General features: G+C 62.9%; 54 protein-coding genes and 1 riboswitch (2 of these 55 only partly in view). Of the genes, 38 read left to right on the forward strand and 16 right to left on the reverse strand.

Features of this window, described 5'->3' with window-relative positions; translation table 11 throughout:
* Positions 1–446, reverse strand: the start of a protein-coding gene (locus tag AC2FNZ_RS15415) for an argininosuccinate synthase (protein WP_093963907.1). It extends 781 nt beyond the left edge of the window; the window shows 446 of its 1227 coding nt (coding positions 1–446); the start codon lies at positions 444–446; the stop codon falls past the left edge of the window.
* Positions 447–580: 134 nt separating this feature from the next.
* Between AC2FNZ_RS15415 and AC2FNZ_RS15420 the strand changes: the two genes are divergently transcribed.
* Both AC2FNZ_RS15420 and ilvA read left to right on the forward strand, forming a co-directional pair.
* Positions 581–1348: a hypothetical protein gene (locus AC2FNZ_RS15420; protein ID WP_496841168.1), complete on the forward strand. Its 768-nt coding sequence runs from the start codon at positions 581–583 to the stop codon at positions 1346–1348.
* A 59-nt stretch (positions 1349–1407) separates the two neighbouring features.
* On the forward strand, positions 1408–2634 hold the full coding sequence (ilvA, locus tag AC2FNZ_RS15425) for a threonine ammonia-lyase IlvA (protein ID WP_496841169.1): 1227 nt from the start codon (positions 1408–1410) through the stop codon (positions 2632–2634).
* A gap of 4 nt (positions 2635–2638) precedes the next feature.
* On the opposite strand, the gene AC2FNZ_RS15430 is transcribed toward ilvA, so the two are convergent.
* Positions 2639–2965 carry an Hpt domain-containing protein gene (locus AC2FNZ_RS15430; RefSeq protein ID WP_093963910.1) on the reverse strand — a complete coding sequence of 109 codons (327 nt, stop codon included), beginning with the start codon at positions 2963–2965 and terminating at the stop codon, positions 2639–2641.
* A 157-nt stretch (positions 2966–3122) separates the two neighbouring features.
* Here AC2FNZ_RS15430 and AC2FNZ_RS15435 point away from each other — a divergent pair, with 157 nt between their 5' ends.
* Complete coding sequence (locus AC2FNZ_RS15435; RefSeq protein WP_480729026.1) at positions 3123–4388, forward strand: PP2C family protein-serine/threonine phosphatase; 1266 nt, start codon at positions 3123–3125, stop codon at positions 4386–4388.
* Here AC2FNZ_RS15435 and AC2FNZ_RS15440 read toward each other — a convergent pair.
* Positions 4385–4828, reverse strand: coding sequence for an NUDIX hydrolase (locus tag AC2FNZ_RS15440; protein WP_170363967.1), 444 nt, complete (start codon positions 4826–4828; stop codon positions 4385–4387). The two genes, AC2FNZ_RS15435 and AC2FNZ_RS15440, sit on opposite strands and share 4 nt — an antisense overlap.
* A 76-nt stretch (positions 4829–4904) precedes the next feature.
* Between AC2FNZ_RS15440 and hslO the strand changes: the two genes are divergently transcribed.
* The 8 genes from hslO to AC2FNZ_RS15480 all read left to right on the forward strand — a co-directional run bounded on the left by hslO (position 4905) and on the right by AC2FNZ_RS15480 (position 14152).
* A complete protein-coding gene (gene hslO / locus AC2FNZ_RS15445) occupies positions 4905–5891 on the forward strand; it encodes an Hsp33 family molecular chaperone HslO (RefSeq protein ID WP_496834654.1) in 987 nt (328 codons plus the stop codon).
* A complete protein-coding gene (locus tag AC2FNZ_RS15450) occupies positions 5881–6480 on the forward strand; it encodes a CoA pyrophosphatase (protein WP_480633835.1) in 600 nt (199 codons plus the stop codon). Before hslO ends, AC2FNZ_RS15450 begins: the two co-directional genes overlap by 11 nt.
* Complete coding sequence (locus AC2FNZ_RS15455) at positions 6480–7631, forward strand: CCA tRNA nucleotidyltransferase (RefSeq protein WP_496841443.1); 1152 nt, start codon at positions 6480–6482, stop codon at positions 7629–7631. The genes AC2FNZ_RS15450 and AC2FNZ_RS15455 overlap by 1 nt, the downstream gene beginning before the upstream one ends.
* A gap of 191 nt (positions 7632–7822) precedes the next feature.
* Positions 7823–9673 carry an ABC transporter ATP-binding protein gene (locus AC2FNZ_RS15460; protein ID WP_170593197.1) on the forward strand — a complete coding sequence of 617 codons (1851 nt, stop codon included), beginning with the start codon at positions 7823–7825 and terminating at the stop codon, positions 9671–9673.
* Positions 9670–11502: an ABC transporter ATP-binding protein gene (locus tag AC2FNZ_RS15465; RefSeq protein WP_496841170.1), complete on the forward strand. Its 1833-nt coding sequence runs from the start codon at positions 9670–9672 to the stop codon at positions 11500–11502. Before AC2FNZ_RS15460 ends, AC2FNZ_RS15465 begins: the two co-directional genes overlap by 4 nt.
* Positions 11503–11541: 39 nt before the next feature.
* Positions 11542–12771 carry a class I SAM-dependent RNA methyltransferase gene (locus AC2FNZ_RS15470; protein ID WP_496841171.1) on the forward strand — a complete coding sequence of 410 codons (1230 nt, stop codon included), beginning with the start codon at positions 11542–11544 and terminating at the stop codon, positions 12769–12771.
* Positions 12772–12791: 20 nt separating this feature from the next.
* Positions 12792–13577 carry an ion transporter gene (locus AC2FNZ_RS15475; protein ID WP_170369248.1) on the forward strand — a complete coding sequence of 262 codons (786 nt, stop codon included), beginning with the start codon at positions 12792–12794 and terminating at the stop codon, positions 13575–13577.
* 56 nt (positions 13578–13633) lie between these two features.
* Entirely contained in the window at positions 13634–14152 is a 519-nt protein-coding gene (locus tag AC2FNZ_RS15480; protein ID WP_170340715.1) for a L,D-transpeptidase family protein, read from the forward strand.
* Here the strand turns inward: AC2FNZ_RS15480 and AC2FNZ_RS15485 are convergent.
* The 7 genes from AC2FNZ_RS15485 to cysQ all read right to left on the reverse strand — a co-directional run bounded on the left by AC2FNZ_RS15485 (position 14136) and on the right by cysQ (position 22156).
* Positions 14136–15572 (reverse strand): nodulation protein NodH, encoded by a 1437-nt coding sequence (locus tag AC2FNZ_RS15485; RefSeq protein ID WP_496841172.1) that lies wholly within the window; start codon positions 15570–15572, stop codon positions 14136–14138. The genes AC2FNZ_RS15480 and AC2FNZ_RS15485 overlap by 17 nt on opposite strands.
* A 6-nt stretch (positions 15573–15578) precedes the next feature.
* The gene (locus AC2FNZ_RS15490; RefSeq protein WP_496841173.1) at positions 15579–17282 is read right to left on the reverse strand and encodes a DUF5927 domain-containing protein; all 1704 of its coding nucleotides are present in this window, start codon (positions 17280–17282) and stop codon (positions 15579–15581) included.
* Positions 17279–18265 (reverse strand): glycosyltransferase family 2 protein, encoded by a 987-nt coding sequence (locus AC2FNZ_RS15495; RefSeq protein ID WP_496841174.1) that lies wholly within the window; start codon positions 18263–18265, stop codon positions 17279–17281. Before AC2FNZ_RS15495 ends, AC2FNZ_RS15490 begins: the two co-directional genes overlap by 4 nt.
* 185 nt (positions 18266–18450) lie before the next feature.
* The gene (locus tag AC2FNZ_RS15500; RefSeq protein WP_496841175.1) at positions 18451–19494 is read right to left on the reverse strand and encodes a glycosyltransferase family 2 protein; all 1044 of its coding nucleotides are present in this window, start codon (positions 19492–19494) and stop codon (positions 18451–18453) included.
* 7 nt (positions 19495–19501) lie between these two features.
* The gene (galE, locus tag AC2FNZ_RS15505) at positions 19502–20485 is read right to left on the reverse strand and encodes a UDP-glucose 4-epimerase GalE (RefSeq protein WP_496841176.1); all 984 of its coding nucleotides are present in this window, start codon (positions 20483–20485) and stop codon (positions 19502–19504) included.
* Between the two features lie 73 nt (positions 20486–20558).
* Positions 20559–21359, reverse strand: a complete 801-nt coding sequence (locus AC2FNZ_RS15510; protein WP_496841177.1) for a 3-deoxy-manno-octulosonate cytidylyltransferase family protein — start codon at positions 21357–21359, stop codon at positions 20559–20561.
* Positions 21359–22156 (reverse strand): 3'(2'),5'-bisphosphate nucleotidase CysQ, encoded by a 798-nt coding sequence (gene cysQ, locus AC2FNZ_RS15515; RefSeq protein WP_496841178.1) that lies wholly within the window; start codon positions 22154–22156, stop codon positions 21359–21361. Before cysQ ends, AC2FNZ_RS15510 begins: the two co-directional genes overlap by 1 nt.
* Positions 22157–22278: 122 nt before the next feature.
* On the opposite strand from cysQ, the gene AC2FNZ_RS15520 reads away from it, so the two are divergent.
* Positions 22279–23100, forward strand: a complete 822-nt coding sequence (locus AC2FNZ_RS15520; RefSeq protein WP_093963926.1) for an ABC transporter permease — start codon at positions 22279–22281, stop codon at positions 23098–23100.
* On the opposite strand, the gene AC2FNZ_RS15525 is transcribed toward AC2FNZ_RS15520, so the two are convergent.
* Positions 23097–23699: an alpha-ketoglutarate-dependent dioxygenase AlkB family protein gene (locus AC2FNZ_RS15525; RefSeq protein WP_496841179.1), complete on the reverse strand. Its 603-nt coding sequence runs from the start codon at positions 23697–23699 to the stop codon at positions 23097–23099. The two genes, AC2FNZ_RS15520 and AC2FNZ_RS15525, sit on opposite strands and share 4 nt — an antisense overlap.
* 213 nt (positions 23700–23912) lie before the next feature.
* Between AC2FNZ_RS15525 and dnaK the strand changes: the two genes are divergently transcribed.
* The 13 genes from dnaK (at position 23913) to radC (ending at position 35468) form a co-directional block, all read left to right on the forward strand.
* A complete protein-coding gene (dnaK, locus tag AC2FNZ_RS15530; RefSeq protein ID WP_170364401.1) occupies positions 23913–25820 on the forward strand; it encodes a molecular chaperone DnaK in 1908 nt (635 codons plus the stop codon).
* A gap of 74 nt (positions 25821–25894) precedes the next feature.
* Entirely contained in the window at positions 25895–27037 is a 1143-nt protein-coding gene (gene dnaJ, locus AC2FNZ_RS15535; RefSeq protein ID WP_496841180.1) for a molecular chaperone DnaJ, read from the forward strand.
* 126 nt (positions 27038–27163) lie between these two features.
* A riboswitch (TPP riboswitch) is annotated at positions 27164–27266 on the forward strand.
* A 46-nt stretch (positions 27267–27312) separates the two neighbouring features.
* Positions 27313–28116, forward strand: a complete 804-nt coding sequence (gene thiD, locus AC2FNZ_RS15540) for a bifunctional hydroxymethylpyrimidine kinase/phosphomethylpyrimidine kinase (protein WP_496841181.1) — start codon at positions 27313–27315, stop codon at positions 28114–28116.
* On the forward strand, positions 28113–29090 hold the full coding sequence (locus AC2FNZ_RS15545) for an FAD-dependent oxidoreductase (RefSeq protein ID WP_496841182.1): 978 nt from the start codon (positions 28113–28115) through the stop codon (positions 29088–29090). The genes thiD and AC2FNZ_RS15545 overlap by 4 nt, the downstream gene beginning before the upstream one ends.
* Positions 29074–29268, forward strand: a complete 195-nt coding sequence (gene thiS, locus AC2FNZ_RS15550; protein ID WP_093963930.1) for a sulfur carrier protein ThiS — start codon at positions 29074–29076, stop codon at positions 29266–29268. Before AC2FNZ_RS15545 ends, thiS begins: the two co-directional genes overlap by 17 nt.
* A gap of 2 nt (positions 29269–29270) precedes the next feature.
* The gene (locus tag AC2FNZ_RS15555; protein WP_496841183.1) at positions 29271–30041 is read left to right on the forward strand and encodes a thiazole synthase; all 771 of its coding nucleotides are present in this window, start codon (positions 29271–29273) and stop codon (positions 30039–30041) included.
* Entirely contained in the window at positions 30038–30634 is a 597-nt protein-coding gene (locus AC2FNZ_RS15560) for a thiamine phosphate synthase (RefSeq protein WP_170364411.1), read from the forward strand. Before AC2FNZ_RS15555 ends, AC2FNZ_RS15560 begins: the two co-directional genes overlap by 4 nt.
* Positions 30631–31593, forward strand: a complete 963-nt coding sequence (locus tag AC2FNZ_RS15565) for a ThiF family adenylyltransferase (protein ID WP_496841184.1) — start codon at positions 30631–30633, stop codon at positions 31591–31593. The genes AC2FNZ_RS15560 and AC2FNZ_RS15565 overlap by 4 nt, the downstream gene beginning before the upstream one ends.
* 20 nt (positions 31594–31613) lie before the next feature.
* A complete protein-coding gene (locus tag AC2FNZ_RS15570; protein WP_496841185.1) occupies positions 31614–32549 on the forward strand; it encodes an ABC transporter substrate-binding protein in 936 nt (311 codons plus the stop codon).
* A complete protein-coding gene (tenA, locus tag AC2FNZ_RS15575; protein WP_496841186.1) occupies positions 32546–33220 on the forward strand; it encodes a thiaminase II in 675 nt (224 codons plus the stop codon). Before AC2FNZ_RS15570 ends, tenA begins: the two co-directional genes overlap by 4 nt.
* A complete protein-coding gene (locus AC2FNZ_RS15580; RefSeq protein ID WP_496841187.1) occupies positions 33217–33945 on the forward strand; it encodes an ABC transporter ATP-binding protein in 729 nt (242 codons plus the stop codon). Before tenA ends, AC2FNZ_RS15580 begins: the two co-directional genes overlap by 4 nt.
* Positions 33942–34676, forward strand: a complete 735-nt coding sequence (locus AC2FNZ_RS15585) for an ABC transporter permease (protein WP_496841188.1) — start codon at positions 33942–33944, stop codon at positions 34674–34676. The genes AC2FNZ_RS15580 and AC2FNZ_RS15585 overlap by 4 nt, the downstream gene beginning before the upstream one ends.
* 36 nt (positions 34677–34712) lie before the next feature.
* The gene (gene radC, locus AC2FNZ_RS15590; protein WP_496841189.1) at positions 34713–35468 is read left to right on the forward strand and encodes a RadC family protein; all 756 of its coding nucleotides are present in this window, start codon (positions 34713–34715) and stop codon (positions 35466–35468) included.
* 3 nt (positions 35469–35471) lie between these two features.
* On the opposite strand, the gene AC2FNZ_RS15595 is transcribed toward radC, so the two are convergent.
* The 3 genes from AC2FNZ_RS15595 to secA all read right to left on the reverse strand — a co-directional run bounded on the left by AC2FNZ_RS15595 (position 35472) and on the right by secA (position 40776).
* Entirely contained in the window at positions 35472–37028 is a 1557-nt protein-coding gene (locus AC2FNZ_RS15595; protein ID WP_496841190.1) for a phosphate ABC transporter substrate-binding/OmpA family protein, read from the reverse strand.
* A gap of 24 nt (positions 37029–37052) precedes the next feature.
* The gene (locus AC2FNZ_RS15600) at positions 37053–37970 is read right to left on the reverse strand and encodes a hypothetical protein (protein ID WP_496841191.1); all 918 of its coding nucleotides are present in this window, start codon (positions 37968–37970) and stop codon (positions 37053–37055) included.
* 100 nt (positions 37971–38070) lie between these two features.
* On the reverse strand, positions 38071–40776 hold the full coding sequence (gene secA, locus AC2FNZ_RS15605) for a preprotein translocase subunit SecA (protein ID WP_496841192.1): 2706 nt from the start codon (positions 40774–40776) through the stop codon (positions 38071–38073).
* Between the two features lie 176 nt (positions 40777–40952).
* Here secA and AC2FNZ_RS15610 point away from each other — a divergent pair, with 176 nt between their 5' ends.
* From AC2FNZ_RS15610 to AC2FNZ_RS15670, 13 genes are all read left to right on the forward strand, one after another.
* Positions 40953–41801: a peptidylprolyl isomerase gene (locus AC2FNZ_RS15610; protein WP_496834634.1), complete on the forward strand. Its 849-nt coding sequence runs from the start codon at positions 40953–40955 to the stop codon at positions 41799–41801.
* A gap of 6 nt (positions 41802–41807) precedes the next feature.
* Positions 41808–43034, forward strand: coding sequence for a bifunctional glutamate N-acetyltransferase/amino-acid acetyltransferase ArgJ (gene argJ, locus AC2FNZ_RS15615; RefSeq protein WP_496841193.1), 1227 nt, complete (start codon positions 41808–41810; stop codon positions 43032–43034).
* A gap of 55 nt (positions 43035–43089) precedes the next feature.
* A complete protein-coding gene (gene mutT / locus AC2FNZ_RS15620) occupies positions 43090–43488 on the forward strand; it encodes an 8-oxo-dGTP diphosphatase MutT (RefSeq protein WP_093964374.1) in 399 nt (132 codons plus the stop codon).
* 173 nt (positions 43489–43661) lie between these two features.
* Positions 43662–45605 (forward strand): AMP-binding protein, encoded by a 1944-nt coding sequence (locus AC2FNZ_RS15625; protein ID WP_496834691.1) that lies wholly within the window; start codon positions 43662–43664, stop codon positions 45603–45605.
* Positions 45606–45682: 77 nt separating this feature from the next.
* Positions 45683–46504: an ABC transporter ATP-binding protein gene (locus AC2FNZ_RS15630; RefSeq protein ID WP_093963943.1), complete on the forward strand. Its 822-nt coding sequence runs from the start codon at positions 45683–45685 to the stop codon at positions 46502–46504.
* A 29-nt stretch (positions 46505–46533) separates the two neighbouring features.
* The gene (locus tag AC2FNZ_RS15635) at positions 46534–47520 is read left to right on the forward strand and encodes a branched-chain amino acid ABC transporter permease (RefSeq protein ID WP_093963944.1); all 987 of its coding nucleotides are present in this window, start codon (positions 46534–46536) and stop codon (positions 47518–47520) included.
* A gap of 3 nt (positions 47521–47523) precedes the next feature.
* Positions 47524–47781, forward strand: coding sequence for a hypothetical protein (locus AC2FNZ_RS15640; RefSeq protein WP_093963945.1), 258 nt, complete (start codon positions 47524–47526; stop codon positions 47779–47781).
* Positions 47782–47784: 3 nt separating this feature from the next.
* Positions 47785–48861, forward strand: coding sequence for a branched-chain amino acid ABC transporter permease (locus AC2FNZ_RS15645; protein WP_093963946.1), 1077 nt, complete (start codon positions 47785–47787; stop codon positions 48859–48861).
* Positions 48862–48932: 71 nt separating this feature from the next.
* On the forward strand, positions 48933–50216 hold the full coding sequence (locus AC2FNZ_RS15650; protein ID WP_093963947.1) for an ABC transporter substrate-binding protein: 1284 nt from the start codon (positions 48933–48935) through the stop codon (positions 50214–50216).
* An 84-nt stretch (positions 50217–50300) separates the two neighbouring features.
* Positions 50301–51134 (forward strand): ABC transporter ATP-binding protein, encoded by an 834-nt coding sequence (locus tag AC2FNZ_RS15655; protein WP_093963948.1) that lies wholly within the window; start codon positions 50301–50303, stop codon positions 51132–51134.
* Between the two features lie 19 nt (positions 51135–51153).
* Positions 51154–52371: a phenylacetate--CoA ligase family protein gene (locus AC2FNZ_RS15660; RefSeq protein WP_496841194.1), complete on the forward strand. Its 1218-nt coding sequence runs from the start codon at positions 51154–51156 to the stop codon at positions 52369–52371.
* A 114-nt stretch (positions 52372–52485) separates the two neighbouring features.
* Entirely contained in the window at positions 52486–54153 is a 1668-nt protein-coding gene (locus AC2FNZ_RS15665; protein WP_093963949.1) for an ABC transporter permease, read from the forward strand.
* Positions 54154–54226: 73 nt separating this feature from the next.
* Positions 54227–54577 carry a DUF2794 domain-containing protein gene (locus tag AC2FNZ_RS15670; protein ID WP_093963950.1) on the forward strand — a complete coding sequence of 117 codons (351 nt, stop codon included), beginning with the start codon at positions 54227–54229 and terminating at the stop codon, positions 54575–54577.
* Here the strand turns inward: AC2FNZ_RS15670 and AC2FNZ_RS15675 are convergent.
* On the reverse strand, positions 54574–55311 hold the full coding sequence (locus tag AC2FNZ_RS15675; RefSeq protein WP_496841195.1) for a C40 family peptidase: 738 nt from the start codon (positions 55309–55311) through the stop codon (positions 54574–54576). The two genes, AC2FNZ_RS15670 and AC2FNZ_RS15675, sit on opposite strands and share 4 nt — an antisense overlap.
* Positions 55308–56453 carry the 3' portion of a leucyl aminopeptidase family protein gene (locus AC2FNZ_RS15680; protein WP_496841196.1) on the reverse strand. The gene runs 237 nt beyond the window's last position, so 1146 of the gene's 1383 nt are visible here — the last part of the coding sequence; its start codon lies beyond the right edge, outside the window — the gene reads right to left on this strand; its stop codon occupies positions 55308–55310. Before AC2FNZ_RS15680 ends, AC2FNZ_RS15675 begins: the two co-directional genes overlap by 4 nt.

Here is a 56453-nt window from a genome sequence, read left to right on the forward strand (position 1 = left end):
CGCCAGGGCGCGATCACCTTGATGTCGGGGTTCAGCGCATAGGCCGCCAGTTCGAACCGCACCTGGTCGTTGCCTTTGCCGGTGGCGCCGTGGGCCACTGCGTCGGCGCCGGTTTCCTTGGCGATCTCGATCAGGCGCTTCGAGATCAACGGACGCGCGATGGACGTGCCCAGCAGGTAAAGCCCTTCGTACTGCGCATTGGCGCGGAACATGGGGAAGACGAAATCGCGGACGAACTCTTCGCGGATGTCCTCGATATAGATGTTCTCGGGCTTGATCCCCAGCAACTCGGCCTTCTGGCGGGCGGGCTCCAGCTCTTCGCCCTGACCCAGATCGGCGGTGAAGGTCACCACCTCGCAGCCATACTCGGTCTGCAGCCATTTCAGGATGATCGAGGTATCAAGGCCACCGGAATAGGCCAGAACAACTTTCTTGGGCGCGGACATCTGACTTCCCCTTATGCGTAAGACGATTGGCCCCTAGCGGGTTTTCGACGTGGGGGCAAGAAGCTGTGGATTGACCGGGCGGCGGATTTGCAGTCAAACGGTATCAACCATGGATTGATTAAGGATAATTCGGAATGCTCGGATGGAATATTTTTGCCCACTCGCTTCGGATGGTTTTTGGCAACCTCAAGCAGGTAGCGCAAATCGTTATCGGTCCGGCCATAATCGGAACGGTTGCAATCATCGGCGTGTTCATGGTGTCCGGAATTCCACTCGAGGCATTTGATGACAATCCGAACGGGCTACCGCCGGGGGTGAATCCGGGGGCCCTTATTCTGTTCGCGTTTCTCCTGTTCGTCGTGATGGTCCTCGTCATGGGCTGGATCGCGGTGGCCTGGCACAGATACATTCTTCTGGAAGAGTATCCTTCCGGCGTGCTGCCCACCTTTCGGTTCGATCGCATTCTGGCCTATTTCGGACGCGGGCTGATGCTGGGGATCCTGATGGCAATTGCGTTCCTGCCGATGGGGATCCTGACAGGCATGCTGGGCGAAGGACTGATCGCCGTTTCGATCATCCTGACCATCGGCTACCTGGTTTTCCTGGCTATTTGCTTCTATCGGCTGTCCATCATCCTGCCGGCTGCGGCAATCGGCCAGCCGATTACGTTGAGCGAGGCGTGGAGCAACACGCTAGGTACCGCAGGTACAATCGTCGTCCTTATTGTGGTCTCGTTCCTGTTTCAGTTCCTCGTTCAGCTGGCGATCGGAGTTTTGTCGATCATTCCGGTACTGGGTGTATTGATCGCCCTGTTTTTCGGAATCTTGATCCTGCCGATGATCAACGTCAGCATCCTGACCACGATGTACGGCGTGTTCATCGAAAAGCGCGAACTGGGCTGATCGCCCGTACACCGATGTATTCCTTGCCCTTGTCGGCCTGATGGGGCAGGGAATGCGGCATGAGTGATTTCATGGCCCGCGCCCGCGCCGCCGAACAGGCGATGCGCACCGTGTTTCCTGCAACACCGTTGCAGCGCAATGCCCATCTGTCCGAGAAATATGATGCCGACATCTGGCTGAAACGCGAAGACCTCAGCCCGGTGCGGTCCTACAAGATCCGTGGCGCGTTCAACGCCATGCGCAAGCAGCAGGGGCAGGACCTGTTCGTCTGCGCCAGCGCTGGCAACCACGCGCAGGGCGTGGCCTTTATGTGCAAGCACATGGGGGTCAAAGGCGTGATCTTCATGCCGGTGACGACACCTCAACAAAAGATCCAGAAGACCCGAATCTTTGGAGGCGACAACGTCGAGATCCACCTGACCGGTGACTATTTCGACCACACTCTTGCCGCGGCTCAGGACTGGTGCGCGCAGCAGGGCGGGTATTTCCTGTCGCCCTTCGACGATGACGACGTGATCGAGGGGCAGGCCTCATTGGCTGTCGAAATCGAGGAACAGCTGGGCCGCCTTCCCGATCACGTGGTGCTGCCGGTGGGCGGGGGCGGCATGTCCTCGGGCGTGGCGACATGGTTCGGCGACCGAACCCATTGCCTGTTCGTCGAACCCGCGGGCGGGGCCTGTCTGCGCGCGGCGCTGGCGGCGGGCCATCCGGTGGCGCTGGACAAGGTGGACAATTTCGTCGACGGCGCGGCGGTGGGCCGGATCGGGGACAAGCCGTTCCAGCTGTTGCGTGACCGGCATCTGTCGGACGTGATCGTCCTGTCCGAGGACCGCATCTGCACCACCATGATCGAGATGCTGAACGTGGAAGGCATCGTGCTGGAACCCGCCGGGGCCTTGGCGATCGAGGCGGTGGGCGACATCCAAAGCTTTGTGCGTGGCAAGACGGTCGTCTGCGTCACCTCGGGCGGGAATTTCGATTTCGAGCGTCTTCCCGAGGTCAAAGAGCGGGCGCAGCGCTACTCGGGCGTCAAAAAGTACTTCATCCTGCGCCTGCCGCAGCGCCCCGGTGCGCTGAAGGAATTTCTGAACATCCTCGGCCCCGAGGATGACATCGCCCGGTTCGAATACATGAAGAAATCGGCGCGCAATTTCGGCTCGGTCCTGATTGGGATCGAGACCAGCAAGCCGGACAATTTCCTGCGCCTGTTTGCGCATCTGGACGATGCCGGGTTCGTCTATACCGACATCACCGAGGACGAGACGCTGGCACAATTCGTGATCTGACAGATTACAGGTTGTCCTTTAGGCCGGACATGAATTCCGCGCGCGAGCGGTCGAAGGCCGCGACGACCGCGTCCAGATCGACTTCCGCCCCATGGCCCGCAGCAGCGCGCCGTTCGCCATCCTGACAGAGTTTGGACAGACTCTCAAAACCAAGGCTCAATGCACTGCCTTTGAGGAAATGCAGGTTCTGCTCAAGCGCGGATCGGTCGGTGTCCGACGTCAAGCGGCCCATGACTTCACCGACTTCATCCAGAAAAATCCGGACGACCTCGTCGAACTCCTCGGCCCCGACTTCATCACGCAGCTGGCGCACCCTGGGCCAGTGTATCATCACCGTCCTCCACGTTGACCGGTTCCGTCTCTGAATACCGGTCAGGTGTAAAATACGGGTTAAACCGCTGCGGTGAACAGCTTTCATCGGTTGTTAAGCCGTGCGCCATAGCTTTGCCGCACCCCCGTAGGAAAATGCGCAGAGGTTTCGCGTGCGAGTGTCCAGCCAAATTGAGGCCAAGGCTGACCTGGATTTTGGAGCCATCCGGACGGTGCTGGTGGTCGATGACAGCCGCCTGCAACGCCGTATTCTGGTGGCGTCGCTGAAGAAATGGGGATTCACGGTTGTCGAGGCCGACAGCGGTGAAGAAGCGATCGAGATCTGCAAGAAGGGCCTGCCCGATCTGGTGCTCAGTGACTGGGTGATGCCGGGCATGGGCGGGCTGGAATTCTGCCGCGCGTTCCGCGCGTTGGAGAACGACCAGTACACCTATTTCATCCTTCTGACCTCAAAAAGTGAGAAGCAGGAAGTCGCGCGCGGCCTGGATGCCGGTGCGGATGATTTCCTGATCAAACCGCTTGAAGCAGACGAGTTGCGGGCCCGCATTTCGGCAGGGGCCCGCATTCTTGATATGCAGCGCGAGCTTTCGGACAAGAACCGGTTGATCGAAACCGCTTTGGCCGAACTGCGCCTTGCTCATGACGCCATCGACAAGGATCTGATCCAGGCGCGCAAGATTCAGGAATCACTGGTGCCGGAACTCTATCGGGAATTTGGCAGGTCCCGGGTCAGCCTGCTGCTCAAACCCTGCGGTCACATCGGAGGTGACCTGGTGGGGATGTTTTCGCCGGGCGCGAACCGGATCGGGTTCTACAGCATCGACGTCTCCGGCCACGGTATCACGTCAGCAATGATGACAGCGCGGTTGGGCGGGTATCTGACCAGCCAGCATTTCGATCAGAACGTCGCAATGGAGAAGCGGTTCAACAAGTTCTACGCCTTGCTGCCACCCGAGCAGGTGGCCGCCATCCTGAATGCCCGCCTGATGGCCGACACGGGGATCGAGGAATATTTCACCATGGTCTACGCCATCGTGGATCTGCGGAACGGCCACCTGAGAATGGTTCAGGCTGGGCACCCCCATCCACTGCTGTTGCGCCGGACCGGCCGGGCGGAGTTCCTTGGGGATGGCGGCCTGCCCATCGGATTGCTGCCCGATGTGGCGTTCCAGCAGACCGAAACCTATCTGCAGCGCGGTGACAAGCTGCTGTTGTACTCGGACGGCTTCACTGAATGTCGTGTCAAAAACGGTGATCTGCTGGATGAGGATGGGCTGCAACGGATGGCGCTGGAATGTCTTGGAGCAAACAGCGGGCCTGAGTTTCTGGACGACATGTTCTGGCGATTGACTCAAGGCATGCCGCCGGGCACCGGGATGGAGGATGACGTTTCAGCCGTGTTTTTCGAGTACAACGGAAACTAAAGCCCGGATAGATGCAGCCGCGCGAAGTGCCGGTCGCCTGCATTGCCCAACATGTGAACCGCATCGCCGGTATTCATCCAAACCGCCTCGTGAAAGGGCTCGGTCGGTGGTCCTTTGCGTTGAACCGGGCGGGCTCGGTAGATGAGGCAGACCTTCTCGGCCCACAAATCATATTCGGGCATGTAGGTGAATCGCCGGAACGCGCCAACCCGCCGCGGGTCCGCGATCGACCAACCGGTTTCTTCGAACACCTCGCGATGCAGGGCGACAATCGGCGACTCGCCGGCGTCGATCCCGCCACCGGGCAGCTGCAAGTCGGGTCCGGGTTCGGTCTGGCAGGTCAGCAGCAGGCTGGCCCCGCGCGGCAGCAGCGCATAGACGCCGACCCGGCGCGTGTATTTCCGCCCCGGTTCCGGGGTTTCGCCGAACCGTCTGATCATGTAAGGACCCTTCCAACCCCGAATGTACGACCTATATGGTGGCGATATGCCAACTTGCGGCGCTTAAGGAAACCCCATGTCTCTTGGAACGAAAATCGCGTGGGACGATACCGTCCTGCCCTTTCAACTTGATGTATCGGATATGCGTGGCCGCGTGGCCCGGCTGGACGGGGTGCTGGACGGCATCCTGAAGCAGCACAACTACCCCGCGCAGGTTGAAGCGCTGGTGGCCGAGATGGCCTTGTTGACCGCGCTGATCGGCCAGACCGTCGCGCTGCGCTGGAAGCTGTCGCTGCAGGTTCAGTCCAAGGGGCCCGTGCGGATGATTGCCACCGACTACTACGCCCCGCGCGAAGAGGGCCAGCCCGCGCAGATCAGGGCCTATGCCAGCTTTGACCGCGACCGTCTGACCGAAGGCGCCCCCTTCGATCAGGTGGGCGAGGGATACTTTGCGATCCTGATCGACCAGGGCAAGGGGACGCAACCCTATCAGGGGATCACGCCGCTGGCCGGAGGATCGCTCAGCGCCTGTGCCGAGGCGTATTTCGCGCAGTCCGAACAGCTTCCGACCCGCTTCTCGCTCAGCTTTGGCCGGTCGACCGAGCCGGGTGTGGGCGAACGCTGGCGCGCCGGCGGCATCATGCTGCAGCACATGCCAAAGGCGTCTCCGTTTGTCGCCAGCGGCGAGGGCACAGGCGAAGTTCTGACAGCCGCCGATCTGGTCGATGGCCAAGAAGAAGAGAACTGGGGCCGGGTCAACATCCTGCTGGACACGGTCGAGGATCTTGAAATGATCGGTCCGTCCGTGGCACCGACCGACCTGCTGGTTCGCCTGTTCCACGAGGAACAGCCCCGCGTGTACGAGGCCCAGTCGGTGCAGTTCGGCTGCACCTGCTCCGAGGACCGCGTGCGTCAAAGCCTGTCGATCTACTCGGCCCAGGACATCGAGAAGATGACCACGGATCAAGGCACCGTCACCGCCGACTGCCAGTTCTGCGGCGCGCATTACGTGCTGGATCCGAAATCGGTCGGGTTCGAGGCCGAAGATCCGGATGCCGGCTGACCTGATCCCGCGTCTGAGCGCGGCGTTGGCCCGTCCGGGTGACGGGTCCAGCGACTTCGACCTCAATCCCGGCACGGTTCTGCCTGCGGGGCGCAAACTGCGCCCTGCGGGTGTTCTGGTCGCCGTGGACCTGGCCCGCAGCGATCCGCGCCTGATCCTGACCAAGCGGTCCTCGGCCCTGAAACACCATCCGGGGCAGATCGCCTTTCCGGGCGGCAAGCAGGACGACACCGATGCGGATGTGACCGCCACCGCCTTGCGCGAGGCGCAGGAAGAGATCGGCCTGCCGCCGGACCTGCCAACCATTCTGGGTACGTTGCCGGTGCATGAAACGGTCACGTCATTCGCCGTGACACCGGTGGTCGCGGTTCTGGAGCGCGGCTTTGACCCGGTGGCCGAACCGGGCGAGGTGGACGAGGTGTTTTCGGTTCCGCTTGCGCATGTGCTGAACCCTGCGAATTATGTGGTTGAATCGCGCATCTGGCGCGGAACACGGCGGTATTACTTCGCGGTGCCCTATGGCCCCTACTACATCTGGGGCGCCACGGCCCGCATGTTGCGCGGGTTGGCGGCACGGATGAACGAATGATGCGGATCACCGAAGACTGGATCACGAACCCGGCTACGCAGAACGTGTGTGCGGCGCTGACCGAGGGCGGTGTGCAGGCGCTGTTCGTGGGGGGCTGCGTACGCAATGCGCTGCTGGGGGCATCGGTCTCGGATCTCGACATCGCCACCGACGCCCGCCCGCAACAGGTGATGGACCTGGCCGAACGGGCTGGGCTGAAGGCAATTCCGACGGGGATTGATCATGGCACCGTGACCGTGGTCAGCGACGGCATACCGCATGAAATCACGACATTTCGCCGCGACGTCGAAACCGATGGGCGACGCGCGGTCGTGGCCTTTTCCGACCAAGTGGAAGAGGACGCCGCCCGCCGCGATTTTACGATGAACGCGCTTTATGCCCGCCCCGACGGCGCCATTCTGGACCCGCTGGGTGGCCTGCCTGACCTGCAGACGCGGCGCGTGCGGTTCATCGGTACGGCCCAAGATCGCATCCGCGAGGACTATCTGCGCTCGTTGCGGTATTTCCGGTTCCACGCCTGGTATGGCGATGCGCAGGCCGGGATGGACCCGGATGCGCTGGCGGCGATTGCGGCCGATCTGGACGGGCTCGACCGGCTGTCGCGCGAACGGGTCGGGGCCGAGATGCTGAAACTGCTGGCCGCGCCCGACCCGGCCCCATCGGTGGCCGCCATGCGCAGCATCGGCGTTCTGGCCCATCTGCTGGCCGGCGCCGACGATCGGGCGCTGCCGATCCTCATCCATCTTGAATCGCAGGCCGGACTTGCCCCCGACGCGCTGCGCCGTCTGGCAGCCATCGCGGGGCCCGAGGTTGCCGGGACTCTGCGCCTCAGCAAGGCGCAACTGGCCCGCCTGACCCGGATCCGGGACGGCGCGCAGGGCGGTTCCGGGGCGGCCGAATTGGGGTATCGGCTGGGTCTGCAAGACGGGCAGGACGCGGCCCTGCTGCGCTGCGCCTTTCTGGAACAGCCTTGGACGGCTGAGACGGGCGCGGCCGTTGAAAAAGGGGCCGCGGAGACATTCCCGGTCAGAGCAGCCGATCTGCTCGGGCGCTACTCCGGCCCTGCGCTGGGCGCGAAACTGGCCGAACTGGAAAGCCGCTGGATCGCCTCGGATTTCACGCTGGACCGGGACGCGCTGCTGCAAGTTTGACGGGAAGTCTCAAAAGGGGATGACAAGCCCTTGGGTTTCCGGATAGGGTGCGCCTGTCACATGGATGGAGGACTGCGAATGTATTACGGGATCTGGTTCGGCTAAAGCCAGAACACCTGACCCGTACGGGTGGTGTTTTGGCGCCATCTGCTTTCGCATTTTCAATTTTTCTGCTCAATCGGAGCACCTCCATGTTTCGCTTTTTCGAAAACCTCGTAGACCCTTTTGTTGCCTATGAAGAGGTCGACCGGCCGCCGACGCGGCTGTGGCCCTTCATGCTGGATTATTCCCGCCCTTTTAGGCGCGTCTTCTTCTGGGCCGCGCTGATGTCGATCATCGTGGCCGCGGTCGAGATCGGGCTGATCTATTACATGGGCCGGGTCGTCGACCTGCTGGGCGGATCGCCGTCCGAGGTCTGGCAGGCCCACGGGACCGAGCTGGTCCTGGTCGCGCTGTTCATCCTGTTCCTGCGACCTATCCTGCATGTGCTGGACGTGTTGCTGCTGAACAATGCGATCCTGCCCAATTTCGGCACGCTGATCCGCTGGCGGGCGCACAAGCACGTTCTTCGCCAATCGGTCGGTTGGTTCGAGAATGATTTTGCCGGGCGCATCGCAAACCGCATCATGCAGACCCCGCCCGCCGCGGGCGAGGTGGTGTTCCAGGTGTTCGATGCGATTTCGTTCTCGCTGGCCTATCTGATCGGTGCGGCGATCCTGCTGGTGGCTGCTGATCCGCGCCTGCTGCTGCCGCTGCTGATCTGGTTCGCGCTTTATGCGCTGCTGGTGCGCTGGACGGTGCAGCGGGTGGGGCCGGCGTCGCAGGCCGCGTCCGATGCGCGGTCTACGGTGACGGGCCGGGTGGTGGACAGCTATACCAACATCCATTCGGTGAAGATGTTCGCCCATGCCCGGCAGGAACTTGATTATGCGCGCGAAGCGATCGAAGAGACCCGGCGCACCTTCCAGATCGAAATGCGTATCTTCACCATCATGGATGCCGTTCTGGTCGCGCTGAACGGCGTGCTGATCATCGGTGTGGTCGGCTGGGCCATTTACCTGTGGATGCAGGGCAGTGCCTCGGTCGGGGTGGTGGCGGCGGCCACTGCGCTGACGCTGCGGCTGAATGCCATGACCGGCTGGATCATGTGGGCGCTGACTAGCTTCTTCCGCCAGCTGGGCGTCGTGGCCGAGGGGATGGAGACCATCGCCCAGCCTGTCGACCTGCTGGATGCACCGGGCGCCAAGCCATTGCAACTGACCGATGGCCGGATCGAAATCCGCGACCTGTCGCACCACTATGGCCGCGAGACCGGCGGGCTGGATCATGTCAATCTGACCATCCAGCCCGGCGAAAAGGTCGGGTTGATCGGGCGCTCGGGGGCTGGGAAATCGACCTTGGTCAAGCTGCTCTTGCGGTTCTACGACGTGGAAAGCGGCGCGATCCTGATCGACGGGCAGGACATCCGCACCGTCACCCAGGACAGCCTGCGCCGCAATATCGGCATGGTTCAGCAGGACAGCGCGCTGCTGCACCGCTCGGTGCGCGACAACATCCTGTATGGCCGCCCCGATGCGACAGAAGACCAGATGATCGCCGCCGCCAAACAGGCAGAGGCGCATGACTTCATCCTCGACCTGCAGGACCCGCAGGGCCGCACCGGCTATGACGCCCATGTGGGCGAGCGCGGCGTCAAGCTGAGCGGTGGACAGCGGCAGCGGGTGACGCTGGCGCGGGTGATCCTGAAGGACGCGCCGATCTTGTTGTTGGACGAGGCCACATCCGCCCTAGATTCCGAGGTCGAAGCCGCAATCCAGGAGACGCTGTACGGCATGATGCAGGGCAAGACCGTGATCGCCATCGCGCACCGGCTCAGCACCATCGCCCAGATGGACCGGATCCTTGTGATGGACGGAGGCCGGATCGTCGAGGAAGGCACCCATGCCGATCTTTTGGAGCAGGGCGGCCTTTACGCCCAGTTCTGGGCGCGCCAATCTGGCGGCTTCATGAACCCCGAGCCTGCGGAAGAGGCAGCAGAATGACGGTCGCAGACCTGATCAAACCATTTGAACCCACCCAAACGCCCCCGCCGCAAAGGCTGGGGGCGTTCATTCGCTGGTGCCTGACAGGGGCCTGGCCCATGTTGTTCGCCGCCGCGCTGTTTTCCGCGCTGGCAGGTGCAATGGAGGCCGGAACCGCCTGGATACTGGGCTGGGTGATCGACATGGCGACCGCCAGCGGACCCGAGAACTTTCTGACACCGCGAAACCTGTGGATGATCCTGGGCGCTGTGGCGTTCTTCATGCTGATCCGGCCGCTGCTGTTCGGGCTGTCCTCGGTTTCGAACAACTATGTCGTCATGCCCAATATCCCGCCGCTGGTGCTGGCCAAGCTGAACCGCTGGACGCTGGGCCAGTCGGTCACCTATTTCGACGACGACTTTGCCGGTCGCATCGCCCAGAAACAGATGCAGACGGCCAATGCGCTGACCTCAGTCGTTTCGGAAACCATCAGCGCCATCGTCTTTGCCTTGGCCTCGCTTGTGGGGTCTTTGCTGTTGTTAGGGTCTATTCATCCTCTGGTCATGCTGCCCTTCGTGGCTTGGCTGGCGGTGTATTTCCTGCTGGTGCGCTGGTACCTGCCACGGATCCGCACACGCTCGGCCGCGCGGGCCGGGGCGCGGGCGATGGTGTCGGGGCAGGTTGTGGACACGATCACCAACATCAAGACGGTCAAGCTGTTTGCCCATTCCGAGTTCGAGGATCGGGCCGCCCGCGAATCGATGGTTGCGCTGCGTGACAAGTCGCTGGCCTTTGGCAAACTGTCGGCCAGTTTCCGGTTTATTTTGATGACACTGGCGGGGCTTCTGCCGGTTCTGCTGTTGGGCGCGACGCTGTGGCTGTGGCAGGCGGGGTCGGCGACCACCGGGGATATCGTGGCGGCGGGTGCCATTTCGATCCGCATCGCGCAGATGACCGGCTGGGTAAGCTTTACTCTGATGGGGATCTACGCCCATGTGGGCGAGATCGAGAACGGCATGAAAACCCTGGCGCGGCCCGACCGGGTCGAGGATGCGCCGGACGCCACCGAGCTGACGGTGCCCGAGGGCCGGATCGAGTTTCGTGATGTCAGCTTTGCCTATGGTCGCGACGTGGGCGGGGTCTCGGACCTGACACTGACGGTGCAGCCGGGGGAGAAACTGGGAATCGTCGGTGCCTCGGGGGCGGGGAAGTCCACCCTGGTTTCGCTGCTTCTCAGGCTCTACGACAGGGAAAACGGCCAGATATTGATCGACGGGCAGGACATCGCTCGCGTCACGCAGGACAGCCTGCGCCGCCAGATCGGCATGGTCACGCAGGAAACCGCGATGTTCAACCGCTCGGCCCGCGACAACATCTTGTACGGCCGGCCCGATGCTAACGAAGACCAGATGATTGCCGCCGCCAAAAAGGCCGAGGCGCATGATTTCATCCTCGATCTGCAGGACGGCCAGGGGCGCAAGGGCTATGACGCCCATCTGGGCGAGCGCGGCGTCAAGCTGAGCGGCGGCCAGCGTCAGCGCATCGCACTGGCCCGCGCGATCCTGAAGGACGCGCCGATCCTCGTGCTGGACGAGGCGACCTCGGCGCTGGATTCCGAGGTCGAGGCCGCGATCCAGACTGCACTGCACCGGGTGATGGAGGGCAAGACCGTTCTGGCCATCGCCCACCGCCTGTCCACCCTCAGCGAGATGGACCGGATCATCGTTCTGGATCACGGGCGCATCGTGGAAAGCGGGCCGCATGACACTTTGCTTGCGCAGGGCGGGTTGTATGCGCGGTTCTGGCACCGCCAGTCGGGCGGGTTCATCCAGACCGAGGCCGCCGAATAAGGGTTTTGTTGGCGCATCAGCCCGGCTATCAGGCAGGCCATGACGCAGGAATACACCATTCTCCGCCTCGGGCATCAGGGCGACGGCATCGCCGAGGGCCCGGTCTATGCCCCCCGAACGCTGCCCGGCGAGCGGGTCAGCGGCGCGTTGGACGGCTCGGTGCTGACCGATATCAAGGTGCTCACGCCGTCGGACGATCGGGTCAAGCCGCCCTGCCGCCACTACAAAAGCTGCGGCGGTTGCCAGTTGCAGCATGCCTCGGACGCCTTCGTGGCCGATTGGAAGGTCGAGGTGGTGCGTACCGCGCTGGCCGCTCAGGGGCTGCAGGCCGAGATGCGCCCGATCCTGACGTCGCCACCGCAGTCGCGTCGCCGCGCCACCATCGCAGTGCGCCGCACCAGGAAGGGCGCGCTGGCGGGGTTCCACGGGCGCGCCTCGGACGTGATCACCGAGATTCCTGATTGCCAGCTTCTGGACCCGGCTCTGACCGCTGCCATCCCCGTGGCCAAGGCGCTGGCCGAACTGGGCGGCAGCCGCAAGGGCGTGTTGTCGGTCACCCTGACCCTGTCCGAAGCCGGACTGGACGTGGCGGTGCAGGGCGGCAAGCCGCTGGATGGCCCGCTGGAACTGGCGCTTGCGCAGGCGACCGAGCAGCACGGGCTGGCGCGGCTGGCCTGGGATGGCGAGGTAATCGCCATGCGCAACCCACCCACACAGCGGTTCGGACCAGCGGCGGTGGTCCCGCCGCCAGGGGCCTTCCTTCAGGCCACGAAAGACGGAGAACAGGCTCTAACACAGGCGGTTTTAGAGGTTGTCGGCCCAGCCAAACGAGTGGTTGATCTGTTCGCGGGCTGCGGCACGTTCTCTTTGCCGCTGGCGCAACGGGCCGAGGTTCATGCCGTTGAAGGCGCGGCTGACATGACCCGCGCGCTGGATCAGGGCTGGCGCAAGTCCACGGGATTGAAACAGGTCACGACCGAGGCGCGCGACCTGTTCCGCCGCCCCTTGATGCCGGACGAGCTGCGCCGCTTTGACGCCGTGGTTCTGGACCCGCCGCGCGCCGGCGCCGAGGCCCAGGTGGCCGAGTTGGCCCAGGCCCGCCGTCCGGTCATTGCCTATGTGTCCTGCAACCCTGTGACCTTCGCGCGGGATGCAAAAATTCTGGTTCAGGCGGGCTATGCCCTTGAATGGGTTCAAGTGGTTGACCAATTTCGATGGTCATCCCACAGCGAACTGGTGGGCAGCTTCAAACTGGCAGAGAATCCATGACCCGACAGGAGACCCTTAGCATGACGATCCGGCAGCGCCTGCAGGACTTTGTCGAAAACCCGCGGTTTTCGCAATTCATCACCGGCGTCATCCTGGTGAACGCAGTTCTGCTGGGCATGGAAACCTCGGACGGCCTGATGGCGAAATTCGGGCCGGTGATCGTGCTGCTCGACACCATCTGCCTGACCATCTTCGTGGCCGAGATCGCGATGAAACTGGTCGCCAACGGGCGCCGTTTCTTCCTCAATGGCTGGAACATTTTCGATTTCGTGATCGTCGGCATCGCGTTGGTGCCCGGCGGTGCGGGTCTTTCAGTGTTGCGTGCGTTGCGGATCCTGCGGGTGCTGCGGGTGATCTCGGTTGCGCCGCGTCTGCGCCGGGTAGTCGAGGGGTTCATCCAGGCGTTGCCGGGCATGGGCAGCGTGTTCCTGCTGATGGCGATCCTGTTTTATATCGGCGCGGTGATCTCGACCAAACTGTTCTCGGACAGCTTTCCGGAGTGGTTCGGTGATCTGGGTCTGTCGGCCTATACCCTGTTCCAGATCATGACGTTGGAAAGCTGGTCGATGGGCATCGTGCGCCCGGTGATGGAGGTCTATCCCTACGCCTGGCTGTTCTTCGTGCCCTTCATCATGGTCACGACCTTCGCGGTCGTGAACCTGCTGGTCGGTCTGATTGTGAATTCGATGCAGGATGCCCACCACGCCGAGGATGAAGTCAAGACGGATGCCTATCGGGACGAGGTGCTGGACCGGCTTGAGTCGATCGAACGCCGCCTGACCGAGCATATGAACAGCAAAAAGTGATTTCCGTTTCTGCCGGATTTTGGCATTATGCGAAAAAACGAGCAGGCAGTGAAATCATGGATCGTCGAGCATTTGGATTGGGTGCACTGGCAACACTGAGCCTTTCGGCTTGTGGAAGTGCGGGCCCCCGGTTTCTGACCTATAACGGACCCGAGGTGACATCCATCGTGGTGAACAAGGGCGCGCGCAAGATGTACCTGCTGCATCACGAGCAGATCTTGCGCGAATATGATGTCGAGCTTGGGTTCGCTCCAAGCGGCACAAAGGTCAAGCGCGGAGACGGTCGCACACCCGAAGGCAGTTACCTGATCGACCGCCGCAACCCTCGCAGCCGATATCACCTGTCGCTGGGGATTTCCTATCCCAACAGCCAGGATATCGCCAAGGCAAAGGCGATGGGCTTCGACCCGGGTGGAGACATTTTCATTCACGGCCAACCGAACCTGCGCAAGGAATTCAAGCGCGCGAAGAAGACACCGGATTGGACCGCTGGCTGCATCGCCGTCAAGAACGAAGAGATCGAAGAGATCTATGCGATGGTGAACGAAGGGACGTTGATCACCGTGCGGCCCTGATAGGCCGCCATTTTCCGAATCCGAACTGCAGATAGTCGCGCTGATAGGCTTCCTCGGCCAGCGCCTCGAGCTTGTCATCGTAGATCTGATCCAACGAATAGGGCTGGTCCGGCGCGGGCACGCCGGGCTTCGGCGGGGCATTGTGCCCTAGGCCGCGGGCCAGATCCGGTAGCGCGGTGGCCATCTCTTCCTCGCGCAGTATGAGGTCGGGCAGGGCAAAGCCCGCAATCCCCTCCAGCATGCGGGCCTGCGTGCACCACAGCCCGTCGACCCGGATCGGGGTCTGGCCAGAGAGATTCAGCTGCAGAAACTCAAGAAACGCCGAAAACGCCTGATAGTGCTGCTCGAGCGAATAGTTTCCATCGCGCACTTGGCCCGGGATCGGCAACTTGAACCCGTTGCGCAGCCGGTTGCGGATTCCGGCATATGCGCCGGGCCCGGTGCCGAGGATCCGTTCGCAAAACACTGAATGCGCCCGCGCCAACGGGTGTCGCAGGACCGTGAATTTCCGGTGACCCGGATGCGCCTTCATCCAGCGGCGCACCTGTTTCTGGTTTCGGTCGGTGATCAGCTCGCCGCCATCCAGATCGGACATCCATTGGGCCACGATCTGTTCCGGTCCACCACGGATCGGCAGATACATCAGCGGCGTTTCCGCGGCCGCGATATGACGCGAAACGGCCGGGCCCCGTCGTGGTTCAAAGTTCGGCGTTCGGTGCAGGTTGAAGCGGTCCAGCGCCGCAAGGGCCTCATCCACGGCTTCGGGATTGGTCACTTTGGACAGGGCCGGTTCCGGGTTCTGAGGTTTGAGATCCGGGGCCAGTTGATCCAGACGCGCCTCAATCCCCAGCCACGCCGCCAGTCCGTTCAGAACATCCAGTTGGGTCAGATCCTCGTAACCGATGTAAAATGCGGTCTGGCCCGTTTTTTGCAGCTGATTGACCAAACTCAGCTGAAACGCCTGCTGCTCATCCACGTAGTCCCGAAACTCGTCCGCATCAAACGCAACCTTGGTGGCGCGCCTGCGTTTGACGTTGGTCAGCATCCACTGCTGAGTCTCCCGCGCAATCTTGAGCGAGATGTAGCTGTCCAACGGGTTGCGGTTGAGAATGATCTTTGCACAGCGCGGATCGTTCAGCGCCATCGTCAGGGCCCGCGGGTCGTGCGAGTGAAAAAACCGGAACCCGTGCAGACCCTCCGGCGCGGAACGCATTGCTTCAATCAGGCGGTCCGGCGCAGCATCCCTGTCTTCCAGTGAAAATCCCAGCACATCGGTTGCTTTCGGGTATCCGATGAAGTGGGGATTGAACGCCTCGCCATGACACTGCACGCCGTCCAACGCATTCAGGTTTGCCTCCAGCAGGTTCGACCCGGTGCGCATTTCGGCAAGAATGATGAAATAGTCAAAGTCGGTCGGCATGCGGGGTCATTGCACCAGGTAGGGCTTGCGATACGGGCGGGTCTGATTGCCGAATACATCGTCGGCAGGAAAGTCGCCCATCAGGTGAGGGTGCATTCCCTGGTTCTTGAGGTTTTGCAGGAACTTTCCAAACCCGGCCAGATCAACCATCGTCGGCGCCTCGATCAGATGGCTGGGCTGCGTCGCGCCCATCTCTTCAAGAACGGTTTGCAGATGTTCCATCGGGGATTCGACGAATTCGGCCATTGACCAGACATGCACGCGCGCTTTGGTCCACACGGAATCCAGAACCTCAAGCTGTTCGGTTTCGATCTTTTGCAGGCGGGCCGCTTCGGCGCGGATGTCGGCGAAATTCATGTTCGACCGAAACAGCGGAACAGCCCAGGCACCGGTGACTACGCAGACCTGTGCGTTCTTGTCTCGCGCCAGAAACCAATTGATCTTCTGGGTGTCAGCGGGGCCGAATTGAAAGCACTGGCGTTCGCCCCGGGTGTTCCAGATCAGGTTCGAAAGAAAAGCCGTCGGATTGTAGTCGCGTAAAACGGCGTTGTCGCTGAGGGACCCGTTCAGGATGGTCTCGCCTTCGGCAAACTCGGCACGCGTGGGGTTGAACAGATGCCCATGGACGCGGGCGCCTGACGCATTGCCCAGCCAGCTTTCAAAGCCCTCAAACAACTCGGAAAAACCCTGAAACACGGAGTAAGGAAACGCGGTCAGGCCGTTTTCGCTGCCATGGCGGGGAAAACGACTTTGCATGTACAGGCCGTCGCGGCCGCGGGTACGACGCTCGACCGCTTTGGAGAAAACGCGGTCGATCTTGCCGGGATTGGGCTCGGCGGGTTTTCCGGCGAGGGACTGATCGTTCAGAAACGCCTGATACAGCCGGTCGGCGCGCGGCCAGATCTTGCGGGCGACGAAACAATCGGATCGGCGCAGCAACTGCAGGTGATCGTCATAGAAGATGTGCGGGCGGCCCTGATAGTCGAATTTCGACAGGGTCAGCGATCGGCTTTCGATCTGGGTGGAATAGAGCCGCGCCAGCGTCTGGAAATAGCTTTCGTCGGGGATCCAGACATGCCGGAAGTATCGATCATAGACCTCTCTCTTGGGGTCTTGCAGGATCGCGGTCAGGGTCTGCCGAGTCAGGCACCACCACTGGCTGCCCATATGCGGGATCAGTCCGTTGGGGATTGTCCGCCGATATCCGACCGCGCGCTGAAGCTTGACGAAGCGGTCAAACAGCTTGCGGTGTTTGCGCCACGAGAAGGGAAACCGAAGGGTAAAGCGTTCAAGGTCCAGCCCGCCCACGGTCCAACTGACATCGGCGGTGGTGGCGCTTTCAATGAAATCCACGCGAGGCCGGTCGCTCAGGTAATCGATCAGGTCCTGAACCGGGCGCAATGGCAGGCAAGAGCCCGATGACAGAAAGACATGGCGTACGTCGGGAAAGCGCTCCAGCATCAGCGTCGCGGCAGATTGCGAAGCCGCAACGATACCCCAGCCGCCCCACTCGCAGGCCTGGCGGTCGCAGAACAGGATCAGCGGATCATCACCACAGGCCGCGACAAAATCTTCGAACACGGCCGGGTCGACTTTGCGGTCGACGTGGATGACCACCGGACAACCTGCCGCGGTCCAGTGCCGGGCAACCTGCTCAGCCCGGTCCAGCGCAGTATGGACCAGCATCACGATGCCCAGGGTCCCGCTCATGCCCAGTTCCCTTTGGACATCAGACCCAGAATCTCAAGTTGGCGCCAATTAATGTATTTCTCGGACCATTTGCACCACAAAACCGGTTTGCTCTCCAACTGATCGACATAGGCCCTGTATTCGCCAGACGCGCGGTAGTGTTCGCCGCGCTGCAGTTCTTCGCGGGCTTTGTCACCCAGCGTGTTGATCAGCTTCGCATGCAGCAATGCGCCGCTGGTTTTCTCGCCGCCCCACTCGTCATAGACTTGGTTAAGGCCGCGCGGCAGCAGCGCATGGGTCGAGCTGACATAGACATAGCGCCGATCCCATTTGACCAGAGGGATCTTGTTCAGCGCGGGCGCTTTCAAGGGCTTGTCCTGAAAGAAAACCCTTGCCCGTGGCCCGCCCTGGATCCACAAGTTTCCATAGGCCGGGTTCTTGGTAATCATGTAGTTGCCCGAGTCGAACCATGCGGCAATTTCGAACGGGTCCTGCCCCTCGTGATAGGTGGCGTCCTGAATCGGCCCCTCGGGATACATGTCCAGCAGCATCGTCCCGAAACTGCGCACCCCGGTGCCGTCCAACCAGTCGGTCAGCGCGTCGATGGGACGTGTGTCGCAGAACGGATAGATCAGGAACTCGTCCGGATCTACGGTCAGGACCCAGTGTCCATGGGCGTATTTCCGCAGCAGGTAGTTGGACCAGTCGATGCCGAATGTGGAACGGCGATAGCTGGCATTCGTATACCAGACCGAGACATCGGGCTGCGCCTTGAGATAGTCCAGCGTGCCATCCGTGCTGTCATTGTCGACGAACAGGAAATGCCGGACGCCCAGCTTGCGGTAATAGTTCAGAAAATAGGGCAGGCGGATCTTTTCGTTGCGCACGACGCTCATCAGCAGAACATCACCGGACCGGATCTGCCGGGTGTTGTTGCGGACGGTGCGCAGATCGCGTCTTCGGCGGATGCAGCGCACAAGACGGCGCTTGCGCCGCAGTCTCATCCGGTAAGAATCCAAAAGGCTCACGCGCTGCCCAACCTTCTTGTAATACGCGAGCATGCCCGGGGTCCGCATTTGGTCAGACGGGAGCCGGACACTAACGTTTTATGACATTTTCGCACCTTGCGAAGCAATGTATTTAAAAGCCGTTAGCCAAGCATGGGTTTTTGGGGCACAGGATTCCCCGTTCACGTCCACCCGCCCGCTGACAGCAGCCCAAGGCTCTGCAGATGCGCCCAGCCTGAATACCGTTCTGATTGTGGAGTCCAAAGGTCAGGTCCGGCAATGATGCCATCATAGTATGGCCCGAATTGGTCGGGATCATGAAAATGCTGGCGCCTTTGTTTTTCGATACGCGACTTCTCGACGACTTGCGGCAGGAATTTCGTGTGCAACAGGACGCCCGAGGGGGTTTGCCCGGAGGGCCCGTCATAGGCAAAATTCAGGTGTCGGGGCAGGGCCGAGTGACAGGAGTTCACAAAGGCATAGCGACGGTCCCACTTCACCAGCGGGATCTTGTTCAGAGTTGGAGACCGGTCCGGGCAATCGGCAAAGAAGGCGCGTTCGCGAACGCCGCCTTGCACCCACAGGTTTCCCAGCGGCTCTTGCCGACGCGCCCTGTAAGGGCCGGGATCGAACCAGTTCAAAGTTTCGGCCGGGTCGGTCTCGGGGTCATAGGGCGCTCCGCCCAACGCGCCTTTCGGGTATAGATCAAGCATCAGCGCGCCAAAGGCCGATTGTCCGGTTTGGTCCAGCCAACCCGTCAGATCGCGCAGGTCGCGGCTGTCGTGATGGGCATAGATCAGCAGTTCGTCCGCATCCACCATCAGTGTCCAATGACCATGGCCATGCCGCATTTGCAACCAGGTCAACCAGTCCAGCCCAAACCGTGCCTCGCGATAGCTGGCCCCGGTCTGCCACAGCGATACGTCGGGCTGGTTCAGCAGATAGGTGACCGAGCCGTCATCGCTGCCGTTGTCGACCATCAGGAAATGATCGACCCCCAGCCGGCGATAGTGGCGCAGGAACCAGGGCAGGCGCTCGATCTCGTTGCGCAGGGTGGTAAAGGCCAGAATGTCGGTGGGCGCGATCAGACGGGTCTTGTCCGAAACCGGCGTCAACGCGTGTCGGCTGCGGAAGGACCGCCACAACAGGCGCTTGCGCTTCAGGCGCAGGCGGTATCTGCGAACCCAGCCCGGGGCGTTTTCGTCGGTTTTCACAGCTGCGCCCATGGCACGATCACTTTTCGTAATGGCCATTCTGATGCCAGCGCCAGGCATCGGCGATCATCACCTCCAGCCGCGACCGTTTGGGCCGCCAGCCCAGCTCGGCCTCGGCCCGGGTCGAACCTGACACCAGCTTGGTGCAATCGCCCGCCCGGCGCGGACCGACATTGAAGGGCACCTCGCGGTTGGTCACGCTGTGCGATTGCGCGATCACCTCTTTCACCGAAAACCCGGTGCCAGTGCCCAGGTTGAACACCCGGCTGCCCTTGCCCTGTTCCAGCCAGTGCAGGCCCAGCACATGCGCATCCACCAGGTCGCAGACATGGACATAGTCGCGGATGCAGGTGCCGTCGGGCGTGTCGTAATCGGTGCCATAGACGGTCAGCGCGTCGCGCTTGCCGTCGATCGCGTCCAACAACAGCGGAACCAGATGGGTCTCGGGACGGTGGAACTCGCCCACGTCGCCGTCGGGGTCGGCACCGGCCACGTTGAAATAGCGAAAGATCACGTGGTTCAGCCCGTGCACCTGTTCGAAATCGCGCAGGATGTCCTCGATCGCGCGTTTCGAGGCGCCATAGGCGTTCAGGGGGTGTTGCGGCGTGGATTCGTCCAGCACCACGTTGTCCTGGTCGCCATAGGTTGCGCAGGTGGACGAGAAAACGAAATCCAGACAACCGGCGGCCACGGCAGCCTCGATCAGGTTCAGTGATCCGGTGACGTTGTTGCGCCAGTACCGGCCCGGCTCGCTCATGGCTTCGCCGACCTGGCTGAGCGCGGCAAAATGCATCACCGCCGCCGGTTGGTATTTGGCAAAGACCTGATCCAGCCGGGCGCGGTCCAGCAGATCGCCCTGTTCGAACGGGCCGAATTTCACCGCATCCTGCCAGCCGGTGACAAGGTTGTCATAGGTCACGGGCACATAGCCCGCTTGCGCGAGCGCCTTGCAGGCATGAGATCCGATATATCCGGCGCCGCCGGTCACAAGTATATTGGTCATCCGTGGTCCTGCCGAATGTTTGCCGGTCATGGGTTAGCTGCCAGGCTGCCCGCGGGGAACGGGGAATCTGCGCCTATTCCAACCCCATCGCGGACATCATGCTTTCGATCTTGGCCACGTCCTGCGGATTGTTCAACTCCCAGAACTGGCGGCCTTTTGCCTCGACCTCGACACACAGAACCTTGCGCCCGTTTTCCATGAACCGTAGCTGTTCCAGCCCCTCGAGCCGTTCCAGCGGTCCGACTGGCCAGCCCGGATAGGCGGCCAGCGCGTCGGGGCGGTAGGCGTAGACGCCCACATGGTGGAACACAGGCGTCGGATCCGACCCGGCATAGGTTTCGGCCGTGAAGGGGATCACTTCCTTCGAGAAATAAAGCGCGCTGTGATCGGTCGCGAAGACGGCGGTGGTGCCGCCCACGCGGCCGTGCCTGCGGTCGTTCAGCAGCCCGTTCAGCGCCTCGCCGTCGCACCGCAGCACCGGCGTGGCCACGCCGGCCTCGGGCGCGGCGCGCAGGCCATTGACCAGATCCTCGATGAACCAATGCGGGGTCAGGGGGGCGTCGCCCTGCAGGTTGACCACGATCTCGTACCCGCCGCCCAGCCTGTCATGCGCCTCGGCGCAGCGCTCGGTGCCGTTCGCGCAGCTTTCCGAGGTCATCACCACCTCGGCACCAAAGCCCTCGGCTGCAGCGCGGATGCGGTCGTCATCGGTGGCCACCACCACACGGTCGACGCCCGAAACCGACATGGCCGCGCGCCAGGACCGCTCGATCAGGGTCATGGACTTTCCCGTTGCGCCGGTCAGCGGCACCAGCGGTTTGCCTGGATAGCGGGTCGAGGCATAGCGGGCGGGGATCGCGATCAGAACCGACATCAGGCCTCCTTGAGTTCGACGCCCGGGGCATAGGCGATGAAGAACGGGTTGGCATAGCCTTCCTTGCCGTAGGTCAGCGGCGCGTGGTCGTCGAAACGCACCACATGGCCCCCGGCACCGGCCAGCACCGCGTGGCCAGCGGCGGTGTCCCACTCCATCGTGCGGCCGACGCGCGGGTAGAGGTCGGCCTCGCCCGTGGCCACAAGGCAGAATTTCAGCGACGAGCCCGCCGACTTGCTGTCTTTGACTTGGTATTTGTTGATGTAGTCATCCGTGGCCTGGTCGCGATGCGATTTCGAGGCCACCACCAAAAGCGCCGAATTGTCCGGATCAGAGACTGATATCGGCGTGACCTCGCCCGGTTTGTCCTTGTCCAGAGCGCCGATTTCTTCGACCGATCGGCCATCGGCCAGGGTATAGAACATGCGCCCGCGGGCCGGGGCATAGACCACGCCGCGGGTGGGCACGCTGTTTTCGACCAGCGCGATGTTCACGGTGAAATCGCCACGTCGGTTGATGAATTCCTTGGTGCCGTCCAGCGGATCGACGATCAGGAAGGTGTCGCCCTGCTTGCTGTGCGACGCGGCCTGTTCCTCGGTCACCAGCAGGATGTCGGGAAAGGCGGCGCGCAGCCCGGCCGAGATCAGCGCATCGGCGGCTTCGTCGGCTTCGGTCACGGGGCTGGAATCGGATTTGACCTTCACGTCAAAATCATCGGCATCGTAGATCTCCATGATCTTGTCGCCCGCTTCCAGGGCAAGGCGTCTGATCACGGGGATGAGGTCGTCATAGGTCACAAAAATGCTCCGTTTCCATGGCTTGTTGATCCGAAAACCTGACGAACTTATGCTGTGCCGGATACGGAACGGCAAGGAATTCGTGCCACGCTGGCGGAACAAAACCGGGAAAGAGCGTTCGAGTGTTCTATTACAAGCGAAGCAGCAGCCTTGTGGGTGGGGCATTCAACCTTGCGGAACTGGTGTTTCACGCCGTGGTCCGCAACATCCGCTCGCAGCATTCCAACGCCGTAATCGCCATCATGATGAACATCGTCCAGGTCGTTTTGATGGCGACCGTGTTCTATTTCATCATGTCGTTTCTGGGCGGACGGGTGGCCAAGATCCGGGGTGAGTTCATCCTGTACATCCTTTCCGGCATCTTTCTTTTCATGACGCACATCAAGTCCGTCGGTGCGATCGCGGGGCTTGGAGGCACCAACAATCCCATGATGCTGCATTCGCCGATGAACATGATGGTTCTGCTTTTGGCCGCGGCCTTCGGGACCTTGTACACGCAGGTCGTTTCAATCCTGGTGATCCTTTTCGTCTACAGCGTTGCGGTCAATCCGATCGAGATGCAGGACCCGGGCGGTGCGTTCGCCATGCTGATCCTTGCGTGGTACACCGGCTGCGCGGTCGGTCTGGTCTTCATGGCGCTCAAGCCGTGGATGCCGCAGACCTCCACCATACTGAGCAATGTCTATCGCCGGATGAACATGATCTTCTCGGGCAAGATGTTCGTAGGCAATGCGCTGGGCGGATGGATGCTGGCCATGTTCGCCTGGAACCCGTTGTTTCACGTGATCGATCAGTGCCGCGGTTTCGTGTTTCGCAACTACTTTCCGCGCAACTCCAGCTGGGAATATGCGCTGTGGGTCGGTATCGCGCTGATGATGATCGGGTTGCTGGGAGAGTTCTTTACCCGCAAGCACATCTCAAAAAGCTGGGATGCGCGCCGTTAGGTTGCCACGCGCAGCGTCAGGTTGATCCGGCCCCCTTTGGGCAGCAGGCGCGAAGACCCGAACCGGATCCGGTCGATGCCGTGATAGGCCAACCGGGCGGGACCGCCCATGACGACCACGTCGCCGGAACTCAGCCAGACGGACTCGGTCTTGCCGCCGCGGGTCGTGTTACCGATCCGGAACAAGGCGTCATCGCCCAACGAAACCGACAGGACCGGCCACGAGAAATCGGCCTCGTCCTTGTCCTGGTGCATCCCCATCTTTGCGCCTTCGCCGTAATAGTTGATCAGACAGCAATCGGGGTCTCGAGAGGTTCCGGCAAGGTCGCGCCAGATCGACCGGATCGGGTCCGGAATGGCGGGCCACGCCATGCCCTTGGGGTGCGCGTCCTGGTACCGGTATCCGGCCCCGTCCGACACCCAGCCCAACGTTCCGGCAGACGTCATGCGCACCGACATCTTGCGCCCCGAAGCGGTGCTGGGATGAAACAGCGGAGCGGCTTTCAGAATCGGCCGCAGAAGCTCGATGATCTGCCGCTGAGCGGCGCCGTCCAGATGGCCTTTTCGGATGTCGAACCCCCGTAAATTCAGGCGCGTCATGACAGAAACCTCATTCCTTTTGAAATCCTTGCCGAAAAAGGCCCAAAATTCCCGAAAACCTGCATTTCACAACGCTTGCAGGCCTCAGGCCTCGCCCTTATATACGCCGGGACGCGCGATGGTGTAGACCTGTCGCGCCCAGCAGATCGGGGCAGGGATGCCGTAACGGGTTCCGGCCTCGGGACATCGCCTTGAAAAGAAAGGGATCGAAAAATGGGAAAAGTAATCGGGATTGACCTCGGGACCACCAACTCGTGCGTAGCCATCATGGACGGCGCGCAGCCGAAGGTCATCGAAAACGCGGAAGGGGCGCGGACCACGCCCTCGATCGTCGCCTTCACCGAAGACGAGCGACTGGTCGGGCAGCCGGCGAAACGCCAGGCGGTCACCAACCCCGACAACACGATTTTTGGCGTCAAGCGCCTGATCGGGCGTCGTGTGGATGACGCAGAAGTCCAGAAGGACAAGAAAATGGTGCCCTACGCCATCGTCGATGGCGGCAACGGCGACGCTTGGGTCGAGGCCCGCGGGCAGAAATACTCCCCAAGCCAGATCTCGGCCTTCATCCTCGGCAAGATGAAAGAAACCGCTGAAAGCTATCTGGGTGAAGAAGTCACGCAGGCCGTGATCACCGTGCCGGCCTATTTCAACGACGCCCAGCGTCAGGCCACCAAGGACGCCGGCAAGATCGCCGGTCTGGAAGTGCTGCGGATCATCAACGAACCGACTGCCGCCGCGCTGGCCTATGGCCTGGACAAACAGGACAGCCAGACCATCGCGGTCTATGACCTTGGCGGTGGTACCTTCGACGTGACCATCCTGGAAATCGACGACGGCCTGTTCGAGGTCAAATCGACCAACGGCGATACCTTCTTGGGCGGTGAAGACTTTGACATGCGCATCGTCAACTACCTGGCGGACGAGTTCAAAAAAGAACACGGCGTCGACCTGAGCCAGGACAAGATGGCGCTGCAGCGTCTGAAAGAAGCCGCAGAGAAGGCCAAGATCGAGCTCAGCTCGACCACCCAGACCGAGATCAACCAGCCGTTCATCTCGATGGGCGCGAACGGCCAGCCGCTGCACATGGTCATGAAGCTGACCCGTGCCAAGCTGGAATCGCTGGTCGGCGACCTGATCAAGAAGTCGCTGAAGCCCTGCCAGGCCGCTCTGAAAGACGCCGGCATCTCGGCCAGCGATGTGGATGAGGTTGTTCTGGTCGGTGGTATGACCCGGATGCCGAAAGTCATCGAAGAGGTGACCAAGTTCTTCGGCAAAGAGCCGCACAAAGGCGTGAACCCGGACGAAGTCGTGGCCATGGGTGCTGCGATCCAGGCCGGTGTTCTGCAAGGCGACGTCAAGGACGTGGTTCTGCTGGACGTAACCCCGCTGTCGTTGGGCATCGAAACCCTGGGCGGCGTGTTTACCCGCCTGATCGATCGCAACACCACGATCCCGACCAAGAAGTCCCAGGTCTTCTCGACCGCCGAGGACAACCAGAACGCCGTGACCATCCGGGTGTTCCAGGGTGAGCGTGAAATGGCTGCGGACAACAAGATCCTGGGCCAGTTCAACCTTGAAGACATCCCGCCGGCCCCGCGCGGCATGCCTCAGATCGAGGTGACTTTCGACATCGACGCCAACGGCATTGTCTCGGTTTCGGCCAAGGACAAGGGCACCGGCAAGGAACAGAAGATCACGATCCAGGCCTCGGGCGGACTGTCGGAGGAAGACATCGAAAAGATGGTCAAGGACGCCGAAGAGAACGCCGAAGCCGACCGCAAGCGCAAGGAACTGGTCGAAGCCAAGAACCAGGCCGAAAGCCTGATCCACGCGACCGAGAAATCGCTCGAGGAGCATGGCGACAAGGTCGATCCGGCGACCGTCGAGGCGATCGAACTGGCCGTGGCCGCGCTCAAGGACGAATTGGAATCGGACAATGCCGACAAGATCAAGTCGGGCATCCAGAACGTGACCGAAGCGTCCATGAAGCTGGGCGAGGCGATCTACAAGGCGCAGTCTGAAGAGGCCAGCGAAGAACCGGCCGCCGCCGATGCGGGGCCCGGCGATGACGACATCGTCGATGCCGAGTTCGAAGACCTGGACGATGACAAGCGCAACTAACGGGTAACCGGGCCAATTCGGGCCGGTCCGGATGCCGGGCCGGCCCGTTTACGTTGAGGCAGAAGGAAATACCGATGTCAAAACGCGACTATTACGAAGTGCTCGGCGTGTCCAAGGGTGCTTCGGCGGATGAGATCAAGAAGGCTTTTCGCCGGAAGGCGAAAGAGCTGCACCCCGATCGCAACAAGGACAACCCGGACGCCGAGGCCCTGTTCAAAGAGGCCAACGAGGCCTATGACGTTCTGCGCGACGCTGAAAAAAAAGCCGCCTATGACCGGTTTGGCCATGCTGCGTTCGAGAATGGCATGGGCGGTGGCCAGCGCGGCGCCGGCTTTGGATCGGGCGATTTCTCCAGCGCGTTTTCCGATGTGTTCGATGACCTGTTCGGCGATTTCATGGGTGGACAGCGTGGCGGCGGCGGACGCCGTGCTGCTCGCGGTTCGGACCTGCGCTACAACCTGAGGGTTTCGCTGGAAGAGGCCTACTCGGGGCTGCAGAAAACCATCAACGTGCCAACCGCCGTAGCCTGTTCGTCCTGCGAAGGCACCGGCGCCGAAGGCGGAGTTGATCCAACCACCTGCCCGACCTGTTCGGGCATGGGCAAGGTCCGTGCGCAACAGGGCTTTTTCACCGTCGAGCGCAGCTGCCCGACCTGTGCTGGACTTGGGCAAATTATCAAGAACCCCTGCAAATCCTGCCACGGCTCGGGACGGGTCGAGAAGGAACGCGCGCTGTCGGTCAACATTCCGGCAGGCGTCGAAACCGGCACCCGTATCCGACTGGCGGGCGAGGGCGAGGCCGGGATGCGCGGCGGCCCTCCTGGCGATCTGTACATCTTTGTCGAGGTGACGCCGCACAAGCTGTTCGAGCGGGACGGCCCGAACCTGTATTGCCGGGTCCCGGTCAGCATGGCCAAGGCGGCGCTGGGCGGATCGATCGAGGTGCCTACCATCGACGGTGGCCGCGGCCGGGTGCAGATTCCGGCCGGCAGCCAGTCGGGCCGGCAGATGCGTCTGCGCGCCAAGGGCATGCCTGCGCTGCGGGGCGGCGGTATCGGTGACATGTTCATCGAGCTTGCGGTCGAGACACCGGTCAACCTGACCGCGCGGCAAAAAGAGCTGCTGCAGGAGTTCGACGATCTGGGAGAGGACAACCACCCGGAATCCAAAAGCTTTTTCTCATCCGTCAAATCCTTCTGGGAGAGAATGCAAAGCTGATCCCAGCGTTCCAGACACCGAAAGGCCGGCGTATCATCGCCGGCTTTTTTGTTTTCTAAGTCCAGTTTGGCCGGAAACTGCGCGGAATTGGCCCTTGATTCTCGGCCTCAGCCTTGAGAATGTCCGCGCCAACCGTTGGGGTGCCCCGGAGCCGGGGCTGAGAGGCGCGAGCCAACCCATCGAACCTGATCCGGGCAATACCGGCGGAGGGAACGGTCTAAAACACTCAGACGTTTTCCATGCCGGAATTGCCCCAGATGACAAATGGGGGCGGCATGGTAGCTATCGCTTTGACAATTGCAGGATCCGACAGCGGCGGCGGGGCTGGCATTCAGGCCGATCTCAAGGCGATGTCGGCGCTAGGTGTGTTCGGTGCCAGTGTCATCACCGCGGTCACCGCCCAGAACACGCAGGCGGTCACCGCTGTGCATGTTATCCCGCTGGACGTGATCGCCGCGCAGATCGACGCGGTTCTTTCCGATCTGGACGTGCGCGCGGTCAAGATCGGCATGCTGGCCACGCCCGAGATCATCCAGACCGTCGCCGACGGCCTGTCCGGCTTTGCAGGCCCCATCGTGCTGGACCCGGTGATGATCGCCAAATCGGGCGATGCCCTGCTGGCGCGCGAGGCGGTGCAGACGTTGCGCAAGGTGCTGCTGCCCCGCGCCACCGTCCTGACCCCGAACCTGCCCGAGGCCGCCTGTCTGCTGGACCGACTGGTCGCAGAAACGCCCGAGGAAATGGTGGCGCAGGGCCATGATCTGTGCACCCTGGGGGCTGGGGCCGTCCTGATGAAAGGCGGACACGGCAAGGGCGATACTTGCCATGATCTGCTGATCGACCAGAACGGCATCATCGGTGAATTCACCGCGCCCCGTCAGGACACGCGCAACACCCACGGCACCGGTTGCACCCTGTCCTCGGCCGTCGCGGCCGGTCTGGCCAAGGGGCTGCCGCTGGTCGATGCGGTGGCGCAGGCGCATGACTACCTGCAAGGCGCAATCACCCGCGCGGATGAGTTGCAGGTCGGCTCGGGCCACGGGCCGGTGCATCATTTCCACCGGGTATGGCCGGCGTGACGGTCTGGTCGGTCATAGGCGCCGGGGTGGCCGGTCTGGCCGTGGCCTCGGAGCTGGTCGCGCGGGGCGCGCGGGTGCAGGTGTTCGATCCCGGCGGGCCTCCCGGTCCGCATGGGTGTTCCTGGTGGGCCGGCGGCATGCTGGCGCCGTGGTGCGAATATGAAAATGCCGAGGAACCGGTGCTGCGACTGGGGCAGCAGGCGATCGACTGGTGGGCGGCCCGCACCCCGGTCGCGCGGCAGGGCACATTGGTCGTGGCCAACACGCGCGACCTGCCCGACCTGCGCCGCTTTGCCCGCCGGACCGAGGGATTCACGCAGGTCGATCAAGCGAAAATTGCCGAAATAGAGCCTGATCTGCACGGTTTCTCGCAAGGTTTGTTCTTCACCGACGAGGCGCATCTGGACCCTCGCCGTGCGCTGCAGGACCTCTATCGCGGTTTGCAGGACAAGGGGGTCGAATTCCACCGCACGCTGGCCCCGTCGCGGCTGGACAACGCCATCGACTGCCGGGGCCTGCACGCGCGCGACATCCTGCACGACCTGCGCGGCGTGAAGGGGGAAATGCTGGTGATCCGCTGCCCCGATGTGACGCTGACCCGGCCCGTACGCCTGCTGCATCCCCGGATGCCGCTCTATGTCGTGCCGCGCGGCGAGGGCATCTACATGCTGGGCGCCACGATGATCGAATCCGAGGACAGCAGCCGGATCACCGCGCGCTCGATGCTGGAACTGCTCAGCGCGGCCTATGCGCTGAACCCGGCCTTTGGCGAGGCCGAGGTGCTGGAAATCGGCGTCGATCTGCGCCCGGCCTTTCCCGACAACCTGCCGCGCATCCGCCGGCTGGGTCGGACGATCTATGCCAACGGCCTCTATCGTCACGGCTACCTGCTGGCCCCGGCCTTGGCCAAAGGCGTGGCCGATCTGGCGTTGAACAACACACATTCGGAGATGGTCGATGAAGATCGTGCTTAATGGCGAGCCGCGCGAGGTGCGCGCCGAAACCCTTGGCGAGCTGCTGCCCGAATGCGGCTTTTCCGGCCGCGTCGCCACCGCGGTGAACGAGGAATTCGTGCCCTCCAGCCTGCGCATCGCGCACAAACTGGCCGAGGGCGACCGGGTCGAAGTCGTCGCACCGATGCAGGGGGGCTGAGGATGAAAAGGTTTTACGGCACCAAATTGCCCAACCCGCTGATGCTGGGCACCGCGCAATATCCCAGCCCGGCGATCCTGGAACAGGCCTTCCGAGCCAGCGGGGCGGGCGTGGCCACCGTCTCGCTGCGGCGCGAGGGCGCGGGCGGGGCAGGTCAGGCCTTCTGGTCGATGATCCGCGATCTGGGCGTGCTGATCCTGCCCAACACCGCCGGCTGTCACACGGTCAAAGAGGCCGTCACCACCGCCCACATGGCGCGCGAGGTGTTCGACACGCCATGGATCAAGCTGGAACTGATCGGCCACACCGACAGCCTGCAACCCGACGTGTTCCAACTGGTCGAGGCTGCGCGCATCCTGACCGACGAAGGGTTCCAGGTGTTCCCCTACACCACCGAAGACCTGATCGTGGCCGAACGCCTGCTGGCCGCCGGGTGCCAGGTGCTGATGCCTTGGGGCGCGCCGATCGGGTCGGGGCGGGGCCTGAACAACGAATACGCCCTGCGTGCAATGCGGGCCGAGTTTCCCGATGTGCCGCTGGTGGTGGATGCGGGCATCGGCCTGCCCAGCCACGCCGCCCACGCAATGGAGCTGGGCTATGACGCGGTTCTGCTGAACACCGCCGTTGCCCGGGCCGGCGATCCGGTGGCGATGGCGCAGGCCATGGCGCTGGCGGTGCAGGCCGGGCAACTCGCGCATCAGGCCGACCCGATCGAGCCGCGCGACATGGCCGAACCCTCGACCCCCGTGATCGGAAAGGCCTTTCTGTCATGACGCTCGACCGCTTCTATCCGATCTTCGATCATAGCGACTGGCTGCGGCGGATGCTGCCCTTGGGCGTGAAACTGGTGCAGTTGCGCATCAAGGACCAGCCCGACGCGGTGGTGCGCGCGGAGATCGCCACCGCCCAGGCCCTGTGCCGCGACCATGGCGCTGTGCTTGTGGTGAACGACTATTGGCAGGCGGCCATCGACGCGGGCTGCGACTGGATCCACCTGGGGCAGGAAGATCTGGACGACGCCGATCTGCCCGCCATCCGCAAGGCCGGGCTGAAGCTGGGTGTCTCCACCCATGACGATGACGAGCTTGAGCGCGTGCTTTCGATGGATCCGGACTATGTGGCGCTGGGGCCGGTCTATCCGACCATCCTGAAGAAGATGAAATGGCACCAACAGGGCCTTCCGCGCGTGACCGAGTGGAAACGGCGCGTGGGTGACATCCCTCTGGTCGGCATTGGCGGCATGAGCGTCGAGCGCGCGCCGGGCGTGTTTCAGGCCGGGGCCGACATCGTCTCGGTCGTGACCGACATCACCCTGAACGCCGACCCCGAAGGCAGGGTGCGCCAGTGGCTCGAGGTCACGCGATGAGCCGCTACGCCCGCCAGATGATCTTGCCCGAGGTCGGGGCCGAGGGGCAGAACCGCCTTGCCCGCGCGCGGGTTCTTGTTGTGGGCGCCGGGGGGCTGGCCGCGCCCGTGCTGCCGCTGCTGGCTGGGGCCGGGGTGGGGCATCTGACCATCGTCGATCCCGATACGGTGGACCTGTCGAACCTGCACCGCCAGACGTTGTTCGCGCAGGCCGATTGCGGCCGCGCCAAGGCCGAAGCCGCCGCCGAACGCTGCCGGGCGCTGAATGGTGAGATCACCGTTGAAGCGCGAAAACAGGCTCTAACACCGGCAAATGCTGCTGATCTGGTGGCCGAGGTCGACCTGGTTCTGGACTGCGCCGACAGCTATGCGGCCAGCTATACGCTGTCGGATACCTGCCTGGCGCAGGGTAAACCGCTGATCAGCGCCTCGGTCCTGGGTCTGTCGGGTTATGTCGGCGGGTTCTGCGGCGGCGCGCCGTCTCTGCGCGCTGTATTCCCCGATGCGCCCGACAGCGGGGCCAGCTGCGCCACCGCAGGCGTTCTGGGCCCGGTCGTGGGCATGATCGGCGCGATGCAGGCGCAGATGGCGCTGGGCGTGATCCTGGGCCTCGATCCCTCGCCGCTGGGCCAGATGGTGCAGGTGGACGGGCGCAGTTGCACCAGCAGCGGCTTCCGCTTTGACACCGCGCCGGAACCGGACGGCCATTTCCCCTTTGTCGCGCCCGCGCAGCTGACCCCGGACGACCTGGTTGTCGATCTGCGCAGCGTCGATGAGGCGCCCGAAGCGATCCACCCCAACGCCCGCCGACTGACGGTCGAAGCGCTGAAAACAGACCCTAACAAGGGAAAAACGCTGGCCCTCTGCTGTGCTACCGGGCTGCGCGCCTGGCGCGCGGCCGAGGAACTCCACCCCCATTGGCCCGGCCGGATCGTTCTGGTCGCCGCCGCAACGTCGTGAAGCAAAAGGAAACGCAGACCATGAAGAAACTGATCACCGCCCTTGCCCTGCTGGCCGCCGCGCCTGCCTGGGCCGAGGACAAGATGACCGTCCTGTTGGACTGGTTCGTGAACCCCGACCACGGGCCGATCATCGTGGCGCAGGAAAACGGCTATTTCGCCGAACAGGGGCTTGAGGTCGAAATCGTCCCGCCTGCCGATCCGTCGGCTCCGCCGCGCCTTGTGGCCGCCGGTCAGGCCGATCTGGCCGTGTCCTACCAGCCACAACTGCATCTGCAGATCCACGAGGGCCTGCCGCTGAAACGGGTCGGCACGCTGGTCGCCACACCGCTGAACTGCCTGTTGGTGCTGGCGGACGGCCCGATCAAAACGCTGGCCGACCTCAAGGGCAAGAAGATCGGATTTTCGGTCGCCGGTGTCGAAGAGGCGATCCTGACCGCGATGCTGAACGCGCATGGCGTGTCGCTGGACGATATCGAGATGATCAACGTAAACTTCTCGCTGTCGCCGTCGCTGATGACGGGGCAAGTGGACGCCGTGATCGGCGCCTTTCGCAATTTCGAACTGAACCAGATGGATATCGAAGGCGTTCCGGGCCGCTGCTTCTACATCGAGGAAGAAGGCGTGCCGCCCTATGACGAGCTGATCTATGTGGCCAACCCCGAGACGATGGATGCCGGCAAGATCGCCCGCTTCCTGGCCGCCACCGAGAAGGCCACGCAGTTCATCGTGAACAATCCGGAAAAAAGCTGGGAGATCTTCGCCGCCACCTCGCCCGAGTTGCAGGACGAGCTGAACGCCCGCGCCTGGGTCGATACCCTGCCGCGTTTCGCCCTGCGCCCCGCAGGCTTTGATGCCGGCCGCTATGCCCGGTTCGAGGCCTTCCTGAAAGACTCCGGCATGATTGACAGCATCAACCCGGTCAGCGCCATCACCATCGACGTGACCGCGCAATGAGCGACTACGGCAAAGCCTTCGCGCTGATGCGCGACGCGGCACAGGGGCCGTGGCGGGACTATACCCGCCACGCCTTTGTCGAAGGGCTGAAGGACGGCACCCTGCCGCGTGCGGCCTTTCTGCATTACCTGCGGCAGGATTACGTGTTCCTGATCCATTTCTCGCGCGCTTGGGCGCTGGCGGTGGTGAAATCCGAAACCCATGCCGAGATGCTGGCTGCGTCCCGCACGGTGAACGGTCTGATCAGCGAAGAGATGCAGCTTCACATCGGCATTTGCGAGGCCGAGGGCATCAGCCAGGACGAGTTGTTCGCCACACCCGAACGGCCCGAGAACCTGGCCTATACCCGCTATGTGCTCGAGGCGGGCTTCAGCGGTGATCTGCTGGACCTGTTGGCGGCGCTGGCGCCCTGCGTGATGGGATACGGGGAAATCGGTACCCGGCTGGCAGCCGAGGCCACCTCGGACACCTATCGCGACTGGATCGACGCCTATTCCAGCAGTGAATATCAGGAAGCCTGTCAGGCTGTGGGTGAACTGCTGGATTCGGCTCTGATACGGCGACTTGGGGCGGATTTCCGTACCACACCGCGTTGGGGTCGTCTGTGCCAGACCTTCCGCACCGCGACTGAGCTCGAGGTGAATTTCTGGCAGATGGGCCTGACCCCATGACCCCGCCTCCCGATCTGACCATCAGCGGACAGGCCAGTATCGACGGCGCGCCCTTGTTCGCGCCGCTGACCCTGTCGCTGAAGGCCGGGCAGTGGACCTGTCTGCTGGGCGGATCGGGGGTCGGCAAGACCACGGTTTTGCGTCTGATCGCCGGGTTGGCGACCGGGGCCGAATTCACCGGCGAAATCCGCGCCAGCGACGGGCTGCCGGTGGCCGAGCGCGTGGCCTACATGGCGCAGGACGATCTGCTGCTGCCCAGGGCCACGGTCGCGCAGAACGTGGCGCTGGGCGCGCGGCTGCGCGGCGAACGGGTCGATCAGGACCGCCGCGCCCGGCTGATTGCGCGGATGCGGCTGCAGGACCACATGACCAAGAAGCCCTCGGAACTGTCCGGCGGGCAGCGTCAGCGCGTGGCATTGGCCCGCACCCTGATGGAGGACAAGCCGATCATCCTGCTGGACGAGCCGTTCTCGGCGCTGGATGCGCGCACCCGCGCCGACATGCAGGATCTGGCCGCCGAGGCGTTGCAGGGCCGGACCGTTCTGCTGGTCACCCATGACCCTGCCGAGGCCGCGCGTCTGGGGCAGTCAATCATGGTGATGACGCGACACGGCCTGACCCCATGCCAACCGCCTCATGCACCGGCCCCGCGGAAGGTGGACGATCTCGAGACGCTGGAAACGCAGGGCGCGCTGCTGAAACTGCTGCGCGAGGAAGTGGCATGAAGACGCTCTCGGTCCTTGCCGCGACCCTGTTTGCGCTGGTCCTCTGGCAGGCGATCGTCACCCTGACCGGCCTGCCGAAATTCATCCTGCCCGGCCCGGCATTGGTGGCAGAGACGTGGTGGCAGAACCGCTGGCTGATCGCCGAACACACCTGGATCACCGCCATCGAGGTGTTGATCGGTCTGGCCTGCGGCACTGTGCTGGGTGTCATCACCGCGCTACAGCTGGCCAATTCCCGCGCCGCGCGGGTGCTGGTGCAGCCGATGCTGGTGTTCACCCAGGCACTGCCGGTCTTTGCGCTGGCGCCGCTGCTCACCCTGTGGCTGGGCTATGGGCTGTGGTCCAAGGTCGCGATGGCCGTGCTGATCATCTATTTCCCCATCACCTCGTCGTTCTTCGACGGGCTTATGCGCACGCCGCCCGGCTATCTGGACCTGGCCCGCACCATGCAGGCCAGCCCACGCAGCGTGTTGTGGCATATCCGCATCCCGGCGGCGCTGCCCTCGCTGGCCTCGGGGATGCGGCTGGCGGCGGTCTATGCCCCGATCGGGGCCGTGATTGGCGAATGGGTCGGCTCGTCGCAGGGGCTGGGATACCTGATGCTGCTGGCCAATGGCCGGGCCAAGACCGACCTGATGTTCGCCGCGATGCTGACGCTGGGGGTGTTCTCGATCCTGCTGCATCTGGTTGTGCGCCGCGCCACGGCCCGCATGGCCGGTGAGGCGCGTTAACCATTCGGAAACCGATTCTGCGGCAATCATGGGCGTATGACCGATGACGCCTTTGCCGAAGCCCCATCGCTGTTCGAAAGTGACGAAGCGCCGGTCACGCCGCTGCCTACGGGTCGGCTGCCCTCGTATATCAAGGACCACCGCAAACGCCTGCGCGAACGGTTCATGTCGGGCGGCGCGGGGGCGATGCCGGATTACGAGCTGCTGGAACTGGTCCTGTTCCGCTCGATCCCCCGGCAAGACGTGAAGCCGCTGGCGCGGCGGCTGCTGGACGCGTTCGGTGATTTCAACCGGGTGCTGACCGCCCCAGTGGAACGCCTGCGCCAGATCAAGGGCGTGGGCGATACCGTCATCACCGACCTAAAGATCCTCGAGGCCTGCGCCCATCGCATGGCCCGCGCGAGGGTGATGCAGCGGCATGTGATCTCCAGCTGGGACGCACTGCTGGACTATTGCCACACCACCATGGCGCATCGCGAGATCGAGCAGTTCCGCGTGTTCTACCTGGACCGCAAGAACGTGCTGATCGCGGACGAAGAACAGGCCAAGGGCACCGTCGATCACGTACCCGTCTACCCGCGCGAGGTCGCCAAGCGCGCGCTGGAGCTGAACGCCTCGGCGCTGATCCTGGTGCACAACCACCCGTCGGGTGATCCAACCCCGTCGCAATCGGATATCGACATGACCAACCGCATCAACGATGCCTGCGCTGCACTGGGGCTGACCTTGCACGACCACCTGATCATCGGAAAATCGACCGAGCTGAGCTTCCGCTCAGAAGGTTATCTCTGACCGCTAGTGCACCCAGACTTCGACACGACGGTTGGCCTTGCGGCCCCATTCCGTGTCGTCGCAGGCCATGGGCATGGCTTCACCGAAACCTTCGACCGCGATCTCGACGGTTTCTGGGACTGCGGTCTCGATCGCGGCAAGGATCGCATTGCGCACGGTCTGTGCGCGCCGCAAGGCGATGCGGGCATTGGTTTCCGCGGCACCGTCCCCGTCACTGAAACCGACGAAGACCAGTTTGCGCCCGTCGTACTGGCCCGATTCAAGCGCCTGCGCCATTTGCAGGATGTTCGACCGCGACTGCGCGTCTGGCCGCGACGATCCCGGCTCGAACCGGAAAGACACCGACAGGCGCGACAGCGGGCGCAGAGTTTCGATCATCCGTTGCAGTTCTTCCAGACCCACCTCGGACCCGCCCGAGGTGATGGCGTTGGCCAACCGGTCGCCCTGAAGCCCAAGACGTACCAGTTCGTGGGACTGGTCGACGAAACCGGCTTGCCGGATGACCATCTGTGCCTCAGGGCTTTGGACATAGGCCAGAAACTGACGGGCGATCTTCGGCAGGCGCCGCTGCGGCAGATACAGGAACATCGGCAGGGTCAGCGGATAGTCCTCGGTCTTGATGGCGGCGCGCGTGGCGCGCAATGCGTGACCGCATCCGCCGGCCAGCGGCAGACTGCGCACGTTTTGCGGGTCAGCGTGGCTGACGATACCGAGTGCGAACGGATCGCGCGCAACCGCTGCTGCCAGTTCCGCGCTGCGGGTGTGGCGGATCACGTCCTCATGCGCCTGCACACCGGCTGGCTGCATCACCTGGTCTTGCACGGCCTGACCAACACCGGTTGTCACATCCGGCAGATGAACGGCGATGGGGGCATCCGGGCCACCGAGCTGTGCCCAGTTGGCGACCTCGCCATTTATGACCCGCGCCAGGTCCGAAACCGAGATCTGCCGGATCGGATTGTCCAATGAGACCACTGGCACCAGCGCGCCAAGCGCCACCACCCGCGACCGGCGCGGTCGGGACAGGTCGCCCAGACCGTTTTCCTGCGCCGCCGCCGCCTCCTGCGGGCGGATTTCGCGCATCGCCAAAGCGATGTCTGCCTGATCGGCGGTCAGATCGGCAAAACCGCGGTCGGTGTCCGTAACGCGCAGGAAAAACCGCGCCAAAAGGGCGGTCCGATCCGGCTGCCTCAGGGCAAAGACAAGCTGCGCAGGGTCTGTGCCTTCGCTTAGCACGTTCAGGTTTTCTCGTTGCGCAAAGCCTTCGATCAACGCCGGAAGTAGGGATTCGGCCATCACCGATGCGCCAGAGAAGTGCACTTCGGCCACAAAGTCGATCAGGCTTGGGCAAGCCGGACCGTCGCAGGTAACGCCGGATCCATCCACCGTCAGTTCGCCGAACTGGGTGTCCACACGGTAGAACTCACCATCAAACCCCAACAGGTTCCCGGTGATCTCGACCTTGCCGTCATGCGAGGTCAGCGTGACGTCCTGAGCGAGGGCGCCTGAAGCGCCAGCCATCAACGACAACACCGTCATCGTCGCGCGAAGATACTTCATAAAGACCTGTTGACCTGCCTGCCGTTACTTTGCGGCGATTGTCAGGTCTTGGAACAGATTATTCAACACCAGAAAGTCCTGTCCGCTGTCGCAGGTCGGCAGGGTGACCGACAGCTCTCGCGACCGCAGCCCCTGATCGTCCAGCAACTCGAGCACTTGCAGATCCAGGTCCTGTCCACAATTCCGGGGAGTCACTTCGGCCTCGACGCTCAGGGCGACGGTGCCATTTGCGTCGGCCGCGTTGCGGGGGATCGAATAGATCTCGACATTGCGCGCGCCGGCCATGCCGAAATGGACAACCTGCCCGGTGCCGGAACTGCTGGTGTTCGACCAGACATGCCCGGCTTCGCCATAGGATGCACCGAACTCCAACGCGTGCAGTTGCAATTCGGTGTCCCCCGTCCATTGCAGCGCAACGCGGTCATAATCTGAAAAATCAGGAATGTGAGTGGTGGCGACAGTGCCGCGCTGGTTTTGGAACGAGATCAGGAAAATGGCGTATTCCGACAGGGCGGGAATGGACAGGTCCAGACGGCCGTCCTTGTCGGTTCGGGCGCTGAACGTCATGCCGCTGTGGTGCAGCTCGACGGTTTCATCGGGGTTGCAGGGGGCCTTCAAGGTCAAACGTGCTGTCGCGTTGGGGGCTGCCATTGCGCGGGCCCGGAGATCGCAGTTGACCTGCGCCTGAGGAACGGCAGACTCTGCCCGAGGCGGAACTTTGGCCGAGGGTTCGGGGGCCGTGGACGCGGTCGGCGTTGCCGAGGTCAGCACGATTCCTTCCAACCCGGCAATCACGGTGCCTTCACCAGACGGCTGGATCATCGCCTGACGTGTTTCCTGCACGTCCGGCTGCGAGGCCGGTCCGTTCTGCATCAGGTAGCCGATGGCCAAAGCGCATGCGACCGTGCCACCTGTGGTCACGTAGTTCCGTATTACAAACAAGACACCCTCCCCAGTTGAAGGAGCGAGTCGGAGAGTGCTTAACAATCGCGGCCAATATGTGGCCGCGACGCGGACTCATTATGTCGGGAATCTGACCGAATCAGGCAAGCCGACCATGGCAGTGCTTGAATTTCTTGCCGGAGCCGCAGGGGCAGGGATCGTTGCGCGACGGGTTACCCCAGGTTGACGGGTCGTCCTCAACAAAGCCGGGCCGCGCATCGCCCGAGGCCTGCGCCTCGGCCACCGCCTCGGCCTGTTCGGCGGCTTTCTTGATCTGGGCCTGCTGCGCCTGCATCTGTGCCAGCATCTCGCGCTGCTCTTCTTCGGTCAGCGGGCGGACGCGGGCCAGTTGCTTGGTTACCGTTTCGCGCAGACTGTCGAGCATGTTCTCGAACAGCTGGAAGCTTTCGGTCTTGTATTCGTTCAGCGGATCGCGCTGGGCGTAGCCGCGAAAGCCCACGACCGAGCGCAGATGTTCCAAGGTCAGCAAGTGCTCGCGCCATTTGCTGTCGATGGTCTGCAGCAGCACCTGCTTTTCGATGTTGCGCATGTTCTCGGGGCCGAAGGCGGCGGCCTTCTGGGCCATCATCTCGTCGGTGGCCTTGATCAGGCGCTCGCGAACCACGTCGTCGTCGACCCCATCCTCGGCCGCCCATTCCTGAACCGGAACATCAATGTTCAGCTTTTCCTTGAGGGCCGCGTGCAGCCCGTCGGTGTCCCACTGGTCGGCGTAGGTTTTGGGCGGCATGTACTGGTCGATCAGATCGTCGATGACCTGTTCGCGCATGTCCGAAACGATTTCGGACAGATCGTCGGTCGACATGATTTCACGGCGCTGGCTGAAGATCACCTTGCGCTGATCGTTCATCACGTCGTCGAACTTGAGAACGTTCTTGCGCATGTCGAAGTTGCGGCCTTCGACCTTGGCCTGCGCGCGTTCGAGCGATTTGTTCACCCAGGGATGGACGATCGCTTCGCCTTCTTTCATGCCCAGAGTGGTCAGAACCTTGTCCAGCCGTTCCGAGCCGAAGATGCGCATCAGGTCGTCTTCAAGGCTCAGGAAGAACACGGTGCGGCCCGGGTCGCCCTGACGGCCCGAACGGCCGCGCAGCTGGTTGTCGATGCGGCGGCTTTCATGCCGTTCCGAAGCCAGAACGAACAGGCCGCCGGCCTCCAGAACCTTCTGCTTTTCCTCGGCGTGGCGCGCCTCTTCCCGGGCGCGCAGATCGGCCGGGTCGGTATCGGGGTTCTCGGCCAGCGCCTGCATGACGCTCATTTCCACGTTGCCGCCCAGCTGGATGTCGGTGCCGCGGCCGGCCATGTTGGTGGCGATGGTCACCGCGCCCAGACGCCCGGCCTCGGCCACGATCTGGGCTTCCTGCTCGTGCTGGCGGGCGTTCAGGACATTGTGCTTGATGCCTTCCTTGGTCAGCATCTCGCTGAGCATCTCGGACTTCTCGATCGAGGTCGTGCCCACCAGAACCGGCTGGCCTTTGGCGTTGGCCTTCTTGATCTCTTCGATCATGGCCGCGTATTTCTCGGCCGCGGTGCGATAGACCTGATCGTCCTCGTCGGCACGGGCGATCGGCTTGTTGGTCGGCACTTCGACTACGCCCAGGCCATAGATTTCGGCGAATTCCTCGGCCTCGGTCAGGGCGGTACCGGTCATGCCGGCCAGCTTGTCATAGAGGCGGAAATAGTTCTGGAAAGTCACGCTGGCCAAAGTCACGTTTTCGGGCTGGATCGGCGCGCCTTCCTTGGCTTCGATCGCCTGGTGCAGGCCTTCGGACAGACGGCGGCCCGGCATCATCCGGCCAGTGAATTCGTCGATCAGGACGACGTTGCCGTCGCGTACGATGTAGTCCTTGTCGCGCTGGAACAGCTTGTGCGCACGCAGGCCCTGATTGACGTGGTGCACCACCGTGGTGCTTTCGGGGTCGTACAGGGACTGGCCTTCGGGCAGCAGGCCACTGGCGTGCAGCTGCTCTTCGAGGAACTCGTTGCCTTCATCGGTGAAGGTCACGCTGCGCGACTTCTCGTCGATCGTATAGTGATCGTCCTGCAAGGACGGGATCAGACCGTCGATGGCCGTGTAGAGATCGGACCGGTCCTGAGATGGACCCGAGATGATCAGAGGGGTCCGTGCCTCGTCGATCAGAATCGAGTCGACCTCGTCCACGATCGCGAAATTGTGGTGCTTTTGGTAGACCTCGTTCAGATCCGCCTTCATGTTGTCGCGCAGATAGTCGAAGCCCAGCTCGTTGTTGGTGGCATAGGTGATGTCACAGGCATAGGCCGCTTTTTTCTCGGCATCGGGCTGGCCCGACCAGATCACGCCGGTGGTCATACCCAACGCGCCGAACACGTTGCTCATCCATTCGGCGTCACGCTTTGCCAGGTATTCGTTGACCGTGACGATATGCACGCCCTTTCCGGTCAGTGCGTTCAGATAGGCCGGGAAGGTAGCGACCAGGGTCTTGCCTTCGCCGGTCTTCATCTCGGCGATATTGCCCTGATGCAGGAAGATGCCGCCCATGAGCTGCACGTCAAAGGCCCGCAGACCCAGCGCGCGCTTGGCGCCTTCACGAACGTTGGCGAAGGCCTCGGGCAGCAGGTCGTCCAGGCTCTCGCCCTCATTGGCCCGCTTGCGCAGCTCTTCGGTCTTGGTTTTCAGATCGTCATCCGAGAGTTTTTCGAACTCCGGCTCCAGCGCGTTGATCTTTTCGACCAGCGGGCGGGTTGCCTTGATCTTGCGGTCGTTCGGTGTTCCGAACACCTTTTTGGCAAGCGTACCGAGTCCCAGCATGTTCACTCCAGCGGATCTTTTCTTGTCTTGGTTGCGACAGGCTTGCCCACCTTGCGCGCAACCCATAGATAGCTGGGAGGAAAAGATGGTCCTGTCAAAGGCTGCAAGCGATGTAAGCGGCAGGTTCCAGAGTGTCAACGCCACGCCCTGTCGCGGCCAGAATATAGGATGAATTCATGCCCAAAGGTCTCACTTTTCTGCCATCGCTGGCTCTTGCGGCCATGATGGCCCTGCCTGTCGCCGCTGAAACCGAACCCTCTGCCGATACGGTTGTGGCGCGCGTCAACGGCGACGAGATCACTTTGGGTCACGTGATTGCCACTGCGGCTGGCCTGCCGCCGCAGTATCAGCAGTTGGAAGACGAGGTCCTGTACCAGTTCATCGTCGAGCAGCTGATCCAGCAACAATTGCTCAGCCAGGAGCAGGACGAGCTGACCCGCCTGAACGCGCTGATGCTGACCAACGAAGAGCGCTCGCTGAAAGCGGTGCAGACGGTGAACCAGATCACCGATACTCAAGTGACGGACGACGCGATCCAGGCCGCCTATGACGCGCAGTTCGCCGAGTTCCAAGGCGAGGACGAGTTCAACGCCAGCCACATCCTTGTCGCGACCGAGGACGAGGCCAAAGAGATCAAGGCGCAACTGGACGACGGCGCCGATTTTGCCGAGCTGGCCAAAGAGAAATCCACCGGTCCGTCCGGCCCCAATGGCGGCGCGCTGGGCTGGTTCGGCAAGGGCCAGATGGTACCCGAGTTCGAACAGGCCGTGATCGGGCTGGAAAAAGGTCAGGTCTCGGACCCGGTGCAGACCCAGTTCGGATGGCATGTGGTGATCCTGAACGACAAACGCAAATCCGAAGCGCCCGAGTTTGCGGCGGTGCGGGATGAACTGGCTCAATCCGTCCGGCAAGAGGCCATTCAGGCCAAGATCGACGAGCTGACGCAGGCGGGAAGCGTCGAGCGCCCCGAGGTCGAGGGCCTGACCCCGGACGTGGTCCGCAAGCTGGACCTGGTTCAGGAGTAACCCGGCGTGGCCAAGATCACCAAGGTGTCTCCGCTGGCCCCCGCGGCCTTCCCTGATCTGCCGGTCATCGACGGTGTGCGGTTCGCCACCGTCGCCGCCGGGGTGCGGTATCAGGGCCGCACCGACGTGATGTTGGCGGTGCTCGATCCGGGTACCGCGGTGGCGGGGGTGTTCACCCGTTCGGCCACACGTGCGGCGCCGGTGCTGGATTGCCAGGACAAGATCGGCGGGCCCAGCGACGGGCCGGCGGCGATCCTGGTGAACTCGGGCAATGCCAACGCCTTTACCGGGCAGTACGGGCGGGCCTCGGTCGAGCAGATCACCGAAGCCGTGGCGCAGGCGACCGGTGTGGCGCAGAACCGCGTGTTCACCTCGTCGACCGGGGTGATCGGCGAGCCGCTGCCGCATGACCGGATCGTGGCCCGGCTGGACGAACTGACCGACGGCCTGCGCGCCGACGCGTTGGAAGAGGCCGCGCGGGCGATCATGACCACCGACACCTTCCCCAAAGGCGCTAGCGCGCAGGTGGAGATTGACGGCAAAACAGTCTCTATTGCGGGGATTGCCAAAGGGTCGGGCATGATCGCGCCCGACATGGCGACGATGCTGGTCTATATCTTCACCGATGCGAAGATCGACCAACCTGCGCTGCAACGGATGCTGTCCGAGCAGACCGACCGGACTTTCAACTGCATCACCGTGGACAGCGACACCTCGACCTCGGACAGCCTGCTGCTGTGCGCGACCGGCGCTTCGGGCGTGGAGGCCACCGGCAATGCCGATTTCGCGCGGGCGCTGGAATCGGTGATGCTGGATCTGGCGCATCAGGTGGTGAAGGACGGCGAGGGCGCCACGAAGTTCGTCGAGATCCGCGTGACCGGCGCGGCCTCGGACGCGGATGCCAAGGTCCACGGGCTGGCCATCGCCAATTCACCGCTGGTCAAGACCGCCATCGCGGGCGAGGACCCGAATTGGGGCCGTGTCGTCATGGCGATCGGCAAATCCGGCGCGGCGGCCGATCGCGACACACTCAGCATTTCTTTCGGCGATATTCTTGTGGCCGAAAAAGGTTGGGTCAGCCCCAGTTATCGCGAGGAAGACGCCGCCGCCTACATGAAAGGCCAGGAACTGGTGATCGCGGTCGATCTGGGGCTGGGCGAGGGCAAGGCCACCGTCTGGACCTGCGATCTGACCCACGGGTACATCGAGATCAACGCGGATTACCGGTCGTGAAATCAAAGCTATTCCAGCAGAAGTGGAGCCCGGTTTTGCGTCCGGGATTGCGACCATGAAAACGGTTCTCGTCTCTGCCGTCGCCTTGATCGACGTGGATGGGCGGGTTCTGCTGGCGCAGCGCCCGGAAGGCAAGGCCATGGCTGGGCTGTGGGAATTTCCCGGCGGCAAGATCGAGCCGGGCGAAACCCCCGAGGCCGCCCTGATCCGCGAATTGCACGAGGAACTGGGCATCGACACTTGGGCCTCGTGCCTGGCGCCGCTGACCTTTGCCAGCCACAGCTATGACGATTTCCACCTGCTTATGCCACTGTTCGCCTGCCGCAAATGGGAGGGCATCCCGCAGTCTAAGGAGGGTCAGGCGCTGAAATGGGTGCGCGCGAATGACTTGCGGAACTACCCGATGCCGGCGGCAGATGTTCCGCTGATCCCGATCTTGCGGGATTGGTTGTAACAATTCGTAAGATTCCGGAAAACTTCACGAAAAAGTTGACGCTGATCGTCCTCCTTGTCCTTAATCGGGGCAGCGGCGCGCGGGTCTGACCCGGCGACGTCGTTCCGGCCCAAACCGGGGCCGGATGGGGAGGAGAGATAGAATTGGCTCAGACGCAGTCGGGCGCCGAGGGGATGCACTCCCTTCCGGCGCTGCTAAACCGCAATGCGACGCAGTTCGGGGATGCCCCGGCCTACCGCGAAAAGGAATTCGGGATCTGGCAATGCTGGACCTGGGCGGAAACGGCCGCCGAAATCCGCGCGTTGGCGCTGGGATTTCTGGAAATTGGCGTTGAAAAGGGCGACCATATCGCCGTGATCGGGCGCAACCGCCCGGCGCATTACTGGTCGATGGTCGCGGCCCAGATGGTGGGCGCGGTGCCGGTGCCGCTGTATCAGGACTCGGTCGCTGAAGAGATGGCCTATGTGCTGGACCATTGCGGCGCGAAATACGTGGTCTGCGGCGATCAGGAGCAGGTCGACAAGGTCATCGAGATCCAGGGCAACCTGAACCAGATCAAGCACATCCTGTATACCGACAAGCGCGGCATGCGGAAATACGACCACAGCCAGATGAACGCGCTGAGCGACATCATGGCCGAGGGGCGCGCCGGGCATCACCGGCTCGACGCCGAGTTGGACCGCCGCATCGCCGAAATCACCTATGACGACACCTGCGTGATGCTCTATACCTCGGGCACCACGGGCAAGCCCAAGGGCGTGGTTCTGTCGAACCGCAACGTGATCGAAAGCGCGAAGAACTCGGCCGAGTTCGACCACCTGACCCGGAACGAGGACATCCTGTCCTATCTGCCGATGGCCTGGGTGGGCGATTTCATCTTCTCGATCGGTCAGGCCTATTGGTGCGGGTTCTGCGTGAACTGCCCCGAAAGCGCTGACACGATGATGACCGACCTGCGTGAGATCGGTCCGACCTATTTCTTCGCCCCGCCGCGCGTGTTTGAGACCCAGCTGACCAACGTGATGATCCGGATGGAGGATGCCAGCCCGATAAAGCAGCGGATGTTCCGCTATTTCATGGATCACGCCAAGAAGGTCGGCGGGCGCATCCTGGACGGCCACTCCGTCGGCTTCATGGATCGCCTGAAATACGCGATCGGAAATGTCCTGGTTTACGGACCGCTCAAAGACACGCTGGGCTATGGCCGGTTCCGTGTCGGGTATACCGCGGGCGAGGCGATCGGGCCTGAGATTTTCGATTTCTACCGTTCTCTGGGGATCAACCTGAAGCAGCTTTATGGTCAGACCGAGGCGACGGTGTTCATCACCGTCCAGCCCGATGGCGAGGTGCGCGCCGACACCGTCGGTGTGCCTGCGCCCGATGTCGAGCTGAAGATCGCGGAGAATGGCGAGATCTTCTATCGCTCGCCCGGCGTGTTCGTTGAATACTTCAAGAACCCCGAATCCACCGCCTCGACCAAGGACCCCGAGGGCTGGGTGGCCACGGGCGACGCGGGGTTCATCGAGGAAAGCAGCGGCCATCTGCGGATCATCGACCGCGCCAAGGACGTGGGCAAGATGGCCGACGGCTCGATGTTCGCGCCGAAATATGTCGAGAACAAGCTTAAGTTCTATCCCGACATCCTCGAAGCGGTGCTGTTCGGCAATGGACGCGATCGCTGCGTGGCCTTCATCAACATCGATCTGACGGCGGTGGGCAACTGGGCCGAGCGCAACAACATCGCCTACGCGTCGTACCAGGAACTGGCGGGCCATCCGCGGGTACTGGAGACGATCCGCAGCCATGTGGAAGAGGTCAACAAGTCGGTTGCCGCCGACGAGATGCTTTCGGGTTGCCAGGTGCACCGGTTCGTAGTGCTGCACAAGGAACTGGACCCCGATGATGGCGAGATCACCCGCACCCGAAAAGTGCGCCGCAAGTTCGTCGAGGACAAATACGCCGACATCATCGCCGCGCTCTATGACGGGTCCGAGGCGGTATCGACCACGACCGAGGTGACCTATGAGGACGGGCGCAAGGGATCGATCAGCGCCACGCTGCAGATCGTCGACGTGCCCGTCGTGCCGGTGTCGCATCAGAAGGTGGCCGCGGAATGAGGCCGGTCGTGCGCCGCTCGGCCTGCGGCCATCGCCCCGCCCGCCGTCCCGTTCACCCGCAGTTTGAGGAGTAGACGATGCTGGATGCATCCGACGACGGATATGTCACCGAGGATGGCCGCAAGATCGGCGGCGTGGTGATGGAGATGAAGAACATCACCCTGCGATTCGGCGGCGTGGTGGCGATTAAGGATATCTCGTTCGACATCCGCCAGGGCGAGATCCGCGCGATCATCGGGCCCAACGGCGCGGGCAAGTCCTCGATGCTGAACGTGATTTCCGGCTTCTACATTCCGCAGGAAGGCGAGGTCTGGTTCCACGGGGCGAAACGCCCGCAGATGAAACCCTATGAAGTGGCCCGCCAGGGCATCGCCCGGACCTTTCAGAACATCGCCCTGTTCGAAGGCATGAGCGTTCTGGACAACGTGATGACCGGCCGCCTGAACTTCATGAAGACCAACATCCTGCAGCAGGCGATCTGGCGCGGCAAGGCCGAGGCGGAAGAGGTGGAAAACCGCGAGGCGGTCGAGAAGATCATCGACTTTCTGGAAATCCAGCACATCCGCAAGACGCCGGTGGCGCGCCTGCCTTATGGCCTGAAGAAACGCGTCGAACTGGCCCGCGCGTTGGCCGCCGAACCCAAGCTGCTGCTGCTGGACGAGCCGATGGCCGGCATGAACGTCGAGGAAAAAGAGGACATGAGCCGCTTCATCCTGGATGTGAACGACGAATTCGGCACGACCATTGCCCTGATCGAGCATGACATGGGCGTGGTGATGGACCTGAGCGACCGCGTGGTCGTGATGGATTACGGCAAGAAGATCGGGGACGGCACGCCCGACGAGGTGCGCAACAACCAGGAAGTCATCGACGCCTATCTGGGGGTCAGCCATGACTGAGCACCGCACAGAATTGAGGGGAGGCGCAGATGCCTGATCAGTTGATTTTCGCGATGGAGGTCTTTCTGAACGGCCTCATGGCCGGGGTGCTGTATGCGCTGGTCGCGCTGGGCTTTGTGCTGATCTACAAGGCATCGGGGATCTTCAATTACGCCCAGGGGGTTATGGCCCTGTTCGCGGCGATGACGCTGGTGGGGATCATGAACGGGCAAGTGCCGTTTGCCCATCTGATCAACGCCACCTTCGGCACGCATATTCACTATTTCGGTTGGAACGTTCCGGCCCTGCTGGCGATCATTCTGACGATGGGTGTGATGGTCCTGCTGGCCTGGGCGGTGCAGCGCTTTGTTATGCGCCACCTTGTGGGGCAGGAGCCCATCATCCTGTTCATGGCCACGATCGGCCTGGCCTATTTCCTGGAAGGCGTGGCTGACCTGATGTGGGGATCCGAGATCAAGACGCTGGACGTGGGTCTGCCGCAGGGCATCAACCTGTGGATCGACGAGACCACCTACAACATCTTCGGCTACGGTTTCTTCATCGACAATCTCGACATCGTGGCGACGGTCATCGCGGCGCTTCTGGTGGCTGCGCTGGTGGCCTTCAGCCAGTACACCAAGCAGGGCCGCGCCATGCGGGCTGTGGCCGACGACCACCAGGCCGCGCTGTCGGTCGGTATCTCGCTGAACTTCATCTGGATCATGGTCTGGTCGGTGGCCGGATTCGTGGCGCTGGTTGCGGGCATCATGTGGGGCACCAAGTCGGGCGTGCAGTTCTCGCTGTCGCTGATCGCGCTCAAGGCGTTGCCGGTTCTGATGCTGGGCGGGTTCACCTCGATCCCCGGCGCCATCGTCGGCGGGCTGATCATCGGTGTGGGCGAAAAGCTGTTCGAGTTCGCTGTGGGTCCGCTGGTGGGCGGCGCGACCGAGAACTGGTTTGCCTATGTGCTGGCGCTGATCTTCCTTGTGTTCCGGCCGCAGGGCTTGTTCGGCGAGAAGATCATCGAGAGGGTGTAGGCCATGACCAAGCTGATCGCCATCATCAACGTGATTGCGTGGGCGGGGTTCTGGGCCTTTGGGTACATCGCCCTTACCTCGAACGATCTGACCGCCAATCAGCTGACCGTGGCCGCGCTTTTGGCCTTTGCCGGGCTGGTGATGGGCGTTCTGGCCTACATGAAACTGGTGCGCGCCTCGGAGGCGAGCGGATATGCCAAACGGTCCAGCCAACTGGACGCCGAAGCCCGCAACCGGGCGCAGGAACAATGGGGAAAGTAAGACATGTTCTATCGTGAGGCCGGAGACTTCAAGACCTCCTACAGGGACGACAACCAGACTTTCCCGATCAAGTTCGACCGGTATCGCTACTATGTGGTGCTGGCGGTGGCGTTCGGGATCATCCCGTTCATCATCAACGACTATTGGGCCAACGCGCTGCTGCTGCCCTTCCTGATCTACGCGATCGCGGCGATCGGGCTGAACATCCTTGTGGGTTATTGCGGGCAGGTCAGCCTTGGCACCGGCGGTTTCATGGCCGTTGGGGCCTACGCCTGCTACAAGCTGATGACCGCCTTTCCCGACGTGTCGATGTTCATCCATGTGATCCTGGCCGGCGGCATCACCGCCATCGTGGGCGTTCTGTTCGGCCTGCCCAGCCTGCGGATCAAGGGGTTCTACCTGGCGGTGGCGACGCTGGCGGCGCAGTTCTTCCTGGTGTGGCTCTTCAACCGGGTGCCGTGGTTCTACAACTATTCGGCCTCGGGGCAGATCAACGCGCCCGAGCGTGACGTATTTGGCATCATCATCACCGGCCCCAACGCGCCGGCCTGGGCGACCTACCTGTTCTGCCTGATCTTCCTGACCGCCTGTGCGATCATCGCCCGCAACCTGACCCGCGGCACCACCGGGCGCACCTGGATGGCAATCCGCGACATGGACATCGCCGCGGAAATCATCGGTGTGAACCCGCTGCGCGCCAAGCTCAGCGCCTTTGCCGTCAGCTCGTTCTTCGTGGGCGTGTCAGGCGCGCTATTCTTCGCCATCTACCTGGGCGCGGTCGAGGTGGGCGAGGTCTTCGGCATCCAGAAATCCTTCCTGGTGCTGTTCATGGTCATCATCGGTGGGCTGGGCTCGATCTTCGGATCCTTTGCCGGCGCGGCTTTCCTGGTCCTGCTGCCGGTGGTGCTCAAGGTCGTGGGCGCGGACATGCTGGGCTGGCCCACCGACATCGTGGCGCATCTGCAGCTGGTGATCGTGGGCGGGCTGATCATCCTGTTCCTGATCCTAGAACCGCACGGTCTGGCGCAGCTGTGGCGCGTCGCCAAGGAGAAACTGAGACTCTGGCCTTTCCCGCACTAGGGACCGGCCCAATCAAGAAGGGGGCGCAAAGCCCGAACCAACATCGGACAAACCAAGGGAGGAGACACCCGATGAACAAGAAACTGGCAACCATGGCGCTGGGTGCGCTGATGGCCGCGGGGCCGGCAATGGCCGACCTCGTGTTCCCGTCGCTCAGCTACCGCACCGGGCCTTACGCCGCGGGCGGCATCCCCTTCGCGGATGGCTACGCGGACTATTTCACTCTGCTCAACGAGCGGGACGGCGGCATCGGTGGTGTTCCGGCCAACGTCATCGAGTGCGAAACCGGTTACAACACCGAGAAGGGTGTCGAATGTTATGAATCGACCAAGGGCGAAGGTGCACTGGTGTATCAGCCGCTGTCGACCGGCATCACCTATCAGCTGATCCCGAAAACCACCGCTGACGACATCCCGATGCACACGATGGGATATGGCCGCACCTCGGCCAAGAACGGCAAGGTGTTCAGCCACACGTTCAACTATCCGGCCAACTACTGGGACGGTGCGTCGGGTGCGATCAACTATCTGCTCGAGGAAAACGGCGGTGATCTGAGCGGCAAAAAGATCGCGCTGGTCTACCACAACTCGGCCTACGGCAAGGAGCCGATCCGTACGCTGGAAGAGCTGTCCAAGAAGCATGGCTACGAACTGGTGGCCCTGCCGGTCGATCACCCGGGCCAGGAGCAGAAATCGCAGTGGCTGCAGATCCGCCGCGATCGTCCCGACTATGTCCTGATGTGGGGCTGGGGCGTGATGAACCAGGTGGCCATCCAGGAAGCCGCGAACATCCGGTTCCCGATGGAAAACTTCATCGGCATCTGGTGGTCCGGCGCTGAGCATGACGTCATGCCCGCCGGTGCGGCCGCGGATGGTTACAAGGCGCTGACCTTCCACAACGTCGGCTCGGACTATCCGCTGTATGACGACCTGCAGAAATACGTCATCGACGCTGGCAAGGCCGCCGGTGCTGGCGATCAGGTCGGTACGGTCCTGTACAACCGCGGTCTCTATGCTGCGATGCTGGCCGCTGAGGCCGCCAAGAAGGCACAGGAAATCTCGGGCAAGGCTGACATCACCTCGGGCGACATGCGCGACGGTATGGAAGCGCTTGAGATGACCGAAGCGAAGATGGCCGAACTGGGCCTGCCGAACTTTGGTCCGACCTTCTCGGTCAGCTGTGAAAACCACGGGGGGGATGCCCTTGTGGGCGTGACCCAGTGGGATGCAGACAGCAAGACCTGGACTCTGATCTCGGAGTTCAAGGCTACCGATACGGACGTGATCGGCCCGCTGATCGAGGAAGACTCGAGCGCATACGCGGCTGAAAACAACATCGAACCGGGCTGCAACTAAGCGGCACGAACACCGGGGCGGCGGCTGACCGCCGTCCCGAACCGGACAAGCCCCGAAATGGGGCAGGCATGAGGACACGCGCTGATGCTGGATGCGGCACAAACCACTGACGTGCAGGCGGAAACCCTGCTTGAGGTCAACAATATCGAGGTGATCTACAACCATGTGATCCTCGTGCTGAAAGGCGTCAGCCTGACCGTGCCCAAGGGCGGGATCACCGCGCTGCTGGGCGGCAACGGGGCCGGCAAGACGACGACGCTCAAGGCGGTGTCGAACCTGCTGCATTCCGAACGCGGCGAGGTCACCAAGGGCTCGATCAAGTATCGCGGCCAGAACGTGCACGAGCGCGACCCGGCCGACCTGGTGCAGAAGGGCGTCATCCAGGTGATGGAAGGCCGCCACTGTTTCGAACATTTGACCGTCGAGGAAAACCTGCTGACCGGGGCCTATACCCGCAAGGACGGCAAGGCCGCCATCCAGCAGGATCTTGAACTGGTCTACAACTATTTCCCCCGTCTGAAAGAGCGGCGCCGCAGCCAGGCGGGCTATACCTCGGGCGGGGAACAGCAGATGGTCGCCATGGGCCGCGCGCTGATGAGCCGCCCCGAGACGATCCTGCTGGACGAGCCCTCGATGGGCCTTGCGCCGCAGCTGGTCGAGGAGATCTTCACCATCGTGAAGGACCTGAACGAACAGGAAGGTGTGTCCTTCCTGCTGGCCGAACAGAACACCAACGTGGCGCTGCGCTTTGCCCATTACGGATATATTCTGGAATCTGGGCGCGTGGTGATGGACGGCCCCGCCGCTGAACTGCGCGAGAACCCGGACGTCAAGGAATTCTACCTCGGCATGTCCGACGAAGGCCGCAAGAGTTTCCGCGATGTGCGGTCCTATCGTCGCCGCAAAAGGTGGCTGTGAGCGGATGGAGGATCTGGCGATGACATTCTACGATGCTCTGGAAACCCGTTCGGCCGATCAGCGCGCCGCCGAGCAATCGGCCGGTCTGCGCGAACAGCTGGCGCGGGCGAAATCCGCGCCCGGGTTCGCGGCCCATTTCGCCGATGTCGATCTGGATACGGTCCAGACCATCGCGGATCTGCCCAGGCTGCCGGTTCTGCGCAAGTCCGACCTGACCAAGGCGCAGGGTCAGCACCCGCCCTTTGGCGGATTTACCGTCAAACCCGCCCATGGCTTTGCCCACGTGTTCCAGTCGCCCGGGCCGATCTATGAACCCGGCGGAGTCGATCACGACTGGTGGCGCATGGGCCGGTTCCTGCATGCGGCGGGCGTGGGCCGGGGCGATATCGTGCAGAACTGTTTTGGCTATCACCTGACACCCGCGGGCATGATCTTTGAAAACGGCGCGCGTGCCGTGGGCGCCGCCGTGCTGCCCGCGGGCACCGGCCAGACCGAACTTCAGGTCACCGCCGCGCGCGACGTGGGCTGCACCGCCTATGCCGGCACGCCCGACTACATGAAGGTGATCCTGGACAAGGCCGATGAGATGGGCGTCGCTCTGAACTTCTCGAAGGCTGTCGTGGGCGGCGGGGCACTGTTCCCCAGCCTGCGCCAGGCCTACGCCGATCGCGGAATTTCCTGCCTGCAATGCTATGCCACGGCCGATCTGGGCAACATCGCTTATGAAAGCGCCGCGATGGAGGGCATGATCATCGACGAGCATGTCATCGTCGAAATCGTGACCCCCGGCACCGGAACACCGGTGGCGGAAGGCGAGGTCGGCGAGGTCGTGGTGACCTCCCTCAACCCCGACTATCCGCTGATCCGCTTTGCCACCGGTGATCTGTCGGCGGTGCTGCCCGGGCAGTCGCCCTGTGGCCGCACCAACCTCCGCATCAAGGGCTGGATGGGGCGCGCCGATCAGACCACCAAGATCAAGGGCATGTTCGTGCGCCCCGAACAGGTGGCCGCGCTGGTCGCCAAGCATGACGAGATCGTCAAGGCTCGCGTCATCGCTGCCCGGCAGGGCGAGATGGACACGATGACCGTGCAGATCGAAAGCCCCGGCGGCGATGACGGCACCTATGCCAAGTCGGTGGTCGAGGTTCTCAAGCTGAAGGGCACCGTTCAGGTGGTGCCACCCGGCACGCTGCCCAAGGACGGGCTGGTGATCGAGGATCAGCGCGTCTATGACTGATCCGGCCCGGGGTTCTGCGGCCAAATGCGCCGCAGAATCCTGTGCCTGCCCACTGGCGTTTCCGAGTTTTTTGGTCGATTAAAGGGGAACCGCAACCTTTGCCGACCCGAGGCCATGGCCCAGATCGAATTCTCAGAACATGGATCGCGCAACCGTGGGGCCTTGGGCACCCGGTTCGTCGGGGCCCTGGCCTACCTGGTTGCAGCAGCCTGCCTGTTGCCGATGGTCGCCGTGGTGCTGGCCGCCGTTACCGGCGGCACTGACACGATCCGGCATCTGCTGGATACGGTCCTGCCCGGCTATGCGGCCACCACGCTGATCCTGGTCTCATTGGTTTCGGTGGGGACTTTCGCCATCGGGGTCGGGGCCGCGTGGCTGGTCACCATGACCCGTTTTCCCGGCGTCCGCCTGTTCGAGGTGGCATTGGTGCTGCCGCTGGCCTTTCCGGCCTATGTGCTGGCCTATGCCTATACCTTCATCCTCGATCATCCCGGCATCGTTCAGACCACGCTGCGCCAGGTGACCGGCTGGGGCCCGCGCGACTATTGGTTCCCCGAGATCCGCTCGACCGAGGGCGCGGCGGTGATGCTGATCCTGGTGCTATACCCCTATGTCTATCTGTTGGCGCGCGCGGCCTTTCTGCAGCAAAGTGCCACCGCTTTTCTGGCGGCGCGGGCGCTGGGCAGCAGCCCGTGGTCGGCCTTTTGGCGGGTATCGCTGCCGATGGCGCGGCCTGCGATTGCCGGCGGCGTGCTGCTGGCGGTGATGGAGACCATCGCCGATTTCGGCACGGTCGCCTATTTCGGGGTCCAGACCTTTGCCACCGGCATCTACACCAGCTGGTTTTCCATGGCCGACCGCGCGGCGGCGGCGCAGCTGGCGCTGTGCCTTCTGGCCTTTGCGCTGGTGATGGCCGTGACCGAGCGCACCCAGCGCGGCAAGGCCAAATACTACCAACCCGGCAAACGCCACGCGGCATTGCCCGCTGCACAGCTGAGCGGCTGGCAGGCTGTGGCGGCATGGGTTTTATGCGCCATTCCGGTTTTGTTCGGCTTTCTACTTCCGGTGATAGTGCTGACTCAGATGGGATTGGAGTCCGAGCAGAACCTGCTTTCGGCCCGCTATCTCGGGTTCATTCGGAATTCTCTGACTCTGGCAGGAACGGCGGCGGTGATCACCGTCTGCGCGGCGGTCTGCGTCGGTTTCTTCCAACGGCTGAGACCCGGGCGCGGTTCGGCCATGGCGGCTTATGCGGCGCGGTTGGGCTATGCTGTGCCAGGCGGCGTGATCGCGGTGGGGCTGATCGTGCCTTTTGCCGGGTTCGACAATGCGCTGGACGCCTGGATGCGGCAGACCTTCGGCGTGTCGACCGGGTTGCTGGTCACCGGCTCGATCTGGTTGTTGGTGGCGGCCTACATGGTGCGCTTCCTCGCGGCCGCGCTCAGCGCTTATGAAAGCGGTCAGAGCACCGTTCATGCAAATATGGATGCCGCTGCCCGCTCGCTGGGGCAGACGCCATTGGGCACGTTGCGTCGGGTGCATCTGCCGATCCTCACGCCCTCGCTGCTGACGGCGCTGCTGATCGTATTCGTGGACGTGATGAAGGAACTGCCGGCCACGCTGATCATGCGGCCCTTCAACTTTGACACGCTGGCGGTTCAGGCCTACCGGCTGGCCTCGGACGAACGGTTGGAGGGCGCTGCCGTTCCGTCGCTGGTGATCTTGGCCGTGGGCCTGCTGCCGGTGATCCTGATCTGCCGCCAGGTCGGGCGCCGGCACTGACGGGCGGTTCAAAAATACCACACCATGTCGTGACAGGCTTGATCTGATCGCATTTTCCGGCAAGGCTGAAGTCATGAACATGCAGCCTCCCAGCCGGAACCCTGCAAGCCCGGTCCAGATGCCGGTGGCCTTCAACCGGCAAGAGATGTCACAGATTCTTTCCGTCTATGGACGGATGGTCGCCGCCGGAGAATGGCGTGACTACGGAATATCAAATCTGCGCGACGTTGCCATATTCTCGATCTTCCGACGTACGGCCGAGCACCCGATCTATCGTGTTGAAAAACACCCCCGGCTGCGTTCAAAGCAGGGGATGTATTCGGTGGTGGGCATGGACGGGCGCATCCTGAAACGCGGGCACGACCTGCGCGCCGTCCTGCGGGTACTGGAACGCAAGCTGATCCGCTCGGTCGACCCGGATTAGAGCCGCTTGTGCGCCGTGACCGGCCCGTCGCCCTGGGCTTCGATCCGGGCAATGGCCTGATCCATCGGTTCAAATACCACGGCCATGTGATGGGCATTGGCATGCAGCAGCATGTTGTCGCCGGACACCCAGGCCACATGGCCTTTCCAGAACAACAGATCGCCGCGCTGCGCCGGGGTGCCTCCGGGTAATGCGGTGCCCAGGTCCCGCTCTTGGTCGCCGCTGTCGCCGGGGCAGGCCGCGCCACAGGCCAGCAGCCCCGCCTGAATCAGGCCTGAACAATCCAGCCCCCACCGGCTGTTGCCGCCCCAAAGATAGGGGGTGCCCAGAAACAGTTCGGCCACGGCCACCGGGTCGTTCAGTAGGGTTCCGACCGGTTTGACATGCACTGCGGGGATGAACCCAAGCTCGGTCTCGACAAAGCGGTCCTGCTGCGACAGCACCACGACCCGGCTGCCAAAGCTCAGGCTGACCCGGTCGGGGCTTTTGATGTCGGGTTGCGCATAGGCATGGGTCGCCGGGGCCCAGATCCAATGCGTGGCCGGGGCGTCAGGGCCCAACTGGTCCGCGCGCAGCCAGCCTTGATACCCATCCTTGTCGGAAGCCACTCGGCACCAGCCGCCGGATTGTTCGGTGACGTCCAGGCCGTCGCCATACAGCAGCTGCCGGTCGCGCGGGCCCTTGGGGCTGCGCAGCAGGTCCACGACGGGGCGGATGACGCACGCGCGGTTCACAGGCCCAGCATCCCGGGCAGGGCGGTCAGCAGGGCGCGCGGCCCTTGCCCCAACCCGCCTTTGCTGCGGCCGGGCTCTTTGGCCTTTTGCCAGGAGTAGATGTCGAAATGCATGTACCGGCTATTTTCCACGAACCGCCGTAGGAACAACGCCGCGGTGATCGACCCGGCGAACCCGCCCGCCGGCGCGTTGTCGAGATCGGCGATGCCCGGCTCGATCAACGTCTCATAGGGCGTGTGGAACGGCATCCGCCAGACCGGGTCAGCCGCCTGAACAGCGGCCTGCGCCAAGGCCTGCGCGGCGGCATCGTCATCGGTGTAGAACGGGGCCAGATCCGCCCCCACCGCCACCCGCGCCGCGCCGGTCAGCGTCGCCATTGTGATCACCAGATCCGGCGCGCCCTCATCTGCCAGCGCCAGCGCGTCGGCCAGCACCAGCCGCCCTTCGGCATCGGTGTTGTTGATCTCGACCGTCAGGCCCTTGCGCGAGGTCAGGATGTCACCCGGCCGGAACGCGTTGCCGGCCACCGCGTTTTCCACAGCCGGGATCAGCACCCGCAACTGCAGCGGCAGGTCCAGCGCCATGATCATGCGCGCCAGCCCCAGAACGTTCGCCGCGCCGCCCATGTCCTTTTTCATCAACCCCATCGAGGCACCCGGCTTCAGGTTCAGTCCGCCGGTGTCAAAGCAGACGCCCTTGCCGACCAACGTCAGCTTCGGACCGCTTGTGCCCCAGGTCATCTCAATCAGGCGCGGAGCCTGTTCAGCGGCCCGACCCACCGCGTGGATCATGGGAAAGTTCTGTTCCAGCAAGCTGTCGCCAATGGTGACGGCACAACGAGCCCCGTACTCCTGCGCCAGCGTTTCAACGGCGTCTTGCAGGGCCTGAGGTCCCATGTCGGCCGTTGGAGTGTTGACCAGGTCACGGGTGAGCGCTTCGGCATTGGCCATGATCTCAATCCGCGGAGCATTCACAACGTCCGGCGCGACCAATCGGGCCTTTGCGCCGGACTGTTCGGCATATCGGTCGAAACTGTACCCGGTCAGCAACCAGCCCAGGGCTTCGGTTTCGGCTTTGTCTGCCGGCAAACCGGACGCAATCCGGTAAGTGCCTTCGGGCAGAACCTCGGCGGCGGCGGCAAG

It is taken from the genome of Ruegeria sp. SAZA006, assembly GCF_059613465.1.

Excerpts from the sequence above, each read along its gene's own strand:
- secA (WP_496841192.1), bottom strand. The coding sequence starts at position 40,776 with ATGCTGGGACTCGGTACGCTTGCCAAAAAGGTGTTCGGAACACCGAAC.
- AC2FNZ_RS15565 (WP_496841184.1), top strand. The coding sequence starts at position 30,631 with ATGAGCCGCTACGCCCGCCAGATGATCTTGCCCGAGGTCGGGGCCGAG.
- hslO (WP_496834654.1), top strand. The coding sequence starts at position 4,905 with ATGTCTCTTGGAACGAAAATCGCGTGGGACGATACCGTCCTGCCCTTT.
- AC2FNZ_RS15640 (WP_093963945.1), top strand. The coding sequence starts at position 47,524 with ATGACCAAGCTGATCGCCATCATCAACGTGATTGCGTGGGCGGGGTTC.
- galE (WP_496841176.1), bottom strand. The coding sequence starts at position 20,485 with ATGACCAATATACTTGTGACCGGCGGCGCCGGATATATCGGATCTCAT.
- AC2FNZ_RS15465 (WP_496841170.1), top strand. The coding sequence starts at position 9,670 with ATGACGGTCGCAGACCTGATCAAACCATTTGAACCCACCCAAACGCCC.
- AC2FNZ_RS15670 (WP_093963950.1), top strand. The coding sequence starts at position 54,227 with ATGAACATGCAGCCTCCCAGCCGGAACCCTGCAAGCCCGGTCCAGATG.
- AC2FNZ_RS15570 (WP_496841185.1), top strand. The coding sequence starts at position 31,614 with ATGAAGAAACTGATCACCGCCCTTGCCCTGCTGGCCGCCGCGCCTGCC.
- AC2FNZ_RS15455 (WP_496841443.1), top strand. The coding sequence starts at position 6,480 with ATGCGGATCACCGAAGACTGGATCACGAACCCGGCTACGCAGAACGTG.
- AC2FNZ_RS15500 (WP_496841175.1), bottom strand. The coding sequence starts at position 19,494 with ATGGGCGCAGCTGTGAAAACCGACGAAAACGCCCCGGGCTGGGTTCGC.
- mutT (WP_093964374.1), top strand. The coding sequence starts at position 43,090 with ATGAAAACGGTTCTCGTCTCTGCCGTCGCCTTGATCGACGTGGATGGG.
- AC2FNZ_RS15610 (WP_496834634.1), top strand. The coding sequence starts at position 40,953 with ATGCCCAAAGGTCTCACTTTTCTGCCATCGCTGGCTCTTGCGGCCATG.
- dnaJ (WP_496841180.1), top strand. The coding sequence starts at position 25,895 with ATGTCAAAACGCGACTATTACGAAGTGCTCGGCGTGTCCAAGGGTGCT.
- AC2FNZ_RS15480 (WP_170340715.1), top strand. The coding sequence starts at position 13,634 with ATGGATCGTCGAGCATTTGGATTGGGTGCACTGGCAACACTGAGCCTT.
- AC2FNZ_RS15485 (WP_496841172.1), bottom strand. The coding sequence starts at position 15,572 with ATGCCGACCGACTTTGACTATTTCATCATTCTTGCCGAAATGCGCACC.
- AC2FNZ_RS15490 (WP_496841173.1), bottom strand. The coding sequence starts at position 17,282 with ATGAGCGGGACCCTGGGCATCGTGATGCTGGTCCATACTGCGCTGGAC.
- AC2FNZ_RS15470 (WP_496841171.1), top strand. The coding sequence starts at position 11,542 with ATGACGCAGGAATACACCATTCTCCGCCTCGGGCATCAGGGCGACGGC.
- AC2FNZ_RS15555 (WP_496841183.1), top strand. The coding sequence starts at position 29,271 with ATGAAAAGGTTTTACGGCACCAAATTGCCCAACCCGCTGATGCTGGGC.
- tenA (WP_496841186.1), top strand. The coding sequence starts at position 32,546 with ATGAGCGACTACGGCAAAGCCTTCGCGCTGATGCGCGACGCGGCACAG.
- ilvA (WP_496841169.1), top strand. The coding sequence starts at position 1,408 with ATGAGTGATTTCATGGCCCGCGCCCGCGCCGCCGAACAGGCGATGCGC.
- AC2FNZ_RS15580 (WP_496841187.1), top strand. The coding sequence starts at position 33,217 with ATGACCCCGCCTCCCGATCTGACCATCAGCGGACAGGCCAGTATCGAC.
- AC2FNZ_RS15645 (WP_093963946.1), top strand. The coding sequence starts at position 47,785 with ATGTTCTATCGTGAGGCCGGAGACTTCAAGACCTCCTACAGGGACGAC.
- AC2FNZ_RS15460 (WP_170593197.1), top strand. The coding sequence starts at position 7,823 with ATGTTTCGCTTTTTCGAAAACCTCGTAGACCCTTTTGTTGCCTATGAA.
- AC2FNZ_RS15430 (WP_093963910.1), bottom strand. The coding sequence starts at position 2,965 with ATGATACACTGGCCCAGGGTGCGCCAGCTGCGTGATGAAGTCGGGGCC.
- AC2FNZ_RS15475 (WP_170369248.1), top strand. The coding sequence starts at position 12,792 with ATGACGATCCGGCAGCGCCTGCAGGACTTTGTCGAAAACCCGCGGTTT.
- AC2FNZ_RS15625 (WP_496834691.1), top strand. The coding sequence starts at position 43,662 with ATGCACTCCCTTCCGGCGCTGCTAAACCGCAATGCGACGCAGTTCGGG.
- AC2FNZ_RS15585 (WP_496841188.1), top strand. The coding sequence starts at position 33,942 with ATGAAGACGCTCTCGGTCCTTGCCGCGACCCTGTTTGCGCTGGTCCTC.
- AC2FNZ_RS15510 (WP_496841177.1), bottom strand. The coding sequence starts at position 21,359 with ATGTCGGTTCTGATCGCGATCCCCGCCCGCTATGCCTCGACCCGCTAT.
- AC2FNZ_RS15660 (WP_496841194.1), top strand. The coding sequence starts at position 51,154 with ATGACATTCTACGATGCTCTGGAAACCCGTTCGGCCGATCAGCGCGCC.
- AC2FNZ_RS15665 (WP_093963949.1), top strand. The coding sequence starts at position 52,486 with ATGGCCCAGATCGAATTCTCAGAACATGGATCGCGCAACCGTGGGGCC.
- AC2FNZ_RS15420 (WP_496841168.1), top strand. The coding sequence starts at position 581 with ATGCTCGGATGGAATATTTTTGCCCACTCGCTTCGGATGGTTTTTGGC.
- AC2FNZ_RS15440 (WP_170363967.1), bottom strand. The coding sequence starts at position 4,828 with ATGATCAGACGGTTCGGCGAAACCCCGGAACCGGGGCGGAAATACACG.
- thiD (WP_496841181.1), top strand. The coding sequence starts at position 27,313 with ATGGTAGCTATCGCTTTGACAATTGCAGGATCCGACAGCGGCGGCGGG.
- AC2FNZ_RS15495 (WP_496841174.1), bottom strand. The coding sequence starts at position 18,265 with ATGAGACTGCGGCGCAAGCGCCGTCTTGTGCGCTGCATCCGCCGAAGA.
- AC2FNZ_RS15525 (WP_496841179.1), bottom strand. The coding sequence starts at position 23,699 with ATGACGCGCCTGAATTTACGGGGGTTCGACATCCGAAAAGGCCATCTG.
- dnaK (WP_170364401.1), top strand. The coding sequence starts at position 23,913 with ATGGGAAAAGTAATCGGGATTGACCTCGGGACCACCAACTCGTGCGTA.
- AC2FNZ_RS15595 (WP_496841190.1), bottom strand. The coding sequence starts at position 37,028 with ATGAAGTATCTTCGCGCGACGATGACGGTGTTGTCGTTGATGGCTGGC.
- AC2FNZ_RS15650 (WP_093963947.1), top strand. The coding sequence starts at position 48,933 with ATGAACAAGAAACTGGCAACCATGGCGCTGGGTGCGCTGATGGCCGCG.
- AC2FNZ_RS15655 (WP_093963948.1), top strand. The coding sequence starts at position 50,301 with ATGCTGGATGCGGCACAAACCACTGACGTGCAGGCGGAAACCCTGCTT.
- AC2FNZ_RS15630 (WP_093963943.1), top strand. The coding sequence starts at position 45,683 with ATGCTGGATGCATCCGACGACGGATATGTCACCGAGGATGGCCGCAAG.
- AC2FNZ_RS15450 (WP_480633835.1), top strand. The coding sequence starts at position 5,881 with ATGCCGGCTGACCTGATCCCGCGTCTGAGCGCGGCGTTGGCCCGTCCG.
- AC2FNZ_RS15560 (WP_170364411.1), top strand. The coding sequence starts at position 30,038 with ATGACGCTCGACCGCTTCTATCCGATCTTCGATCATAGCGACTGGCTG.
- radC (WP_496841189.1), top strand. The coding sequence starts at position 34,713 with ATGACCGATGACGCCTTTGCCGAAGCCCCATCGCTGTTCGAAAGTGAC.
- thiS (WP_093963930.1), top strand. The coding sequence starts at position 29,074 with ATGAAGATCGTGCTTAATGGCGAGCCGCGCGAGGTGCGCGCCGAAACC.
- AC2FNZ_RS15635 (WP_093963944.1), top strand. The coding sequence starts at position 46,534 with ATGCCTGATCAGTTGATTTTCGCGATGGAGGTCTTTCTGAACGGCCTC.